Source organism: Stenotrophomonas sepilia, from assembly GCF_003244875.1.
Classification (GTDB): Bacteria; Pseudomonadota; Gammaproteobacteria; order Xanthomonadales; family Xanthomonadaceae; genus Stenotrophomonas; species Stenotrophomonas sepilia.
In genome coordinates, this window is sequence record NZ_LXXZ01000054.1 from 55,551 (window position 1) to 110,686 (window position 55,136).

At 64.5% G+C, this 55,136-nt stretch carries 56 protein-coding genes and 1 pseudogene (2 of these 57 cut by a window edge); 33 read left to right on the forward strand and 24 right to left on the reverse strand.

What is annotated here, in order from left to right:
• A protein-coding gene (locus tag A7X97_RS10365) for a hypothetical protein (protein ID WP_088496556.1) crosses the window boundary here: on the forward strand, positions 1-148 show its 3' end. Its footprint begins 170 nt before the window's first position; the window shows 148 of its 318 coding nt (coding positions 171-318); the start codon falls outside the window, past its left edge; its stop codon occupies positions 146-148.
• A 111-nt stretch (positions 149-259) separates the two neighbouring features.
• Here the strand turns inward: A7X97_RS10365 and A7X97_RS10370 are convergent, their stop codons facing one another.
• Positions 260-1,291, reverse strand: coding sequence for a LacI family DNA-binding transcriptional regulator (locus tag A7X97_RS10370; RefSeq protein ID WP_088496557.1), 1,032 nt, complete (start codon positions 1,289-1,291; stop codon positions 260-262).
• 291 nt (positions 1,292-1,582) lie between these two features.
• Here A7X97_RS10370 and A7X97_RS10375 point away from each other — a divergent pair, with 291 nt between their 5' ends.
• The 5 genes from A7X97_RS10375 to A7X97_RS10395 all read left to right on the forward strand — a co-directional run bounded on the left by A7X97_RS10375 (position 1,583) and on the right by A7X97_RS10395 (position 7,495).
• Positions 1,583-2,155, forward strand: a complete 573-nt coding sequence (locus A7X97_RS10375; protein ID WP_043034165.1) for a single-stranded DNA-binding protein — start codon at positions 1,583-1,585, stop codon at positions 2,153-2,155.
• Positions 2,156-2,294: 139 nt separating this feature from the next.
• On the forward strand, positions 2,295-3,620 hold the full coding sequence (locus A7X97_RS10380) for a site-specific integrase (protein WP_223276829.1): 1,326 nt from the start codon (positions 2,295-2,297) through the stop codon (positions 3,618-3,620).
• A complete protein-coding gene (locus A7X97_RS10385; protein WP_049397656.1) occupies positions 3,607-5,187 on the forward strand; it encodes a site-specific integrase in 1,581 nt (526 codons plus the stop codon). The genes A7X97_RS10380 and A7X97_RS10385 overlap by 14 nt, the downstream gene beginning before the upstream one ends.
• Positions 5,180-7,036, forward strand: coding sequence for a hypothetical protein (locus A7X97_RS10390; RefSeq protein WP_111007897.1), 1,857 nt, complete (start codon positions 5,180-5,182; stop codon positions 7,034-7,036). Before A7X97_RS10385 ends, A7X97_RS10390 begins: the two co-directional genes overlap by 8 nt.
• Before the next feature lie 6 nt (positions 7,037-7,042).
• Positions 7,043-7,495 (forward strand): hypothetical protein, encoded by a 453-nt coding sequence (locus A7X97_RS10395; protein WP_049397654.1) that lies wholly within the window; start codon positions 7,043-7,045, stop codon positions 7,493-7,495.
• 55 nt (positions 7,496-7,550) lie between these two features.
• On the opposite strand, the gene A7X97_RS10400 is transcribed toward A7X97_RS10395, so the two are convergent.
• Positions 7,551-8,552 (reverse strand): DUF6602 domain-containing protein, encoded by a 1,002-nt coding sequence (locus A7X97_RS10400; RefSeq protein ID WP_111007898.1) that lies wholly within the window; start codon positions 8,550-8,552, stop codon positions 7,551-7,553.
• Between the two features lie 362 nt (positions 8,553-8,914).
• Here A7X97_RS10400 and A7X97_RS10405 point away from each other — a divergent pair, with 362 nt between their 5' ends.
• The 3 genes from A7X97_RS10405 to A7X97_RS10415 all read left to right on the forward strand — a co-directional run bounded on the left by A7X97_RS10405 (position 8,915) and on the right by A7X97_RS10415 (position 12,268).
• Entirely contained in the window at positions 8,915-9,367 is a 453-nt protein-coding gene (locus A7X97_RS10405) for an antitoxin Xre/MbcA/ParS toxin-binding domain-containing protein (RefSeq protein ID WP_065427963.1), read from the forward strand.
• A 245-nt stretch (positions 9,368-9,612) separates the two neighbouring features.
• Positions 9,613-11,193, forward strand: a complete 1,581-nt coding sequence (locus tag A7X97_RS10410) for an ATP-dependent nuclease (RefSeq protein ID WP_111007899.1) — start codon at positions 9,613-9,615, stop codon at positions 11,191-11,193.
• Entirely contained in the window at positions 11,171-12,268 is a 1,098-nt protein-coding gene (locus A7X97_RS10415) for a UvrD-helicase domain-containing protein (RefSeq protein ID WP_049397650.1), read from the forward strand. The genes A7X97_RS10410 and A7X97_RS10415 overlap by 23 nt, the downstream gene beginning before the upstream one ends.
• 135 nt (positions 12,269-12,403) lie before the next feature.
• Here the strand turns inward: A7X97_RS10415 and A7X97_RS10420 are convergent, their stop codons facing one another.
• From A7X97_RS10420 to A7X97_RS10440, 6 genes and pseudogenes are all read right to left on the reverse strand, one after another.
• A complete protein-coding gene (locus A7X97_RS10420) occupies positions 12,404-12,682 on the reverse strand; it encodes a hypothetical protein (protein WP_049397649.1) in 279 nt (92 codons plus the stop codon).
• Positions 12,679-15,876 carry an efflux RND transporter permease subunit gene (locus tag A7X97_RS10425; RefSeq protein WP_111007900.1) on the reverse strand — a complete coding sequence of 1,066 codons (3,198 nt, stop codon included), beginning with the start codon at positions 15,874-15,876 and terminating at the stop codon, positions 12,679-12,681. Before A7X97_RS10425 ends, A7X97_RS10420 begins: the two co-directional genes overlap by 4 nt.
• An 8-nt stretch (positions 15,877-15,884) precedes the next feature.
• Positions 15,885-16,691: pseudogene (locus tag A7X97_RS10430) on the reverse strand (efflux RND transporter periplasmic adaptor subunit); the annotation flags it as partial.
• A 137-nt stretch (positions 16,692-16,828) separates the two neighbouring features.
• Positions 16,829-18,106, reverse strand: a complete 1,278-nt coding sequence (locus A7X97_RS10435; RefSeq protein ID WP_049397647.1) for a TolC family protein — start codon at positions 18,104-18,106, stop codon at positions 16,829-16,831.
• Between the two features lie 54 nt (positions 18,107-18,160).
• Entirely contained in the window at positions 18,161-18,313 is a 153-nt protein-coding gene (locus A7X97_RS21905; protein ID WP_162838286.1) for a hypothetical protein, read from the reverse strand.
• Entirely contained in the window at positions 18,310-18,927 is a 618-nt protein-coding gene (locus A7X97_RS10440; protein WP_049397646.1) for a cation diffusion facilitator family transporter, read from the reverse strand. Before A7X97_RS10440 ends, A7X97_RS21905 begins: the two co-directional genes overlap by 4 nt.
• Before the next feature lie 104 nt (positions 18,928-19,031).
• On the opposite strand from A7X97_RS10440, the gene A7X97_RS10445 reads away from it, so the two are divergent.
• Positions 19,032-19,466, forward strand: a complete 435-nt coding sequence (locus A7X97_RS10445) for a MerR family transcriptional regulator (protein WP_049397645.1) — start codon at positions 19,032-19,034, stop codon at positions 19,464-19,466.
• 66 nt (positions 19,467-19,532) lie between these two features.
• Here A7X97_RS10445 and A7X97_RS10450 read toward each other — a convergent pair whose 3' ends face one another.
• Complete coding sequence (locus tag A7X97_RS10450; protein WP_049397644.1) at positions 19,533-20,093, reverse strand: cyclin-dependent kinase inhibitor 3 family protein; 561 nt, start codon at positions 20,091-20,093, stop codon at positions 19,533-19,535.
• Between the two features lie 288 nt (positions 20,094-20,381).
• On the opposite strand from A7X97_RS10450, the gene A7X97_RS22095 reads away from it, so the two are divergent.
• Entirely contained in the window at positions 20,382-21,341 is a 960-nt protein-coding gene (locus A7X97_RS22095; protein ID WP_223276915.1) for an NIF family HAD-type phosphatase, read from the forward strand.
• 307 nt (positions 21,342-21,648) lie between these two features.
• Here A7X97_RS22095 and A7X97_RS10465 read toward each other — a convergent pair whose 3' ends face one another.
• Complete coding sequence (locus A7X97_RS10465) at positions 21,649-22,560, reverse strand: LysR family transcriptional regulator (RefSeq protein ID WP_072168646.1); 912 nt, start codon at positions 22,558-22,560, stop codon at positions 21,649-21,651.
• Between the two features lie 98 nt (positions 22,561-22,658).
• Between A7X97_RS10465 and A7X97_RS10470 the strand changes: the two genes are divergently transcribed.
• From A7X97_RS10470 to A7X97_RS10495, 6 genes are all read left to right on the forward strand, one after another.
• A complete protein-coding gene (locus A7X97_RS10470; protein WP_072168647.1) occupies positions 22,659-22,985 on the forward strand; it encodes a nuclear transport factor 2 family protein in 327 nt (108 codons plus the stop codon).
• Positions 22,982-23,764, forward strand: a complete 783-nt coding sequence (locus tag A7X97_RS10475; protein WP_061479191.1) for an SDR family oxidoreductase — start codon at positions 22,982-22,984, stop codon at positions 23,762-23,764. The genes A7X97_RS10470 and A7X97_RS10475 overlap by 4 nt, the downstream gene beginning before the upstream one ends.
• Positions 23,765-23,974: 210 nt before the next feature.
• Positions 23,975-24,871, forward strand: coding sequence for a hydroxypyruvate isomerase family protein (locus tag A7X97_RS10480; protein WP_181503437.1), 897 nt, complete (start codon positions 23,975-23,977; stop codon positions 24,869-24,871).
• A gap of 27 nt (positions 24,872-24,898) precedes the next feature.
• The gene (locus A7X97_RS10485) at positions 24,899-26,584 is read left to right on the forward strand and encodes a GMC oxidoreductase (RefSeq protein WP_088496558.1); all 1,686 of its coding nucleotides are present in this window, start codon (positions 24,899-24,901) and stop codon (positions 26,582-26,584) included.
• On the forward strand, positions 26,584-27,159 hold the full coding sequence (locus tag A7X97_RS10490) for a gluconate 2-dehydrogenase subunit 3 family protein (protein ID WP_088496559.1): 576 nt from the start codon (positions 26,584-26,586) through the stop codon (positions 27,157-27,159). Before A7X97_RS10485 ends, A7X97_RS10490 begins: the two co-directional genes overlap by 1 nt.
• A complete protein-coding gene (locus tag A7X97_RS10495) occupies positions 27,159-27,917 on the forward strand; it encodes a 3-keto-disaccharide hydrolase (protein ID WP_072168651.1) in 759 nt (252 codons plus the stop codon). Before A7X97_RS10490 ends, A7X97_RS10495 begins: the two co-directional genes overlap by 1 nt.
• A 10-nt stretch (positions 27,918-27,927) precedes the next feature.
• Here the strand turns inward: A7X97_RS10495 and A7X97_RS10500 are convergent, their stop codons facing one another.
• Genes A7X97_RS10500 through A7X97_RS10520 form a run of 5 tightly spaced genes read right to left on the reverse strand, consistent with a single transcriptional unit; the run spans position 27,928 to position 32,563 of the window.
• The gene (locus tag A7X97_RS10500; protein ID WP_005415640.1) at positions 27,928-28,224 is read right to left on the reverse strand and encodes a c-type cytochrome; all 297 of its coding nucleotides are present in this window, start codon (positions 28,222-28,224) and stop codon (positions 27,928-27,930) included.
• A gap of 18 nt (positions 28,225-28,242) precedes the next feature.
• On the reverse strand, positions 28,243-29,109 hold the full coding sequence (locus A7X97_RS10505) for a sugar phosphate isomerase/epimerase family protein (RefSeq protein WP_088496560.1): 867 nt from the start codon (positions 29,107-29,109) through the stop codon (positions 28,243-28,245).
• 19 nt (positions 29,110-29,128) lie between these two features.
• Entirely contained in the window at positions 29,129-30,253 is a 1,125-nt protein-coding gene (locus A7X97_RS10510; RefSeq protein WP_088496561.1) for a Gfo/Idh/MocA family protein, read from the reverse strand.
• A gap of 12 nt (positions 30,254-30,265) precedes the next feature.
• Positions 30,266-31,483, reverse strand: a complete 1,218-nt coding sequence (locus A7X97_RS10515; RefSeq protein ID WP_072168654.1) for a nucleoside permease — start codon at positions 31,481-31,483, stop codon at positions 30,266-30,268.
• A 27-nt stretch (positions 31,484-31,510) separates the two neighbouring features.
• Positions 31,511-32,563, reverse strand: a complete 1,053-nt coding sequence (locus A7X97_RS10520) for a sugar phosphate isomerase/epimerase family protein (RefSeq protein WP_072168655.1) — start codon at positions 32,561-32,563, stop codon at positions 31,511-31,513.
• Between the two features lie 95 nt (positions 32,564-32,658).
• Here A7X97_RS10520 and A7X97_RS10525 point away from each other — a divergent pair, with 95 nt between their 5' ends.
• From A7X97_RS10525 to A7X97_RS10540, 4 genes are all read left to right on the forward strand, one after another.
• The gene (locus tag A7X97_RS10525; RefSeq protein WP_111007901.1) at positions 32,659-33,663 is read left to right on the forward strand and encodes a LacI family DNA-binding transcriptional regulator; all 1,005 of its coding nucleotides are present in this window, start codon (positions 32,659-32,661) and stop codon (positions 33,661-33,663) included.
• A 149-nt stretch (positions 33,664-33,812) separates the two neighbouring features.
• A complete protein-coding gene (locus A7X97_RS10530) occupies positions 33,813-34,865 on the forward strand; it encodes a sensor domain-containing diguanylate cyclase (RefSeq protein ID WP_088496564.1) in 1,053 nt (350 codons plus the stop codon).
• Between the two features lie 116 nt (positions 34,866-34,981).
• Positions 34,982-36,007 (forward strand): AI-2E family transporter, encoded by a 1,026-nt coding sequence (locus tag A7X97_RS10535; protein WP_053497611.1) that lies wholly within the window; start codon positions 34,982-34,984, stop codon positions 36,005-36,007.
• A 162-nt stretch (positions 36,008-36,169) separates the two neighbouring features.
• Complete coding sequence (locus tag A7X97_RS10540) at positions 36,170-37,912, forward strand: GGDEF domain-containing protein (protein ID WP_111007909.1); 1,743 nt, start codon at positions 36,170-36,172, stop codon at positions 37,910-37,912.
• 9 nt (positions 37,913-37,921) lie between these two features.
• On the opposite strand, the gene A7X97_RS10545 is transcribed toward A7X97_RS10540, so the two are convergent.
• Positions 37,922-38,428 carry a PaaI family thioesterase gene (locus tag A7X97_RS10545; RefSeq protein ID WP_088496565.1) on the reverse strand — a complete coding sequence of 169 codons (507 nt, stop codon included), beginning with the start codon at positions 38,426-38,428 and terminating at the stop codon, positions 37,922-37,924.
• 32 nt (positions 38,429-38,460) lie between these two features.
• Entirely contained in the window at positions 38,461-38,898 is a 438-nt protein-coding gene (locus A7X97_RS10550) for a hypothetical protein (protein WP_088496566.1), read from the reverse strand.
• Between the two features lie 286 nt (positions 38,899-39,184).
• On the opposite strand from A7X97_RS10550, the gene A7X97_RS10555 reads away from it, so the two are divergent.
• From A7X97_RS10555 to A7X97_RS10580, 6 genes are all read left to right on the forward strand, one after another.
• Positions 39,185-39,616: a pyridoxamine 5'-phosphate oxidase family protein gene (locus A7X97_RS10555; RefSeq protein ID WP_072168661.1), complete on the forward strand. Its 432-nt coding sequence runs from the start codon at positions 39,185-39,187 to the stop codon at positions 39,614-39,616.
• A gap of 94 nt (positions 39,617-39,710) precedes the next feature.
• Entirely contained in the window at positions 39,711-40,292 is a 582-nt protein-coding gene (locus A7X97_RS10560) for an NMCC_0638 family (lipo)protein (protein ID WP_005415652.1), read from the forward strand.
• A 205-nt stretch (positions 40,293-40,497) separates the two neighbouring features.
• On the forward strand, positions 40,498-40,965 hold the full coding sequence (locus A7X97_RS10565; RefSeq protein WP_088496571.1) for a DUF2975 domain-containing protein: 468 nt from the start codon (positions 40,498-40,500) through the stop codon (positions 40,963-40,965).
• Positions 40,965-41,189: a helix-turn-helix domain-containing protein gene (locus A7X97_RS10570; RefSeq protein ID WP_061479178.1), complete on the forward strand. Its 225-nt coding sequence runs from the start codon at positions 40,965-40,967 to the stop codon at positions 41,187-41,189. Before A7X97_RS10565 ends, A7X97_RS10570 begins: the two co-directional genes overlap by 1 nt.
• Positions 41,190-41,232: 43 nt before the next feature.
• Positions 41,233-42,774, forward strand: a complete 1,542-nt coding sequence (locus A7X97_RS10575) for a TerC family protein (RefSeq protein WP_088496567.1) — start codon at positions 41,233-41,235, stop codon at positions 42,772-42,774.
• Positions 42,775-42,894: 120 nt separating this feature from the next.
• A complete protein-coding gene (locus A7X97_RS10580) occupies positions 42,895-44,031 on the forward strand; it encodes a metallophosphoesterase (RefSeq protein ID WP_088496568.1) in 1,137 nt (378 codons plus the stop codon).
• Positions 44,032-44,148: 117 nt separating this feature from the next.
• On the opposite strand, the gene A7X97_RS10585 is transcribed toward A7X97_RS10580, so the two are convergent.
• The 5 genes from A7X97_RS10585 to A7X97_RS10605 form a co-directional block, all read right to left on the reverse strand.
• A complete protein-coding gene (locus A7X97_RS10585; RefSeq protein WP_088496741.1) occupies positions 44,149-44,805 on the reverse strand; it encodes a ferric reductase-like transmembrane domain-containing protein in 657 nt (218 codons plus the stop codon).
• A gap of 82 nt (positions 44,806-44,887) precedes the next feature.
• Positions 44,888-45,622 (reverse strand): HvfC family RiPP maturation protein, encoded by a 735-nt coding sequence (locus A7X97_RS10590; RefSeq protein ID WP_088496742.1) that lies wholly within the window; start codon positions 45,620-45,622, stop codon positions 44,888-44,890.
• Positions 45,615-46,454: an HvfB family MNIO-type RiPP peptide maturase gene (locus A7X97_RS10595; protein ID WP_088496743.1), complete on the reverse strand. Its 840-nt coding sequence runs from the start codon at positions 46,452-46,454 to the stop codon at positions 45,615-45,617. Before A7X97_RS10595 ends, A7X97_RS10590 begins: the two co-directional genes overlap by 8 nt.
• A 56-nt stretch (positions 46,455-46,510) precedes the next feature.
• A complete protein-coding gene (locus A7X97_RS10600; protein ID WP_069139051.1) occupies positions 46,511-46,987 on the reverse strand; it encodes an HvfA family oxazolone/thioamide-modified RiPP metallophore in 477 nt (158 codons plus the stop codon).
• A 100-nt stretch (positions 46,988-47,087) separates the two neighbouring features.
• Complete coding sequence (locus tag A7X97_RS10605; RefSeq protein WP_072168667.1) at positions 47,088-47,732, reverse strand: HvfX family Cu-binding RiPP maturation protein; 645 nt, start codon at positions 47,730-47,732, stop codon at positions 47,088-47,090.
• A 341-nt stretch (positions 47,733-48,073) separates the two neighbouring features.
• Here A7X97_RS10605 and A7X97_RS10610 point away from each other — a divergent pair, with 341 nt between their 5' ends.
• From A7X97_RS10610 to A7X97_RS10630, 5 genes are all read left to right on the forward strand, one after another.
• The gene (locus A7X97_RS10610) at positions 48,074-48,868 is read left to right on the forward strand and encodes an alpha/beta fold hydrolase (protein ID WP_111007902.1); all 795 of its coding nucleotides are present in this window, start codon (positions 48,074-48,076) and stop codon (positions 48,866-48,868) included.
• A 3-nt stretch (positions 48,869-48,871) separates the two neighbouring features.
• Positions 48,872-49,417, forward strand: coding sequence for a redoxin family protein (locus tag A7X97_RS10615; RefSeq protein WP_088496744.1), 546 nt, complete (start codon positions 48,872-48,874; stop codon positions 49,415-49,417).
• A gap of 57 nt (positions 49,418-49,474) precedes the next feature.
• Positions 49,475-50,215 carry a response regulator gene (locus tag A7X97_RS10620; protein ID WP_072168670.1) on the forward strand — a complete coding sequence of 247 codons (741 nt, stop codon included), beginning with the start codon at positions 49,475-49,477 and terminating at the stop codon, positions 50,213-50,215.
• A complete protein-coding gene (locus A7X97_RS10625; RefSeq protein ID WP_111007903.1) occupies positions 50,212-51,525 on the forward strand; it encodes a sensor histidine kinase in 1,314 nt (437 codons plus the stop codon). Before A7X97_RS10620 ends, A7X97_RS10625 begins: the two co-directional genes overlap by 4 nt.
• A 184-nt stretch (positions 51,526-51,709) precedes the next feature.
• On the forward strand, positions 51,710-52,969 hold the full coding sequence (locus A7X97_RS10630; RefSeq protein WP_088496746.1) for an MFS transporter: 1,260 nt from the start codon (positions 51,710-51,712) through the stop codon (positions 52,967-52,969).
• Positions 52,970-52,973: 4 nt separating this feature from the next.
• On the opposite strand, the gene A7X97_RS10635 is transcribed toward A7X97_RS10630, so the two are convergent.
• Entirely contained in the window at positions 52,974-53,921 is a 948-nt protein-coding gene (locus A7X97_RS10635; RefSeq protein WP_111007910.1) for a nucleoside hydrolase, read from the reverse strand.
• A gap of 151 nt (positions 53,922-54,072) precedes the next feature.
• Here A7X97_RS10635 and A7X97_RS10640 point away from each other — a divergent pair, with 151 nt between their 5' ends.
• Complete coding sequence (locus A7X97_RS10640) at positions 54,073-54,399, forward strand: hypothetical protein (protein WP_072168673.1); 327 nt, start codon at positions 54,073-54,075, stop codon at positions 54,397-54,399.
• A gap of 149 nt (positions 54,400-54,548) precedes the next feature.
• Here the strand turns inward: A7X97_RS10640 and A7X97_RS10645 are convergent, their stop codons facing one another.
• A protein-coding gene (locus tag A7X97_RS10645; RefSeq protein WP_072168674.1) for a GntR family transcriptional regulator crosses the window boundary here: on the reverse strand, positions 54,549-55,136 show its 3' portion. Its footprint extends 132 nt past the window's final position; only the last 588 of its 720 coding nucleotides appear in the window; the start codon falls outside the window, past its right edge; it ends in the stop codon at positions 54,549-54,551.

The window sequence follows — 55,136 nt, forward strand, 5'->3', positions numbered from 1 at the left end:
GGGTTCGGCCTGGTATCTGGCCCAGTGGGCACGCGAGCAGGGCCGTTCGGCGTGGGCCTACGGATTGCCGGCGGTGCTCGGTACCGTCGCCTCGATCGTGGTCTATGTGCTGTTGGCGTTGCTGGGGCCGAAGGCCGGGGCACGCTGAACCTGCGCGCCTGTCGCGGGTAGTTTGCCGAGCACGGCTCGGCACTGGCACTAGGGTAAGACCAAGCCAAACAACAAGGGCGAGGCCAAGAGCGATCCCGCCCTGCGGCGCCTACCCGCGCAGCGACGATTCCCGCACCACCAGCTTCACCGGGATGCTCTGGCTCTCCACCGGCTGCCGGCCGATCAGCGTCAGCAGGCGCTCCACCAGCAGCTGGCCGGCCTGCTTGGTGTCCTGCTGCACCGTGGTCAGCGCCGGGGATACCGAAGCGGCCAGCGGGATATCGTCGAAGCCGGTCACCGCCACGTCCTGCGGTACCCGCAGCCCGGCCTCGCGCAGGGCGCGCATCGCACCGATGGCGATCAGGTCGCTGGCCGCGCAGATCGCATCGATCGGCTCGCCGCGCGCCAGCAGGGCCTGGCAGGCCTCCTGGCCGGAGGCCTCGGTGGTGATCGCATCGTGCTGCAGCGCCGGTTCGGCGGCCAGGCCGTGGTCCTGCAGGGCCGCGACATGGCCGCGGTAGCGCTCCTGGAATTCGGGGTAGTGGCTGGAGGCATGGCCAAGGAAGGCGATGCGGCGGCAGCCCTGCAGCAGCAGATGGGTGGTGATGTCATGCCCGCCCTGGAAGTTGTCGCTGCCGATCGAGACACCGGGCTGGCCGGGCAGGGCGGCGCCCCAGCGCACGAAGTGCGTGCCCTGTTCGACCAGCCGCTGCAGGCGGTCGCGCGATTCGTGGTAGTCACCGTAGCCGAGCAGGATGATGCCGTCGGCCTTGTTGCTGTCTTCGTAATCTGCCTGCCAGTCGGTGGACAGCTGCTGGAACGACACCAGCAGGTCCTGCCCGTGCAGGGCGCAGGCGCGGGTGATCGAGCCCAGCATCGAATGGAAGAACGGGTTGATCAGCGAATCGTCGTTGGTCGGGTCCTCGAAGAACAGCAGGGCCAGCGTGCCGGCATTGCGCAGGCGCAGGCTGGAGGCGTTCTTGTCGACCTTGTAGTTCAGCTCGCGGGCGATGCGCAGGATGCGCTCGCGGGTCTCGGCGTTGACCATCGGGCTACCACGCAGGGCCCGCGACACGGTCGGCTGGGAGACCCCGGCCAGGTGGGCGATGTCGAGGGAGGTGGCTTTGCCTTTGATCGTCATGGGCGGGCGGAGCGGGCAGGTGGAAGGTGCCCGGGCATGATGCCATGCGCAGACGCGAATGCCTCTCTGGACGTCGGTCGGGGCGAAGGTAAGTCATTGCCGGACAAGGAAATCAGCCTGATCCTTCGGTGCGGTCGGGGTCTCCTGACCGGGCGGACGGCGGCGGCAATGGTAAGATGCGTCGTTCTCGCATTCCCCAAAATTTCACCAGGGGCGGCCCAGCGTACTGCACCCCGCCCGGGGCTGTGCTATCACTGGCGGTCTGCCCCTGGACAACGGACGAAGGTACCTATGGCGCGCGGCATCAACAAAGTCATCCTGGTCGGCAATCTCGGCAACGACCCGGACGTGAAGTACACCCAGGGCGGCATGGCGATCACCCGCATCAGCCTGGCCACCACCAGCGTCCGCAAGGACAAGGATGGCAACCAGCAGGAGCGCACCGAATGGCACCGCGTGGTGTTCTTCGGCAAGCTCGGCGAGATCGCCGGCGAGTACCTGCGCAAGGGCAGCTCGGTCTACGTCGAAGGCAGCCTGCGTTACGACAAGTACACCGGCCAGGACGGCGTGGAGAAGTACTCCACCGATATCATCGCTGATGAAATGCAGATGCTGGGCGGCCGCGGTGAAGGCGGCGGCGGTGGTGGCGGCAACTACGGCGGCGATCGTCCGCAGCGCCAGCAGGCGCCGCGCCAGGAGTACGGCGGCGGTGGCGGCGGCCAGCGTGGTGGCCAGGGCGGTGGCTATGGCAACCAGGGCGGCAACCAGGGCGGCGGCTACGGCAACCAGGGTGGCAACCAGCGTCCGCAGCCGCAGCAGGCGCCGCCGATGGACGACTTCGCTGACGACGATATTCCGTTCTAGCGAATACTAGATCAATAGTGGTGATATAGCTTCGAGGAAGGCCCTGTTTTTACAGGGCTTTTCTTTTTTCTACGCTGACTTGCGTAGTCGAAAATTTCATATACAGTTGTACATATGCAAAAACAGTAGAAGAAGAGTGATGGCCATGCTGTCAGTTCATGTGCTTGGCGAAGGAGAACGAGTTCCAATGCTCCACGACGAGCAGGGCGTGCCTTTGTTCTACCCGACCCTGTTCGCTACTTCCCAGCTTCGGAATGCCGGGGCAGCCGTCAACACGATCCGAAACAAGCTTGCCGACATCGTTGTACTTCTGCGCTGGGAGCAGGCCAATGGCCGAGACCTGATCACCGAGTTCCGCAGCGGGCGCCTTCTCACAGTTTCAGACATAGTGTCGCTTCGAGATTTCGCCAAGCTCGACATGCGGGAGTTGAGTTCAGTTGGAGAAGGTGACAAGAAACGAAGCGTCGTCATCGATTTTCTCGAGGCGCGAGTTGCCTCAAATCAGGTGCTGGCCACCATTGGTGGGCAACAGCATTTCAACCGTATCAGCACGTTTGCCGACTATCTGGAATTTACGGCTTCGGTCGTTACACAGCACCAGAACTCGTCTCGAACCGCTCAAGAAATTGCGCGGATGGCCAGAACCATTCGCAAGCACCGACCGCGCGGGTTGGCAAAACAGAGGGATGACGATTTGGATCTGCGCTCGCCACCCTCCGAGTTGGTCGAGCGATTCATGGCGATAGGCACTGAGGGTGATCCGCGCAATCCGTTCCGGCATCCGGAAGTCCAGCTCCGCAATGCCATCATCTTCGGGCTGCTAAGACACACCGGAATGCGACGAGGAGAGCTATTGAGCTTGCGACTCGACCAGTTCGACTTGGGCCATGAGCCGCACGTCTGGGTTCGGCGCAATCAGGATGATAAGCATGACCCGCGACCCTATCAGCCGGTAACGAAGACCAAGGAGCGGCCATTACCGATACCTGAGGCGCTCGCCAATCAGATCGACCGTTACATGCTGAATGTCCGTTCCAGGATCGGCCCCGCCAGAAGGCATCCGTATCTACTTGTCTCGCACAGGAAGGGCGATACATGGGGCAAGCCACTCTCCACCTCAGCTCTGAGTAGCCAGATCTTTTCGCGGATGCGCGCGGTGGACCCCGCCTTTGAGGCGATCCATCCCCACGCCTTTCGACACCATTTCAATTACGAGCTTTCCGTCAGCATTGACAAGCACAACGCCAAGATCCGGTCGGGTGAAGATGCTGAGGCATTGCCGTTCAGCGAGGCTAGGGAGCTGGATGTTCGTGCTTTCCTGAACGGTCATCGCAGCAAGGCATCGGGAGCGACGTACAACCGGCGTCACATTCGTGAAGCCAGCGACAAGGCTGCTCGTCAGGTGCAGGCCGCTCATCCCAAGCGTAGCGATAACTCCAAGGGGGGCGGTGGTGATTCGCGCTAATCCAAAGCAGGTCGATGTCGAGGGAAAGTCGACCGCTCAGACAGTGTCTAAGGATGGTTATCCCTTCAAGCCTTCGGATAAACATTGGCAATTAAACAAGGACGTGCAGATTTCACTAGCGCTGCCGGGGGTGGTTGAAGCTAGAACCGAGGCTGGCTTTCGCGCCACGCTGTTGCGCTATGCGGAAGAGGCATCCGCTCGTCATGCGCGAAATATGGAGACGCGTTTCAAGCGATACCTGCGGGATACAGGAGCGTCGCGGGTGACCGTGGTTGACCTCATCAACTGGCGCGCCAGCCTTGCGGCAGACGAGCAATATCAGTTAGGCGGCCTGAAGGGCTTTCTGCTTGCCTGGCATGACTACGGATTTGACGGCGTCACTAGCGAAGTCGTTGATCTCCTCCAAAGCTGGCGAATAAAGGGGAATGAAAAGGGGGCGGCCGTTGCCAGTGGTTGCCCCGAGAATGGGCCCTACACCGACCTCGAGATGGCTGCGCTCCTGGATTGGGCGAACCTCGCGGTAGCACGAAAGGACATTGCATTCGAGGACTACGCATATCTGCTCACCTTGGCGATGACCGCGCGCCGTCCCGTCCAGATCGCTGCTCTCAGGGGGCGGGATCTCGTTCGTGAAACAGGTGAAGGCGCGCCCATGTTTAGGCTCAACATTCCGCGAGCCAAGCAACGTGGCATCGCTTTTCGAGGTGCCTACCGGTCTCTTGCCATCCTTGAAGACCTATATCTGGTGCTTCGGCAGCAGCATCGACAGTCCGTCGCCGCAGTTCTCGAGGCGATTGGGGGGGCGGTTGATCCTGCCTTGGTAGGTGAGGTGCCGATCTTTCTCAATCGCAAGAAGCTTGAGGATGTTGGAAATTTAGACGAGCTCACCGACTATCTGATGGGTGGCGCGCCAGATCAACTGCATTCAAAAATTGACTCGCTCGATTCCGCTCTACAGCGTTGCGCGAAGGCGTCGACTGCGCACTCGGAGCGTACTGGTGAGTTTATTCGTTTTTCCGCACTGCGATTCCGACACACGCGAGGCACGAAGCTTCGCCGAGAGGGATTCGGTGCAGTCATCATCGCCGAGTTGCTGGATCATTCCGACACCCAGAACGTCCATGTGTACACGGAGAACACCGCTCAAGAGGCGGTAGTCATCAATGAGCTAGTGGGTGCTCGACTCGCTCCCTTCGCGCAAGCCTGCCTCGGCAAGCTTGTCCACTCTGAACGTAAGGCAGTTCGCGGTGACGATCCGCGGAGCCGTGTGCCGAATGATCGTCAACACGCGGTGGGGACCTGCGGTAACTATGGATTCTGCGCTAGCGGCTACCGAGCCTGCTACACATGCTTTCACTTCCAGCCGTGGGTCGACGGGCCGCATGAAGAGGTGCTGGTGGACCTATATGCCGAGAAGGAGCGCACCCGGGAGGCAGGCTGTTCCAACGTCATTGTTAATGCTAATGACCAACTGATCCTTGCTGTCGAGCACTGTGTTTCGATGTGCAAGGATGCGAGGGCTCAGATGCTCGACGCGAATCTGTTGGAGGCGGGCACCCATGGGTGATGTCGTCCAGTTCGTTCCCCGCGCTGAGCGTGAAGCCAGCGGAAACCTTGCCGACTTCATACGCTTGGCAAAAGAGGGTCTGACTGCCTTCGCGAATGGTGGCGCTTGGGATCGCGACAAGTGGCAGCAAAACGAGACCATAGTCGTCTTCGCAACGAAAACAGCACCTCTGAACTCATACTCTTTCACGCCCTTCGTCGAACCATTCATGCAGTTCGCAAAGGCATACATTCGATACAGATATAGCCACAGGCCAGTCAAGAGCTTGGCAATGATGCTCCAAGCACTTCGCTGCGTGGAGGCAGGATTGCTGGCGGCTTGCGGCCGAGGAGATGTCGGACTCCTGAGTGGTGCGGTAATGGACGTTTGCGCCAACAAGTGCAAGGAGTTCTACTCCAGCGAGGACGTGCACCACAAGACCGGGCTCCAACTTCAAGCTGTATTCGACTTCTTACGTGAGAACAGCCTTGTCCCGTCGTTGCCGGCTTGGAAGTCTCCTTTCAAGAAGCCGGTGATCCTGACCGAGGATCTCGGCGAAGCGGGACAGGCCCATCGCATGAAAAAGCTTCCCACCAATGAGGCAATGCTCGCAGTTGCTGACGTGTTTGCCCTGGCCGACGATCGGGAGAGTCAGTTTTACTCATCAATCTTCATCCTGCTTATGGCCGCGCCAGGCCGCGTCTCCGAAGTGCTGAAGCTTCCTATTGACTGCATCCAGTGGGAGGAAGATGACGACGGTAATCTTCAGATGTTCCTGCGTTGGAATGCGGCCAAGGGCAAAGGAGCGACGAAGAAGTGGGTCGTGCCTGTCATGCATGACGTCGTGAAAGAGGCCGTCCGGCGCCTGATCGAAATCGGTGCTCCTGCACGTGAGTTAGTCAGGGCGGCGTTCGAAGGCTCCACGTCTTCGTCTGAAGATGTCGGCACGTCCAATCTCATCAAAGAATTTGGCGGCTTCTACTGGCCCTTCCTTGATGAGAAGAGGGTGCTGACGACCTGGAGTGCTCTGTGCCTGCATCGAGAGAATGAATTCAGTCGCGAGAAGGAAATTAGGCCAGACTCATGGCGGATTCCAAGCGCTAACGAGGTGAATAAGCGCTTGGGCGCTGGCAGCGGCCACGGCGAATCTCTTTTTGACCGTATGGGCCTGCGGAATTTGGATGGCACGCGCATCACGTTGACATCGCACCAGCTCCGTCATTGGCTCAGCACGATGTCAGAACGGGCGGGCATGGACGATTACAGCCTGGCGCGCTGGGCCGGTCGCGCAAAGGTTTCCGACAACCGTCATTACGACCATCGCTCGCCGGAGGAACGCCTAGAGGCTGCCCGTGGGCTGCTTCCGATGCAGCCTGCCCCATTGCTCGAACGCATCAAGCAGCGTCAACCGGTGACGTATCAGGAACTTGGGACTGATCGGCTGGGAACGGCCAAAGCCACGCTCTATGGCATGTGCGTGCACGACTACGCCATGGCACCGTGCCAGAAACAGCGCGAATGCATGACCTGCAAGGAGCATGCTTGCATCAAGGGTGATCACGTTGCGCTAGACCGGATTCGCCTCTTGGAGGCGCAGACGGAAAAACTGCTCCAGCAGGCCATGAAAGCTCATGAGGATGGCGACTTTGGTGCCGACCGCTGGGTGGACAATCACAAGTGGAAGCTCGCGCACGTCAAGGCAATGAGGATGGCATTGGAGCATCCCAATGTTCTGGAGGGAGCGGTCCTCAGGATTCCGGATGGGCACGATCCTTCTCCGGTTCGCCGTGCTCTCATGGATCTTGGCGTTGTCGAAGTGCCCTCCATGGATGCGCTTGGTCCGAAAATGATTGCCTTGGCTCTTACCTGACCCGCCATGCCAAAGAAGATCATCACCAAGGCAACGCTGCCAAAGATAATGCGTGAGCTGGATCGCTGGGACGGCAAGCTCACTTGGCCGCTATTCTGCGAGCGCGCCGCAAAGGTGCTGGACGTGCCTTCGATCTCGAAGCACACGATGTACCTTTATCCTGCCGTCAAGGAGCGGTTTCAGCAGCGTCAAAAGGATTTGCGTGAGGCGAGAGATGCGCTTCCGAGAGATTTCACGTTGGACGCCGCTATCCGCCGCATCACTGACTTGGAAGCGCAGGTTAAACGGTTAGAGGACACCAACAATCTGCTTCTTGATCAGTTTCGTCGATGGCAATACAACGCCTACGCGAACAACGTTCGTATGGACTTGCTTGCATTGGACAAGCCGTTGCCTGAGGTGAACCGTTCTGGTCGCCGGAAAGGTGAAAAGAAGAAGAGAGAGAATAGCGAGCAGTGACCTGGAAGTGGTTTCTTTTGAGAGGTCACGGCAGCTCCGCCGGTCGCAATGCACGCTACTGAGTAGTAGAGCCTCGGTTCGGACCGATCAGAATCCGCTGCCGGCTCTTATCGGCGTCTTGCTGGAAGGGATCCGGACACTGAAAGAGCGGCGCGCGCAAGAAGACCAAGCTAAGCATGGTCGATCTGTTCGAGGTGTGGTGCGCATTGCTGTACGTAGAACCTAACATTCGCTTGGATGAGACGGGGATCCTGTAGTGCTGTTCCTGCGCGCTATAGCCTGCAGCGGAGTGCGCCCCTCCGACCATGTGCGGCTGCTGTAGCCGATTCACCGCAACCGCGTGATGCAGATGGGCGCTAAAGATCTGAAGTGCGCTTCCCTCGCCGTCCCGTGGAGATCCAATGGCGTAGGAAGAGTTAGGGTCGGTGGTCACATCGCCGTGGACGTTCGGATCCGTTCCGGCAACGCATGAGAAGGACCAGGCGGGGCCGTCTAGAACACAGATGCAGTCGGGCAAATGTTCAATTTCCTCAATCCCAAGCTGCTTGAACAGTTCGCCGGAGTTCATCGCTTCAGGCAGCTTTCGGAGGGGGCGCGCAGAATAGGCGATTACTCCCGCAAAGTACGTATTGCGGCGGATGGATGCAGCTTCCATCACGTCGACCGCAGATTTGATGTTCTCAAGGGCCTCGACCAGGCTGCCCGCCCAGCGGTAGTGTCGCCCCTTGGGGGTGAGAAACGATGGGCTGGTACTCATCCGGACGGTTTCCCTCACTATTTCTAGAGAGCTCTTGACCTCAATGATCGCAGCAACGGATTCAGGCCTAACGATCGAAAATTCATCGGCGCGTAACAGCGGGGTAAAGTCCTGCTTGTCATGCGCGAGGCAGTCGATCTGGCGCCAGGATCGATCAACCTGATTGTCTTGCTCTCGATCATGATCGGTCACGAATCCGCTGGTGACCAGGAAGCGTGATGGGAGATGCTGCTTGAGGAACTCTCGCAGACTCGCTTCCCGATAATGCCCATCGTCGCGGTGCGGAGCTGCTCGGATCATTTGTGATGGATTTCCTCTTCCAAGCCCAATGATGCCGTGAAATCCATCGCCGGCGCCTTCCCTATAAGGCCTGTTGCGGCAGGGCATAGAGGCCCAGTAGTCACTGTTGTCCCCTTCAGTGTTTATAGGTCCTGAAGGGGTCACACCACGTTGTTCACTACCAGCCACCACGTGTCGTTGAAATAGAATGCAGACGTGCGGCCGGCAGGCAGTCGGCTGCCAGACCGTCGGCCGAGGCGGGGCTGTTAGGCCTCCCTCGCACCGAACGGTCGAGATGACATGAGCATCGCCCGCCTATGTAGGCCAACCATTTAGTCAATCGGCGCATCGCGGAAGGGTGCGATGAGTGAAACGGGAGTAGCATGACTCATCTGCTCCCCCAGGCCAGAGGGATGATCTACCCAATCGCCAGTGACGCCACCAGCCTGGAAGGACCTGCTCTGCGCGCGTTTACCAAGATGGCAGAAGTTTGGAAACTAAGCGCTCATGAGCAGTCGGCAATCCTGGGTAGGCCCATCGACGTTGCTTGTGCACAGCTAGAGGCGGGAGTGACTGACGGCCTTTGGCCAGAAACACTCGAGCGAATCAGCTATGCGCTCGGCATATACCGGGCACTGCACATCCTCTTCCCTGATCAGCAGCAAGCTGACAGCTGGCTACGACGCCCCAACAGCGCAGCACCGTTCAAGGGGACCCCGGCCTTGGCCTTCATGTGCTCTGGTCAACTCAACGACCTTGCCACTGTTCGTGACTATCTAGAGGCCCAGGGAATCGCCGCCTCCCTGACAGCTCCGACGACGTCCAGCAGTCTGTGACCGAGCACCACTAAGAAAGTCGGGACTATAACCACCACCTCGTCACAACCACCAAACCGCATAGCCGATACGTGAGACGAGCGAAGACGATGGATCCTGTTCATTTAGCAGTCTTTGATGGCTTACCTTCTGTGCCCGCCAGGCCTGTCCAGAACAAATTCTTTCCAAATCCAGTCCAGTTGGCATCGTTCTTACGAGCCGCGTAAAGTTCTGTAGAGACAGGATAGTCCACCGGGGGATGGAGCATGCCGATCGAACGTATTGTTATCGAGAACTTCAAGTCTTTTCGCCACCTCAATCTGCAGCTCAATGCGCACATGAACCTTGTGGTTGGTGACAACGAGGTGGGAAAGTCCACCTTGCTGGAAGCGATCCACGCAGTGATAACTGGGCAGCTGTATGGTCGCAACCTCACCTACGAGCTCACACCCTATCTTTTCCACCAGCCAACGGTGAGGGAGTACTTAGCGGCTCTGCGCGCGGGAACGCCTGCGTCACCGCCCAGGATCTCCATTGAAGCCTATTTGGGGAACGATCCCGCGCTGGCGTCTTTGCGCGGCACCAACAACTCATTAGGTCTAGACGGTGCAGGCGTCCGATTGCTGGTCGAGCTCAGCGATGACTATCGCGAGGAATTCAACGCCTACCTGCAGCAACACCAGGGCGCGACCAGCCTCCCAGTGGAATACTACACGGTGCGCTGGTACTCCTTTGCCAACAACGGTGTCACCGCTCGTACCATCCCGTTCGATTCAACTATCATCGACACCCACGGTATCAAGACACTGTCCGGAGCCGATCGCTATATCGCCAGCATCATCGAACAGGCGCTTACCCCAGCGCAGCGCGTGTCGCTATCTCTGAGTTTTCGCCGCATGCGGCAAAGCTTCGCGGAAGAGGGCGACGTTGCCGCCATTAATGCTTATCTCACTGAGCACACGGGGGACATCAGTCACAAAGCATTGACGGTGGGCGTGGACTCTTCACCGCGCTCAACGTGGGAAACCAGCTTGTCACCGTACCTGGATGAGCTTCCTTTCACCCAAGCTGGCAAGGGTGAGCAAAGCGCAGTAAAGATGAAGCTGGCTATGCATGCTGCAGGCTCGGCGCATGTACTGCTGATCGAAGAGCCGGAGAACCACCTCTCCTTCTCTGGCATGAGCCAGCTGATTGACAAGATTTCAGCGCTCTCTACAGCGCAGCAAGTGGTCATCGCAACCCACAGCAGCTTCGTTCTGAACAAGTTGGGCGTGGACAATGTGATCCTGTTCAGCGCCCAAGGCCAGATGAAACTGGATCAGTTGCCGCATGATACGCACGATTACTTCATGAAGCTTCCTGGCCATGACACGTTGCGACTGATTCTGGCCAAGCGGGTAATTCTGGTGGAGGGCCCGTCCGACGAGCTGATCGTGCAACGTGCCTACCTGGATCACCACGGTGTAGCACCATTGGCCCGTGGCGTGGACATCATCTCGGTCAAATCACTGGCGTTTAAGCGCTTCTTGCAGATTGCGGAGCGCCTGCGTATTCAGGCCAAAGTCGTCACCGACAACGATGGTGATATCGCGCTAGTGCAAGAGCGATATGCCGACTTCCCCAATGCCATCTACTACGATTCTGACGAGACCGCCCCATCGTTGGAAGAACAACTTATTAAAGCCAACTCACTGGACGAGCTGAACACCGTGCTGGCCCAGTCATTCGCCGACGAGGTGGCTTTGCTCAAGTACATGAAAGGTCACAAGACCGATACGGCTCTAGCCATTTTCAACAGCCCTCATTCAATCAGGTTCCCGGACTATGTCCAGCGTGCTATCGCCTAACCGGGTACTGCTATCGGCAGCCGGCTCTGGCAAGACCACCTTGCTGGTCCGCCAGGCCTTGGAGCGACCACAGCGCCGCATCGCTATGCTCACCTATACCTTGGAGAATCTCGAAGAAATTCGACGCTCATTCGAGGCCCATGCCGGCGCGGTGCCCGCGAATGTTACCTTGTATAGCTGGTACGGATTTCTGCTACGCGAGTGTATTCGACCTTATCAGGCGGCACTGTGTCGCGAGCCACGGGTTGAATCGATTCAGTTCGTTGAAGGACGGACTAACAACCGGGCACCCCGCTCGCAGATTTCCCGCCACTATCTGGCAGGCGACAGGATGTACTCGGATCGGGCCTCGGATTTCGCCGTTCGTTGCGATGAGCTAACTCATGGTCAGGTCATCTCGCGCTTGGCGGACATGTACGACGAAGTGTACGTCGATGAAGTGCAGGACTTGGCTGGCTACGACCTAGATCTGATTGAGCGCCTGTTGAAGAGCCCCATCGGCGTTACGCTAGTGGGCGACACGCGCCAAGCGACCTACGCCACCAACTACGCGCCTCGGTACAGCCAGTTCCGCGGACCGAACTTGGCGACGTTATTCCAGCTTTGGGAGTCGCACGGCCTGTGCCAGATCGATCACCGCCTCACGAGTTTACGATGCGTGCAGGCCTTGTGTGATCTGGCCGACGCGCTCTATCCACAGATGCCCCGGACCCAATCAGGCAATGATCAGTTGACCGGTCACGATGGCATATACCTGGTCGCGCCCGAGCATGTCACTGCGTACATGCAGGAGTTTGCCCCAGCCGTGCTGCGGCATGACCGACGGCAGGCTTGCGATGGCCTACCAGCAATGAACTTCGGTCAGTCCAAGGGACGCACCTATAGCCGTGTGCTCATCTTCCCTAATGGGCCTTTGACGCAGTACCTGCGCACTGCCGACGCGTCCCGCATAACGGCGCCACCCAAGTATTACGTCGCCTTCACCCGGGCGAGGCAGAGTGTGGCGTTTGTGTATAACGGCACGTGCGCGCTTTTGGGCCACCAAGTCTATACCCCTCAAGCTCAAACGACTTAGCGCCGCAACAGTTTGCACGGACACGCAGTAGGCCCACGGACTGGGCATGGCTGACCGACGTGACGAGTACAGTGCTGGAGCGGCTGGCAACGTAGGGTAGCTTCGTGGCAACGATCTGTACGGGCTTTGCAGCGGTCACAATTTCTTCAAGGGCGCCGCCGTGGGTGGCGGCGGCACTGGCCCAGGGTCGTTGAAGGAAAGCACTGCCCGCTCGATGCCGAATTGATCGAAAAGTACCCGGGCGATCACAGCGTGGACCACGTCAAGGTCCACCGAGGGGGCAGCGACAGTGATGGTGGCCGCAATCGCGCGTCCAGGTGCCAGGCCTGGGACGAGCCGCAGGCCGTCTACCGCTTTCACGCCCGGGTCCGTGAACATCGCTGCCCGGACCTCTTCCAAATTGATCTCGTTCATGAGGTTGAGGGATCTTGGATAGCGCCATCGCCACGACTGCCGCGGTCGCGATGTAGCCAGCGGTACAGCACCGGCAGGACCAACAGCGTCAGCGCGGTCGAGGACACGATACCGCCGATTACGACCGTGGCCAGCGGCCGCTGTACTTCAGAACCAGCGCCTACGTTCAAAGCCATCGGCAGGAAACCAAGGGAAGCCACCAGGGCAGTCATCAAGACCGGTCGTAGTCGCCCCAGGGCGCCATCCCGGACAGCATCTTCGAGGGCGTCGCCTTGCTCACGCAGTCGGCGGATGAAGGCAATCATGACCAAGCCATTGAGTACTGCCACGCCCGAAAGCGCAATGAAGCCTACGCCCGCAGAGATTGACAGCGGAATTCCGCGTAGAGCCAAGGCGATTACGCCACCAGTCAATGCCAAGGGAACGCCACTGAACACGATGGCGGCATCCTTGGCCGAGCCGAAGGCCATGAACAGCAGGGCGAAGATCAGCGCCAATGTGACCGGGACAACTACCGCCAAGCGCTGGCTGGCCGAGATCAGCTGCTCGAACGTGCCGCCATAATCGATCCAGTACCCCTCTGGAAGAGGTACATCCTGGCCGATGCGGGTACGCAGATCGCCAACGAATCCGCCAAGATCACGCTCACGCACGTTGGCGGTGATCACCACTCGACGCTTGCCGTTCTCACGATTGATCTGGTTGGGCCCGCGCTCTACCTGTATCTTCGCCACTTCTCGTAGTGGAACAGTGCGAGGCCCACCGTTGGCACCAGCGGCTACACGGCTGGACTCATCGATACTGGTGCTCTCCGGCAGTGGAATGGGCAGGTCCGCAAGCACAGCCGGGTCTTGCCGCAGCGATTCGGGCAAACGCACCACCAGGTCGAATCGGCGGTCGCCCTCGATCAGCTGGCCAGCGACGCTACCGCCGATGGCGGTTGCCACCGTGTCCTGCACGTCACCCGGATTCAATCCATACCGCGCCAATGCCGCTGGATCTGGCGTGATGGTGAGCAGTGGTAGGCCAGTAACCTGCTCGGCCTTGACGTCTTGGGCGCCGGGGACCCCGCGCAGGACGCGCTCGACCCGGCTGGCCAGGCGGGTCAGCTGGTCAAGATTGTCGCCGTAGACCTTGACCGCAACGTCCGAGCGAACGCCGGAGATCAATTCGTTGGTGCGCATCTGGATGGGCTGAGTGAACTCGTAGTTGCTACCCGGGATCTCCTTGGCCGCCGCCTCCAGCTCTTCCACCAGCTCGGCCTTGGGCTTGCGCGGGTCGGGCCACTGGTCGCGGGGCTTGAGCATCAGGAAGGTGTCGGCCATCGACGGCGGCATAGGATCGGTGGCCACCTCGGCGGTGCCGATCTTTGAGAAGATGTTGGCCACCTCCGGGAACTGGGCCAGGCGCTTCTCCAGCGTTTCCTGCATGGCCACCGACTGCTCCAAGCTGGTGCCGGGAATACGCATGGGCTGCAAGGTGATGTCGCCCTCATCCAGGCTCGGCACGAACTCCGAACCCAAGCGGGTGGCCAGCACGCCACAGCCCACCACCAGCACGGCCGCGCCGGCCAGCACCACCACGCGCCGACGCAGGGCCCAATCCAGCAGCGGCGTATAACGGGCACGCGACCAGCGCATCAGGCGGTTGTCGTGCTCAGCCACACGGCCGCGCAGGAAGCTGGCGATCGCCGCCGGCACGAAGGTCAGCGACAACACCATGGCGCCGGTCAGGGCCAGCACCACCGTGATCGCCATCGGGTGGAACATTTTTCCTTCTACCCCGGACAGCGCGAAGATCGGCAGGTAGACCGCGGCGATGATGCCCAGGCCAAACAGGCTGGGACGGATCACCTCGGCGGTGGCCGAGGCGGTCAGGTCATAGCGCTCTTCATCGTTGAGCTGGCGGCCCAGCGCGTGCTGCGCCTCGCCGAACCGGCGCAGACAGTTCTCGATGATGATCACCGCCCCGTCCACGATCAGGCCGAAGTCCAGCGCGCCCAGGCTCATCAGGTTGCCCGACACGCCGCCACGCACCATGCCGATGATGGTGAACAGCATCGCCAACGGGATCACCGCCGCGGTGATCAACGAGGCGCGCACATTGCCCAGCAGCAGGAACAGCACCACCACCACCAGCAGCGCGCCCTCGATCAGGTTCTTGGACACCGTGCCGATGGTGCGATCCACCAGCGCGGTGCGGTCATAGACGGCCTTGGCATGGACGCCGGCAGGCAGGCTGGCGTTGGCGGCATCCAGCTTGGCCGCGGCCGCCTGGGAGACTTCCCGGCTGTTGGCGCCGAACAACATGAAGGCGGTACCGACCACGACCTCATGGCCATTCTGGGTCGCCGCACCCGTGCGCAGCTCCTTGCCTTCGCCTACGCTAGCGACGTCGCGGACGCGAATGGGCACGCCATCGCGCCGGTCCAGCACGATGTTCCCAATCGCGTCCAGATTGGCCAGCTGGCCGGGCACGCGGACCAGAAATTGCTGGCCGTTGCGCTCGATGTAGCCGGCACCGATGTTCTGGTTATTGCGCATGACCGCTGCGACCACATCGTTCAGCGTAAAGCCCAGTGCCACTAACTGGGCCGGATCCGGGGTGATGTGGATCTGCCGCTCAAAGCCACCGATTGTGTTGACCTCGGTCACTCCAGGCGTGGTGCGCAGCTGCGGCCGGATCACCCAGTCCTGCAGGGTGCGCAGGTCCGTGGCGGTATACGGGGTGCCGTCGGGCTTGCGGGCGTTGGGCTCAGCCTCCACGGTGTACATGAAGATCTCGCCCAGGCCGGTAGAGATGGGACCCATCTCTGGGTCCAACCCTTCGGGCAGCTGAGATGCGATCTGCTGTAGCCTTTCGGCGACCTGCTGGCGGGCAAAGTACAGGTCGGTGCCGTCTTTGAAGACGACAGTGACCTGGGAGAGTCCGTAGCGCGACAGCGAGCGGCTGTAGTCCAGCTTTGGTAGCCCGGCCATGGCCGTTTCAATGGCGAAGGTCACTCGCTGCTCGGCCTCCAGCGGCGAGTAACCCGGGGCCTGGGTGTTGATCTGGACCTGGACGTTGGTGATGTCGGGCGTGGCGTCAATGGACAGGTGACGGTAGCTCCACACGCCCAGTGCGACTAGCGCAGCGGTGAGCACCAGCGTCAGCCAGCGGTGGCGGATGGACAGACCAATGAGGCGTTCGAGCATGGCGGGCCTCATTCCTCTTCCACGGTGGATTTTTCGATGTCGGCCTTGATCAAGAAGCTTTGGGCCACCACCACTCGTTCACCCGCCTTGAGCCCTTCCAGCACTTCGGCGCGTTCGGCGTCGCGGCGCCCCAGCTTGATCGGCCGGGTGTGGTACGTCTCGCCCTGCTGCACGTAGACAACGTCCTGGTCCTGTGCGGTCTGCAGGGCGGTGATCGGAACCACCAGCGACGCCGATTGGCGATCCACGGTGACCCGCGCCTTGACCGCTGAACCCGGCCGCCACAGCCCATCGGTATTAGCCACGGTGGCGCGGGCGATGGTGCTTTGGCTGGCAGTGGCGGTGCCGGGCAGGACGCGCTCCAATGTGGTCTGCGCCGTGACGCCATCGCTCAAGCGGGTGACCGTCACCGGCACGCCGGCACTGATGTGCTGGGCGTCGGCGCCGAAGATGTGCAGGTCCACCCACAGCGTGGACAGGTCGGCGACCTCGAACAGCGGGGCGCCCTCAGGCGCCGACATGCCCACGGTGGCCGTACGCGCCATGACCACGCCATTGATCGGCGCGGTGATGGTGTAGGTGGTCAGGCTGAGGTTGCTCTCCACTGTCGCGAGCACCTGGCCGGTGCGTACCTGGTCACCCACGCCCACTCGCACGGAACGGACCGGTCCGGGGAAGCGTGCAGTGACCTGCGCGATGCGCCCATCGATTGGGGTCAACAGCCCTTGCACCTCATGCTCATCGGCAATCTCACCGGGTCCAGCCGGCGCGACCTGGATACCCGCCGCCTGCGCAGCTTTGGCCGCGATCTCGGTTTCCAGCGGCGCTTCCTCGTGCTCGCCGTGCTCTTCGCCCTCAGCGGCGTGGCCTCCTTCAGATGCTTCGTTGGGGGTCGACGCGTTGCAGGCCGCCAGCATCAGGGCCATGCCCAGTGCGGTCCAGGAAAAGCGATTCATGGGGTCTCTCCAGTGGAAGCGGCAGCCGGCGGCGTGACAAGCGCCTGGCCGGTCAGTCGTTGAATTTCGATCAGGGCGCGCTGCGCATCCAAGGCGACGTCCAGCTGTTGCTGGGCCATGGCGGCGCGTTCGGACTGCAACTGTGCCCATTCCAGGTAACTGATCGCCCCAGCACGATAGGCACGCTCAGCGGCCTGCTCGGCTCGGGCCAGCTTCGGCAACACGTCGCCGTGCAGGCGCGCCACCTCGGCCTGTGCCACGGTGTAGCGGCCATGGGCTTCGACCAGCGTGGAGTACAGCGACAGGCCCTTGGCCTCGCGCTCGATCGTCAGGACCTGCAGCTCGGCTTCGCCGGCGCGAATCTCTGGCTGTGCGCGGCTGCGGCTACCCAGCGGCATGGATAAGCTGGCGACCAGCGCGGTGTCATCGGTCTCCTGTAGTCGGCGCACTCCGAGCTGCCAGGACAGGTCCGGTGAGGCCGCTGAACGCGCCAGCTGCAGTCGTGCCTGCGCGATCCGGCGGGCGTCGGCAAACTGCGCCAATTCCGGAGTCCGTTCCAACTCATCGGCCAGCGTCTGCATGGAGGCGATCTTCGGCAGGGCCATCGGATCGGCCGGGGCCACCTCGAAGCTGGGAGTACGTTCGCCCCACAAAGCGGCCAGATGCTGACGAGCAGCGAGTCGCTGTTGCTCGGCCCGATCACGCGTCAGCTCGGCCCGCGCAAGCGCTGCCTGCGCGGTGAGCAGCACCGACTCGGGTGAAGCGCCGGCCTGCAGGCGCTGCCTGGCGGCGGCCACGGTTCGCTGGCGTTGGCCAACATCGATGTCCGCTAGGCTTCGTTGCCGGTCGGCACCAACGACAGCCAAATAGCGCTGCGCCGTCTCGGCTAGCAAGTCCAGGCGCCCGGTCTCGCGCTGCACGGCCAGCGCATCAATCCGGCTTTGTGCCAAGGTACGGCGGGCGTCGAGCTTGCCGCCGCGCTCCAGCACCGAACTCAGGCTCAAGGTCAACTCGGCGCTGTCCAAGCCACCGGCCGCGCCGGTGCCCAGCGCGTTTTCGACCTCGGCACCGAGCGTCCAGGGTGGGCGCTGCACCGCCTTATCTCGCTCGGCAACGAGGACAGTGGCTCGCGCATCGACCAGACGCAGCTCGGGATGGGTTTGGGCTACGCGTGCAAAGGCATCGTCCAAGGTCATCAACTCGACCGCCGCCGCAGGCATCGCTGCTGCGCCCGTTAACAGCAACGCGGCCAAGGCCGCCCATCGCACAGACATGGAAGTACTCCGAAGGTTCTCGAGATCACAGGGATCGGCCTGCGCCCACATGCGTCACCCGGAAATTGGCGGTCGAAAGGGCGCGTGCAGATGCTCATACGCATCTGCACGCGTTTCGGCCTCGATTTCAGGCAAATACCGGCCGACAGCCAATTGCGCCAGCAGCAACCAGCGCAGGGAAAATCCCAGCTGGCCGCCCGCGGTCATGCAGGGGTCTTGCGCGCGTCGGCGCGTGCCCGGCGCGCGTCGCCCAATATTTCAAAGGCTTCCTTCATCACGTAGAGGCCGATAAGGGCACCGATTACGAAATCCGGATATGGACTGGCCAGCCACCACACCAGCAGGCCAGCCAGGATCACGCCCACGTTGGCTACCACATCGGCTCGGGTGAAAAGCCACGTCGCCCGCAGATGTACTTCGCCAGACTTCAGTGGCGCCAGCATGCGAAGGACCGCGAGATTGACCACTAGCGACAATAGAGCCGTACCGATCATCCACCCGCTTACCGGTTCAGCCCCGTGGAGTACGCGGCGACCGACCTCGACCAGCACGCCAACGCCCAGAATCAGCAGCACGCTACCGCTGACCCAAGCAGCGTTGGCCTTGAAGCGCGCCGTCCGACCAATAGCGACCAACCCAATGGCGTAGGCCGTGGCGTCGGAGAGCATGTCCAGTGCGTCGGCAAGCAAGCCGGTGGAATGGGCGATCCAGCCGGCAATGCCGCCAATCACCGCCATTGCAGCGTTCAGGGCCAGAGCGATCCACAGCACGCGCCGTTCCTGCGCGTTCTTTGCCTCGTGGTGGCAGCCGCAATCACTCATCGGATCTTCTCCATCGCAGGGGAGCCGGGCCGGCGCGGTCCGCTGGCATGGCAGGGCCCACGAGGGTAAAGTCCGTAGCTACTACGGAGTCAAGCCTACTACGAATGAAAATTAGTGACGCCGCCACCGCCAGCGGGTGCCATCTGGAGACGATCCGCTACTACGAGCGTATCGGCTTGCTCCCGAGGCCGGGACGATCAGGCAATGGTTACCGGGTCTACGGATTGGCGGACATTGAGCGCCTGCGCTTCATTGCCCGCGGTCGGGATTTGGGCTTCAGCCTGGAAGAGGTCCGTAGCCTGCTGCAGCTGGCCGGAGACGAGGGCCTGTCGTGCGTGGATGTGGATCGTCTGGCCCGCAGCCACTTGTCCGACATTCGCGCCCGGATGGCAGACTTGCAACGTATGGCCAACGAACTGGAACGGGTAATCGCCAGTTGTCACGGCGGACAGCGAGCTGAGTGCACCATCCTGTCGACGCTGCGCCAGCCGACTTCCGAGGACTCCCCACGCAAGGAATCGAGCAAGAGCGCTACCTAGGCACCCGCGGTCCAAAACCTATGACTTCTGCAGTCCGGCCGGTCGACGGTGTCAGTTGCCTGTAGCCTAGCTGCCCGAACCTGGACTCCAGGCGCGTATGAAGTCCTCCTGCTCATGCGTCTCGATCGCACCCGGCCTGACCTGACGAACCATGCTCATGGCCTGCTCACCAGTGGCAGCCGTGCCTGTTTCTAACAGCAACAAGCACGCTACGGTGCCAGCTCGTCCTAGCCCGCCCTTACAATGCACAACTGCGCGGCTTCCGCGCAACAACTCATTACTGAGTGCTGGGCCCAACTCGCGCCATGCCTCCAAGAAGGAACTGTTAGGCGCTGCGCCGTCTACGATTGGAAGTCCGTACCACTTGATTCCCTGCGCCATCGCCCGCTCTGGCAGCGCGGCAATCCTAAGCTCATCGAACTCCCATGGCTCAATCAGGGAGATCAGGTACCCCGCGCCCCACTGGCGAATCGCGCAAAGGTCCACGTCAATGTCACGACTCCATGGCCCCGTCATCGCGGCCTTTTGAAACTTCCCTGGCGCGAAAGTTACACCTACTGCGCCGCCACTGACTCCGACAGCGATCGTGGCGATATGCAGAGGATGTGTGTGACTAGTTCTGAACATTGTCGATCCCTCATCGCGGCAACTAAGAGAGCCGCGGCGCAGCGGCGACCACCCATGGCTTCTATGCCGATCCTTGAGCTAAACATTCCAGCCGACCTAGTGGTGCCGCCCTGCCGAGCAGCACAGCAAAGGTGATCCTTTTGTCAGTTGCAGGCAACAAGTACCAGTAGGCTCACGCTACATGCGTACCAGTAGGCTCACGCTGCATGTGTACCAGTAGGCTCACGTGTTGGACAGCGAGAGTGTCCAGGAGCAAGGTGTACACACGCTCCTCGCTAGAGACAACACATGAAGCCGAGCATTCTGGCATTGGACCTCGAAGGGACACTCATTTCCAATGCGATAAGCCAGATTCCAAGACCCGGCCTCTGTCGGTTCTTGGAGGACGTCCGATCGCACTTCAGTCAGCTCATGATGTTTACGACTGTGCCGGAAGAGCGCTTTCGCAGCATTGCCGATTTGTTGGTTCGTGAAGGAAGCGCGCCTCCGTGGTTCGCGAGCCTTGAATACATCCATTGGACGGGCAGCACGAAGGATCTACGGCTAGCCACACCAAAATTAGGCGCGGCCTTGCTGCTTGATGATCATCGCCCCTATGTACACCCAGGACAGGAGCATCTGTGGGTTCAGATACCTCTGTTTGCGTCTCCCTACCCATCAGAGGACGAGGGATTAGCGATCGCGCTTCGACTCCTGCTCGATCGCATCCACGCAACGGGCAATTTCACTGAAGCATCTCTCCAAGAACAGCTAAAGCCACAGGCAGAAGCAACGGGCGCACCACGGCGTTCCGACGCCTGCTCATCGGCCCAGAAGATCCTGTCCGACGCCGCCGTCAGGCGAGATGAACTTGCCGCACAGTGGCATAGCGCCGCCGAAGTCAGTTCACAGCTCGGCCCGTCATTGACCAGTGGTAGCGGCCTAGCCGGTCAGCTGCGCAGAGCCGGCCAGCTACTTGGGGTCTATGTAACGAAGCCTGTGCCCGGCTATCGCTACCCAGACTGGCAGTTTGGTGAAAACGGCGAGCCCGTTGAATATTTGGCAGAAATCCTGTCAGCACTGCGTGCAATCGGTCATTTCGAGATCGAGCCGTACGGGCAACTTCACAGCACCGGATGGCGTGAGGCAGAGTGGTTTCTCTCACCGCACGCTCTGCTCAACGGCATGCCACCTGCCGAAGCCCTCAGCTCTGAACCGGCTCGCGTGCTGCGGGCGGCCCGTACCGAGTTCGGGCAAGGAGAGTCATAGCGTCCCCCTCTGAAGTGTTGAGAAAAATATAGGATTGAGGTCAGTGGGCACTCTTTCTCACCCAAATTTTCCATTTGGTAGAATAAATGGTGCTATCCATGGTGAATGAGTTCCTAGAAAGGCAGTGTTTTAGAGAGATGCCTAGTAATGAGGTATGCACAACATGTGTGCACAACCGTTCTAAGCGCATCTTCGGTGCATCCCGACAAGGGCTCCTGGCATGCCTGCCTGGGGCCCATGTCGTTCTTGAGGCACTGCCGGGATCCTGTTGTCCGGCGGCGGCCGATGCGGACGTTCCTCGATGTTGTCACCGATTACCGAACACGCCCTGGTCCAGCAGGCAATCAATGAACGCACCCAGCAGGGCGGGGCGGTGCCGCCTGTTCGGGTAGTAGAGAAAAAGCCCGGGGCGCGAGACCGACCAATCCGCCAGTACCCGCACCAGCAATCCCTGGGCCAGCAGTTCCCCCACGCGATCCTGCTCGAAGTGATAGGCGATTCCGAGGCCGGCCAGTGCCGCCGCAATCCCGACGTCAGCGTGATTGGTGACGACAGGACCGTCCACGGCGACCTCCAGGTGGCGGCCTCGCTTCTTGAACTCCCATCGGTACTGCCTGCCGTCACTCTGCAGCCGCCAGTTGATGCAGGCGTGATCCTGCAGGTCCGCCGGAGTTCGCGGCGTTCCACGGCGTGCGAGGTAATCCGGTGACGCCACGGCCACCATGTTCAGGTCGGGAGTGAGGCGGATGGCCACCATATCCTTCTCGAGCTGCCCACCCACGCGGATGCCTGCATCAAACCGCCCACTGACGATGTCGCTGAGCGCGTCGTCGACCACGATGTCGACAACGACATCAGGGTAGGCCTGGTGGAAGCGGGCAAGCCGCGGGGCAATCAGTGTTCTTGCGGCGATGCCCAGCGTATTGATGCGCAGGGTCCCGTTGATCCGTCCGCTCGCTTCGCTGGTTTCAGCGACCGCTACCGCCAACTCCTGGAACAGCGGCGCGATGCGCGCGTACAGTCGTCCGCCACTTGCCGAGGGTGCCACGCTTCGTGTTGTGCGATTCAGAAGGCGGGTGCCGAGACGGCCTTCCAGTTGACGGATGGTCTGGCTCAGGGCCGAGGGCGATACCCCCAGATGTTCCGCCGCCCGCGCGAAGCTCTGACGTTCCACTACCGCCACGAAGGCCTTCAGTTCAGCGAACTCGGATCCGCGCATTATGTAAGATTCTTGACATAACCCATTCGGATTATAGGGCATTCACTTAACCGACCTGCGTGCACATCCTGAGCGCCTCACCACTGCAGGAGCCAGGAATGAATGCGTTGACTCTCCCAGAACCCATCGCCGCGTACTTCGCGGCCGAACATGACCCCGAAGTGCTGGCGCGTTGTTTTGCCGCCCAGGCTGTGCTGAAGGACGACGGGCACACCCTCGTCGGCGTCGACGCCATCAAAGCCTTCCTGGCCGAGGCATCCGCCAAATACAGCGCCACCAGCGTGCCGAGCGCCATCGAACGGCAGGGGAAACACCACGTTGTCCGTGCCATCGTGAGCGGCAACTTCCCCGGCAGTCCGATTCTGCTGAGCTACCGTTTCGAACTGGAACGGGGCCTGATCGCATCGCTGGAGATCACCGCATGAGCTTCGATCTTCAACTCGGTGGCCTGCGGGCCGTGGTGACCGGCGGCACGGCCGGTGTGGGGGCGGCCGTGGTCAGGACCCTTGCCGAGGCCGGGGCCAGGGTGATGACGTCGGCGCGCAGCCTGCCGGCACGCCCGGTGGAAGGAGTCGCCTACGTAGCCGCCGATCTGTCGACGGCCGAGGGCACCGGCATTTTCGCCCACGCCGTGCTGCAGGCATGGGGCGGCGCAGACATCCTGGTCAATGTGCTGGGGGGATCAAAGACACCTGGCGGCGGCTTCGCAGCGATCAGTGATGCGCACTGGCTTGCCGAGCTGAACCTGAATCTGATGCCGGCGGTCCGTCTGGATCGTGCCTTGCTGCCATCCATGCTCGCGCAGCGCGCTGGCGTGATCATCCACGTCAGTTCGATCCAGCGCATGCTGCCTCTGCCGGAGTCCACCACCGCGTATGCCGCCGCCAAAGCGGCACTCACGACCTACAGCAAGTCGCTTTCACGAGAGGTCACTCCCAAGGGCGTGCGGGTGTTGAGCGTAGCGCCGGGCTGGATCGAGACAGAAGCATCCCGGGAATTTGCAGAGCGGATCGCGGCAGAAGCGGGAACCGATTATGAAGGTGGCAAGAGGCTGGTCATGGACTGGCTCGGCGGGATCCCGGTGGGACGGCCCGCGGCACCGCAGGAGGTGGCCGATCTGATTGTGTTCCTGGCGTCTCCCCGGTCGGCGTCGATTGCCGGAACGGAGTATCGGATCGACGGCGGCACGATTTCGACGCTGTAGCCAACAGGCGTCGTCCTGCTCCCACCGCCAGAAGGAAAGCCTCGCTCACGCGGGGCTTTTGTTTTCCAGGTCGGCTGCGGAGTTGTGCCTCGCAGCATTGATTTTCGTGCACTGCGACTTGCAAACACACAAATTCCTCCCCTATGGTGCAATCGATTGCATTGCAGTGAATCCTCAGTGTTTGATGTCGGTTGGGAGGCCGGCAGGTGGATGTCCATCCATTCGATCAGACCGGCCCCGGCGATGGGCATCACGCGACGCGACGCGCTACGCCTTGCGGTTGCCGGCGGCATTGGCCTGGGGGCTGCAGGTGTGCTCCCTGCATTCGCCGCCGATGCCCCCCTCAAAGGAAACCTGAAGCACGCCGTCGCCCGCTGGACCTTCCCGCAGCTGTCGGTCGCCCAGCTCTGCACGACGGTGAAGGACATCGGTTTCGCCGCGATCGACCTGGTCGGTCCCGAAGACTGGCCCACGCTGAAGGCCCACGGCGTCTACAGCTCGATGTGCAACGGCGCGGAGCTGGGCCTGACCAAGGGTTTCGCCGGCCGCGAGTTCCACGACCAGCTGGTGGAGCGCTACACGCGGCACATCGACCTGGTCGCCGATGCCGGCTACCGCAACCTCATCTGCTTCTCCGGCAACCGCAACGGTATGGACCCGCAGGATGGCATGGCCAATGCCGAAGCCGGCCTCAAGCGCATCCTCGGGCATGCCGAGAAGCGCGGCGTGGTGCTGGTGATGGAGCTGCTCAACTCCAAGGTCGATCATCGCGACTACCTGTGCGACCACTCCGCATGGGGTGTGGAGCTGTGCCAGCGGCTCGGCTCGGACAATTTCGGCCTGCTCTACGACATCTACCACATGCAGATCATGGAGGGCGACATCATCGCCACCATTGGCAAGCACCACGCCTGCTTCAAGCATTACCACACCGCAGGCGTGCCCGGCCGGAACGAGATCGGAGACCAGCAGGAGCTCAACTATCCGGCCATCTGCCGCGCGATCCGCGACACCGGTTTCAAGGGGTATCTGGCGCAGGAGTTCATGCCTGCCGCGCCCGATCCCGTTGCTTCATTGCGCGAGGCGATCCGCCTCTGCGACGTCTGAAACGATATCCACCCAGGTGAGAGACCCATGGCAGATAATCACTACGACGCCATTGTTGTTGGCTCGGGAATCAGTGGCGGCTGGGCAGCGAAGGAGCTGACCGAGAAGGGCCTGAAGGTCCTGATGCTGGAACGCGGGCGCAACATCGAGCACGTCAAGGACTACGTCAATGCGATGAAGGAAGCGTGGGACTTCCCGCATCGCAACCGGCCGACGCAGGCGATGAAGGCCGCTTTTCCGGTGCTGATGCGCGACTACGGCCTCGCCGAGAACCTGGAAGGAATGTGGGCCAACGAGCAGGACTCACCCTACATCGAAACCAAGCGTTTCGACTGGTTCCGCGGCTACCACGTCGGTGGCCGTTCGCTGTTGTGGGGCCGTCAGAGCTACCGCTTCTCCGACCTGGATTTCGAGGCGAACCTCATGGAGGGCATCGCCACCGATTGGCCGATCCGCTATGCCGACATCGCGCCGTGGTACGACCATGTGGAAAAGTTCGCCGGCATCGCCGGCACGCGCGAGGGACTGGACGTGCTGCCGGATGGTGAGTTCCTGCCGCCGATCCCGTTGAACATCGTCGAGAAGGACGTGGCCGCGCGGATCAGGAAGGCTTTTGGCGGCACGCGGCACATGATCCACTCGCGCACGGCCAACATCACCCAGCCGATGCCCGAGCAGGGGCGCGTGAACTGCCAGTATCGCAACAAGTGCATTCTGGGCTGTCCCTTCGGTGCCTACTTCTCGACCCAGGCGGCGACGCTGCCAGCGGCGATGAAAACCGGCAACCTGACCCTGCGCCCGTTCTCGATCGTCAAGGAAGTGCTCTACGACAAGGATCGCAAGCGCGCGCGTGGCGTGGAGGTCATCGACGCCGAGACCGGGCAGACCTATCAGTACACGGCCAAGGTCATCTTCCTCAACGCATCGTCCTTCAACTCGACCTGGCTGCTGATGAACTCGGCCACCGATGTCTGGGAGGGGGGGCTGGGGTCTTCGTCGGGCGAGCTGGGGCACAACGTGATGGACCATCATTTCGGTGCGGGCGCCTCGGGCCGGGTCGAGGGCTACGAAGACAAGTACTACTTCGGCCGCCGTCCGTGCGGCTTCTACATTCCGCGGTTCCGCAATGTCGCCGCCGACAAGCGTGGCTACCTGCGCGGATTCGGCTACCAGGGCGGTGCCAGCCGCACCGGCTGGTCGCGCGAGATCGCCGAGCTGAACATCGGTGCCGACCTGAAGGAAGCGCTGACCGTGCCCGGTGACTGGCGCATCGGCATGACCGGGTTCGGTGAGATGCTGCCGCACCACGACAACACGATCCGCCTGGACCGCGAGCGCAAGGACAAGTGGGGGCTGCCGGTGCTGGCGATGGACGTGTCCATGCGCGCCAACGAACTGGCGATGCGCAAGGACATGGCCGCCGATGCTGCCGAAATGCTGGAGGCGGCCGGGGTCAAGGACGTGAAGATGCACGACAACGACTACGCCCCGGGCAAGGGCATCCATGAGATGGGGACTGCGCGTATGGGACGGGACCGGAAGAGCTCGGTATTGAACGCGCACAACCAGGTCTGGGATGCCCCCAATGTGTACGTCACCGACGGTGCCTGCATGACCTCCAGCGCCTGCGTGAATCCGTCGCTGACCTACATGGCGCTGACCGCGCGCGCGGCCGACCACGCGGTACGCGAACTGAAAGCGGGGAACCTGTGATGGATCGCCGCGAACTGCTGAAGATGATCGTCGCCGCCACCGGTGCGGCCATGGTCGGCCTGCCTGCGCTGGTGCAGGGCAAAGCGCCAGCGGCCGGGGCGATGGCCGCGTTCTCCGATGCCGAAATCAGCACGCTGGACGAGATCGCCGAGACCATCCTGCCGCGGACCCGGACACCCGGGGCGAAGGACGCGGGCGCCGGTGCGTTCATGGCGACGTTCGTCAGCGACTGCTACACCGCCAGGCAGCAGGCGGTGTTCCGCGCCGGGCTGGCGGACATCGACAAGCGCGCCGGTGGCCGCTTCGTGTCGCTCACGGCGGAGGCGCGCACCGGATTGCTGCGTACACTGGATGCCGAAGCCAAGGCGCGCAATGCAGACGTGACCGAAACTGGAACGCCCGAAGAGGGCGAAGCCATGCCGCATTACTTCACGATGATCAAGCAGCTGGCCATCTTCGGCTTCTTCACCTCCAAGGTCGGTGCGACCGGGGTGCTGCAGTACGTCGCCGTGCCGGGGCGCTACGACGGTGACCTCGCCTATGTCCCCGGCACACCTGCCTGGGGAACCAGCTGATGGACACCAACCTGATGATCCGCCCTGCGTTGATCACCGCCGGCCTGCTGGCCGCTGCATCTGCGTTCGCACAGGACAGTGCCGACGCTGTGCGTGACCCGAAGAAGACGGAAGTGTGGACCCCTGTGCCCGCGACCGTGGCAACGCCACCCGGCAAGGCACCGTCCGATGCGATCGTGCTGTTCGATGGCAAGGATCTCTCCGCGTGGGAATCGGAGCAGGGTGGCCGCGTGCCCTGGAAGGTTGCCGGAGGCGCCATGACGGTTGTTCCGGGCAGCAAGGGCATCCGTACCCGGCAACCCTTCTGCGATGTCCAGCTGCATGTCGAATGGCGTACGCCCACCGAAACGAAGGGCTTCGACGGCCAGAACCGGGGCAACAGCGGGATCTTCCTGCAGGGACTCTATGAGTTGCAGGTACTCGACAGCTACCACAACCCGACCTACGCCAATGGCCAGGCGGGTTCGATCTACAAGCAGGCCATGCCACGGGTGAACGCCTCGCGCGCACCGGGCCAGTGGCAGGTCTACGACATCCTCTGGAAGGCCCCGCGCTTCTCGCCGGGCGGCGGCCTGACGTCGCCCGCACGGATCACCGTGCTGCACAACGGCGTGCTGGTACAGGACGACACCGTGCTGGCGGGCAGGACCGAATACATCGGTGCGCCTTCGTACGCACCGCATGGGTGCGCGCCGCTGTATCTGCAGGAACATGACTCCAAGGTCAGCTACCGCAACATCTGGGTGCGCGAGCTGTAGCGCCCACCCGCTACTTCGCCAGGTAGCTGGCGATGTCATCGATCTCCTGCTGTGACAGCTGCGGGAAGGGGGGCATCAGACCGCCGCCCTTCCTGATCCTGTCCTTGACCTGGGCGGGCTGCAGCCGCTTGCCGACATCGGTGAGCGCCGGGAACGTCGGCGGTACACCGGTGCGTTCAGCACCGTGGCAGGCGGTGCAGTGCTGGGCGTAGAGTTTCGCGCCGGCGGCCGGGTCGTCCTTGGCCCACGCTGCCGTCGCAACGTTCATGCCGCCCAGGGCCACGGCCACTGCCAGGATCATTTTCATGTGGGGCTCCTTGATGCGTCAGCGGTGGGCACGGGTGGGCAGGTTGGTGGTCAGGTGTTCACGCAGGTAGTCCGCGCCGGCCTGGATGACCTTGGCCGGGTCGCGTGGCTGGTCGTGTTCGACGATGTACCACTGCACGCCAGCGGTGGCGGCGGCCGGCAGGATCGCGTCCCAGTCCAGCACGCCCTGGCCGACCGCAGCGAATCCACCTTCGTCTTCGGCCTCGCCCTTGGGCGCATTGTCCTTGGCGTGTACCGCAAATATGTGGCCGCGGAACTTGCCAAGCATCACGGCCGGGTCCAGGCCCGCGCGCGCGACCCAGGCCAGGTCCAGTTCGGTCTGCAGCTCGGGGCCGGCGGCGTCGAACAGCAGCTCCAGTCCGGTCCTGCCATTGAAGTCGACCAGCTCGAAGTCGTGGTTGTGATAGGCCAGCTGCATCCCCTTGCCGCGCATCTGCTTGGCAATCCGGCCCAGCTCCCGGCCCAACGCGGTCCAGCCGGCGGCATCGCGCGGACGGTCCTTCTGGTCCAGATAGGGCACCACCAGCGTGCTGTTGCCAATCGAGCGGTTGAAGGCCACCACGGCATCCAGGTTGTCGCGCAGCTCGGCCAGCTGAACGTGCGACGAAACCGCTTTGATCGAGTAACGGTCCAGCAACTGTTTCAGCTCCGCAGCGCTTGCATTCTGCGTACCGACGGTCTCCACCGCACGCACGCCCGCGTCGTGGACGATCTTCAGCTGTTGGTCAAGCGGGCCGGCGTTGCGCAGCGTGTACATCTGCACGGCGATGGGCTTCTGCGCACCGGCTGTGTTTCCTGCGAAGGCGGGCAGGACTGCGAGCAGCAGCAGGACGAGGGTTGCAGTTCTACGGACAGGGATGTTCATCAACAGATCCTCCCGGGATTCAACCGATGGTGGTCCAGGTGCGTGACCTGGCCGATGCAATGACACGATCAACGATCCGCGCCGAGCGCAGGCCGTCTTCGAAGGTGGGCAGGCCCTGCGGCTGCTCGCCTTCAATGGCGCGATAGGTGTCGGCCACGAACGCTTCGAAGCACTGCCCGTAGCCCTGTGCGTGCCCCGCTGGCAGCGGCGACAACCGGCGTTGTTCGGCACTGCCGGCGCCCGGGCCGCGCACGAAGATTTCCTCGCGCTGCTCGGGCAGGCCGATCCACAGCCGCTCGGCATCCTCCTGGTTGAACGCCACGCTGGCGTTGGCGCCGTCGATCTCGAACCAGAGCCGGTTGTGGCGTCCGGCCGAGACCTGGCTGACCGTCAATGACGCCAGCGTGCCCGCGCCGGTCCTGAACATCGCTGCGGCCACGTCCTCGCTCTCGACCGCTTGCTTTGCGCCGTCTGTCGCCGGCGTGCTGAAACTCTGGGAGGTGGTTGCGCTGCGCTCGGCGATCACTGTGGCAAACGCCGCGTTCACTTCGGCGAAGCACTCGCCGCTGACCCATTCAACCAGGTCGCACCAATGCGACCCGATGTCAGCGAACACGCGCGATGTGCCACCCAGTGCAGGGTCAACCCGCCAGTTGTTGCTGGCCGGGTCCAGCAGCCAGTCCTGCAGGTAGCTGCCATGGATCAGGTGCAGTGGCCCCAGATCGCCCTGCGCGATGCGTGCGCGTGCCTCGCGGACCACCGGGTGGTAGCGGTAGACGAAGGGGACGGTGGCGACCAGTCCGGTCGAGGCGGCCAGCGCCGCCAGCGCCTGCGCATCGTCCAGCGTCGTCGCCAACGGCTTCTCGCAGATCACGTGCTTGCCGGCGTCCAGTGCGGCCTGCGCCATCGCGCGGTGCAGGTGGTTGGGCGTGCAGATGTGCACGACCTGTACCTGGGGATCAGCGACGACGTCCTCGATATCGCGATAGGCGCGCGGGACATTCCACGCATGCGCCACCTCGCGCGCGCGCTGCGGCGACGAGGCGGCCACGCCGCGCACCTCGGCGCCAGCCAGCAGTGCCGCGCGGCGATGCACCGCGCCGATCATGCCGGTACCAACGATGGCGATTCCAAGCAGGGGCATCGGCCGGTCTCCTCAGGGTGTGGACGACGCGGCCGCCGCTACCGGGCGGTCGCGGAACAGCAGCAGGAAGGCGATCAGCACCACCAGTGCAACGCCGGCCGGGAACAGCCAGATCTGCTGCCAATCGGGGCCGGCCTCGGTGGTGAAGTGCTCCACTACCGCGCCGGACAGGAAGGTGCCGATCAGCATGCCCACGCCATAGGTGGCCAGGGTGATGAAGCCCTGCGCGCTGCTGCGCGCGGCGGGGCCGGCGTGGGCATCGGTGTAGATCTGGCCGGTGACGAAGAAGAAGTCGTAGCAGATGCCATGCAGTACGATGCCGATCACAAGCAGGGAGAAGCCACTGCCCGCATCGCCGAAGGCGAACAGCGCGTAGCGCACGACCCAGGCTGCCATGCCGACCGCCAGCATGGTCTTCACCCCCAGCCGCACGAACAGGAACGGCATGGCCAGCATCAGCAGCACTTCGGACACCTGGCCCAGCGACTGCAGGCCGGCCGCGCCCTGCACGCCCAGGTCGTTGAGATACGGATTGGTGAAGTTGTAGTAGAACGACAACGGGATGCAGATGGCGATGGAAGCCAGGAAGAACACCAGGTAGGCGCGCGACTTCAGCAACCGCAGTGAATCCAGCCCCAGGATCTGTCCCAGCCCGGCATCGCGCTGCTGCGCCAGTGGCGGCGTGTGCGGCAGGGTGAACGCATACAGGCCCAGCACCAGCGATGCCAATGCGGCCATGCGGAAGGTCAGTTCAAGCCGATGCGCCTGTTCCCAGCCCAGCCAGCCGATCAGCACGCCTGCAACGATCCAGCCGACGCTGCCGGCCACGCGTACCAGCGGGAACTGCTTCTCCGGCGATTGCATGTGCCGCATGGCGACGCTGTTGGCCAGTGCCAGCGTCGGCATGAACAGGAGCATGTAGCCCATGACGCACGCGGAAAACACGCTGAAACTGGTGGCGGTGGACGCCAGCCACATCAGCACCGCGCCGGCCAGGTGCAGCACCGCCAGGATGCGCTGCGCCGCGAAATAGCGGTCTGCGATCAGGCCGACCAGGAACGGTGCCACGATGGCACCGATGGACTGGCTGAGAAACGCCGTTGCCACCTGGCTTGCGCTGGCCTGCAGCGGGCCCTGTACCAGGTAGGTGCCCAGGGTGACGAACCACGCCCCCCAGATGAAGAACTGCAGAAACATCATCGCGCCCAGGCGCGACATGGCGTGCGTCATGGCTTGCCCTCCCGGGGCGGTCGTGGCTCAGATTCCCAGCATGCGGCGCAGTGATCCAGCGTCCGTGGCGCTCCCGGCAAAGTCGTCGAAGGCGCGTTCGGTTACATGGATGATGTGATCGCGGATGAAGGCGGCACCCTCGCGCGCGCCGTCCTCCGGGTGTTTCAGGCAGCACTCCCACTCCAGCACCGCCCAGCCGGGGAAGTCGTACTGGGCGAACTTCGAGAAGATCGCCTTGAAGTCGATCTGGCCGTCACCGGGTGAGCGGAACCGGCCCGGACGATCGATCCAGTCCTGGTAGCCGCCATACACGCCGCTGCGCACGCTGGGGCGATACTCCGCGTCCTTGACGTGGAAGATGCCGATGCGGGCGTGGTAACGGTCGATGAAACCGAGGTAATCCATCTGCTGCAGCAGCAGGTGGCTGGGGTCGTACAGGATCTTCGCGCGGGGATGATGGTCGACCTCATCGAGGAAGCGCTCGAATGTCGCACCGTCATGCAGGTCCTCGCCCGGGTGGATCTCGAAGCACAGGTCCACGCCGCAGGCATCGAACACATCCAGGATCGGGCGCCAGCGGCGGCCGAGTTCGGCGAAGGCTTCTTCCACCAGGCCCGGCGGGCGCTGCGGCCACGGATAGAAGTAGGGCCAGGCCAGCGCACCGGAGAACGTGGCGTGCGCGGTCAGCCCCAGGCGCTGGCTGGCCTGCGCGGCGAGCCGCAGCTGCTCCACGGCCCAGGCCTGGCGCGCGGGCGGGTTGCCGCGCACGTCTACGGGTGCGAATCCGTCGAACAGGCTGTCGTAGGCGGGATGGACCGCGACCAGCTGCCCCTGCAGATGCGTCGACAGTTCGGTGATCTGCAGGCCGTGCCCGGCCAGCATGCCGGCAACATCGTCGCAGTACGCCTGGCTGCGCGCCGCCTCGGCCAGATCGAACAGGTGGGGCGCGGAGGTGGGAACTTGTACGCCAGAATAGCCCAGACCCGCGGCCCACCCGGCCAGCGTGTCCAGCCGATCAAAAGGAGCTGTGTCGCCGATGAACTGCGCCAGGAACAGCGCTGGACCCTTGAGCGTCTTCAACGTGATTCGCCCTCGATGCAATCGATTGCATTATCCTAGCAGGGGCGCACGCAGGACCTGTTGTGCACTGCACAGCGGACAGGAGAACTAACGCCATGGCCACCATCTACGACATCGCCAGGCACGTCGGCGTCTCCGCAGGCACGGTGTCACGGGCGCTTTCCCGGCCGGACAAGGTGCTGCCGGCCACCCGTGCGCGCATCGAGCAGGCCGCCGCCGCATTGGGCTATGTGCCCAACACGGTGGCCCGCACGCTCAAGACCCAGCGCAGCGGCAAGATCCTGGTCACCGTCCCGGACATCGCCAATCCGTTCTTCGCACAGATCCTGCAGGGTGCGGAGGAGGCCGCGCAGGCGGTCGGCTACGCGGTTCTGCTGGGCGATACCCAGCATCAACCCGATCGTGAGGAGCGCTACGCACAGATGCTCCGGCGCAACGAGGCCGACGGCATGATCGTGCTGGGCCATCGCCTGCCACCGACCGCGCGCGAAATCGTCGAGCAGCGCGGCGCAGCTGCGCCGGTGGTCAATGGATGTGAGTTCGACCCCGCACTGGGCATCCCCAGCGTCCATATCGACAACGCGGCCGCCGCACGCGCGGTGATGGAGCACCTGTACGGCCTGGGGCACGAACGGATCGCCGTGGTCGGCGGGCCACCTGACAACCCCCTGCACCAGCAGCGGCTGGAAGGGGTCCGGGCCGCCGGCAAGGCGCGGGGTCGCCTGCGCCAGCTGAGCATCGTGCCCGGGGACTTTTCCGTTGAGTCCGGGAATGCGGCGGTGATGGCGCTGCTGGACGGCACGCCCGTGCCGACCGCGGTGTTCTGCTTCAGCGACCAGATGGCACTGGGGGCACTGGCGGCCTGTCGCGACCGGGGCATCCGCGTTCCGGAAGCGCTCTCCATCGTCGGCTTCGACGACCTGGCCTCTTCGCGTTATCTCACCCCGCCGCTGACGACCATCCGGCAGCCGATGCGTGAAATCGGCGAGCGCGCGGTCAACCTGCTGCTCGCCATCATCGAACAGATCGATGTACCGCTTCAGCAGACGCTGGAGTTCAGCTTCATGCTGCGCGGTTCGACAGCGGCGCCTCGGTGGTAGCGCAGGCGAGGCAGGGCAGTCGGAGCAGGGCGGCCGGCCCGCGCGTTGTGCCGCGACCTTGATCCCGAATTGACGCAAAGCTGTCAGACTCATCGCAGGCAGCCCGGCAAGGGCCGTGGCAGCAGGTGCGATCGCGCAAGGGGGGGGCAATGCCATTCTTCACCGATTCGGCGGAAGGCGCGGTCGAAGGCATTGGCGCGGCACGTCGCATCGGCTGGATGCGTTTCGTCGGCAATGGACTGGGGGCAATCCCCATCGCTTCGATCATCCTCGAGCGCCACGATGGGCCGCTGGCGTGGGTCCTGCTGCTGCTCAACGCGCTGGCGTGGCCTGCGCTGGCATTGATGCTGACCCAGCGCTCCGGCCAGCCCGCGCTCGTCCAGTTCCGCTGCATGGTGGCCGACTCCTTTTTCGGTGGTGGCTGGATCGCCTTCATGGCGTTGAGCGCGGTGCCCAGTGCACTGTTCGCCGCACTGCTGGTGGCCGACAAGATCGCTGCCGGTGGCGTTCGCCTGGCGATGCGCGCCACGCTGGCCCTGATGCTGGGCTTCGCGCTCACCTGGTGGGCGCTCGGCTTCCCTTACCAGCCGGTCACCTCGCAGCGCACGATCGTGCTGAGTGTCCCGTTCCTGTTCGTGTATGGCATCGGCCTGAGCATTCTCAGCTGGCAGCTGGCGCGCCGGGTCAAATCGCAGAACCGCCAGCTGCAACGTCTCAGCCGGATGGACCCGCTGGTCGAACTGGCCAATCGTGGCTTCCTGATCCTGCGTGCGCAGCAGGCGCTGGACCGGGCACAGGGCCAGGGCGGGTTTGCCTGCCTGCTGATGCTCGATGTGGACGACTTCAAGCGCATCAATGACTCGCATGGCCACCGCGCCGGTGACGAGGTGCTGCGGCATATCGCGGCGACATTGCGCACCGTTGCCCGCCCAGGTGATACGCCCGCGCGGCTGGGGGGCGATGAGTTCGTCGTGCTGCTGCGCGACTGCGCGCCCGTCGATGCAATGCAGGTGGCCGAGCGGGTGCGCCTGCACCTGCTCGAGGCTGCGCGGCAGGCCACGCCGGGGGTGGAATTCAGCGTCAGTATCGGCATTGCGGCCACGCCGCGTGGCGGCAGTGTCGAGGACTGGTTGGCACTGGCCGACCGCGCGCTGTACCACGCCAAGCGCCAGGGCAAGAACACCGCCAGCTACGGCGAGTGAGCGCGCGTGGGGACGGCACGGCTGCCGCCGAACGCAGATGAAATGCCCATTCATCCTGCACGCGGAATCAGCACGCCAATCCTCTACCATGGGCCACCCCGCCCGGACGCGCTCCCATGCAAGACGCTCTCGTTGCCCAGCCCAAGCCCCCCATCCCAAGGATCGCGGCATGGCTGATGATGCTGCTGGGCATGTGGCTGGCGCTGAAACTGGGCCTGGTGGTCACCCTGCTGTCCGGCCTGCTGGTGTTCCAGCTGACCCACCTGCTGGCCTCCACCGTGGAAGGCAGGCTGCCGCCGGGACGCGCACGGGCGATCGCAGTGATCGTGCTGTCGGCGATCATCATCAGTGCGCTGGTGCTGGCCGGGATCGGCGTGGCCTCGTTCTTCCGCAACGAGACCGGTGGCCCGGACGCTTTGCTGGCGCGCCTGATGGAGATCCTCAACACCTCGCGGCACCAGGTGCCGGCGCTGCTGCAACCCTACATTCCCGAAGACATGCCAGCGCTGCGCGCGGCGCTGAACGACTGGGCCGCCGAGCATCAGCGCCAGCTGGGCGTGGCCGGTACCTCGGTGGTCCAGGTGGGTGTGCGCGTACTGATCGGCATGGTGCTGGGTGCGATGATCGCACTGTATGACGAGCTGCCGCTGCCGAAGATGGGTCCGCTGGCGCAGGAGCTGGTCGGGCGCACCAGCCGCCTGGCCACCGCGTTCCGTCAGGTGGTGTTCGCGCAGGTGAAGATCTCGCTGCTCAACACCGTGTTCACCGCGATCTTCCTGCTGGGCGTGCTGCCGTTGTTCGGCGTGCACCTGCCGCTGTCCAAGACCCTGGTGCTGATCACCTTCCTGGCCGGCCTGCTGCCGGTGGTGGGTAACATCATCTCCAACACGATCATCACCATCGTCGCACTGTCGGTCTCGTTCTATGTGGCGGTGGCGGCGCTGCTGTACCTGATCGTGATCCACAAGCTGGAGTACTTCCTCAACGCGCGCATTGTGGGTGGCGAAATCCAGGCGCGGGCCTGGGAGCTGCTGCTGGCCATGCTGGTGATGGAGGCGGCCTTCGGCCTGCCGGGCCTGGTCGCCGCGCCGGTGTTCTATGCCTACGTGAAGCGCGAACTGGTCGACCAGCGCTGGATCTGACGCGGCGGGGCATGACGTATTTGTCCCGATTCGAGCGTCCGCGCGGCCTTGTCGGTGCGTTCGCGGCGCGCACGGTGTACCCACGGCCACGGTTGGCCCGTTAGCGGCTTGGCGCCTGTGCAGGCGGCCGCTACAGTGTTCCGCACGACAGGGGAAATGTGCATGGCCCGCAAGGCGTCGCCCATCGGATTGCGGACCTGGGTCTGGATCCTGGCCGGGCTGTTCGTAGTCTGTACGCTGCCGCTGATGGCCATCGCACTGGTGCAGGGCACGCTGCGCTTCACCGCCGCCGAGGACAACCTGGTCAGCCTGCGCCGGCTGCAGCAGACCTTCGACCTGGCCAACCGGGTGTCGGCCGAGCGCGGCCCAGCCAACAGCCTGCTGGGAGTCAATACGGCCGATGCGGCCGAACAGGCGCGGCTGGCCGCGCAGCTGGCGGTTGCGCGCAAGCGGGTCGACACCGCCCTGCTGCAACTGGACACCGTGTTCAAGGCCGATCCGGGCGTGGTCGACGAACATGGGCTGCTGGCCGACGCGCAACGTCGCCTGCAGTCGGCGCGGGCCGCGGTGGACCAGGTGGCGGCACAGCCGCACGAAGTGCGCCGGGTGGAAGACGTGGAGCGCGCGATCAGCAGCATGTTCGCCGTGGTCGATCGCCTGCACGTGCTGACCTCGGCGCAGATCAGCGTGCTGGTCAGTGCCGACCGCGAAGCGGCGATCCCGGCGATGCAGGGCCAGGTGCTGATCGACCTGCGCGAGCATGGCGGCCGCCTGGCCTCGAACGTGATGGCGCCGGTGGCGGTACCGGGGGCCTGGCGTGACGAACAGGTGCGGGCGGCATTGCAGACCGAAGGCCGCCTGCTGGAACTGTGGCGGCTGGCAGGCAGCCATGAAGCCGTGTTCCGCAGCGATCCGACGCTGTCCTGGCATTGGGACATGGCACGCCGCCAGTTCTTCGGCGAATCGCTGCCGATGATCGAACAGCTGATCGAAGATGGACGGCGTGGCGTGCCGCCGCCGTGGACCGCCGCCGAGTTCACCACGCGCTACGTACCGACCCTGCGGTCGCTGGAAGCGCTGCGTGACGGTTACCTGAGCGTGTCCATCGCCCGTTTCGAGCGCACCCGCAACCGCGAAGCGACGCGCCTGGTGGTGCTGGTGGCGACCGTGCTTGGCACGCTGGTGGTGCTCGGCGTGGCGCTGCGCATTGCCCATCTGCAGATCCTGCGGCCGCTGCTGCAGGCACAGAAGCAGGTGATCCAGATCGCCTCGGAAGCGCCCGGCCCGGAACAGCACGTGACCCACCCGCTGGCCGAGATGCAGCGCCTGTTCGATGCCATCGAAGTGCTGCGCGAGAAGTCGCGCGAGCGCTCGGCGTTGACCAGCGAGCTGCGCCAGCTGGCCGGCACCGATGAACTGACCGGGTTGTTGAACCGGCGCGCGCTGGACCAGAGGGTGCAGCAGCGCCATGCCGACGGTGGCACCAGCGCGGTGGTGATCCTGCTTGACATCGATCGCTTCAAGGCCATCAACGATGGCCATGGGCATGCTGCTGGCGACCAGGTGCTGGTGCAGGTGGCACAGCTGCTGCAGCGCCACCTGCGCCGCAGCGACAGCATCGCCCGCTACGGTGGCGAGGAATTCCTGGTGCTGCTCGCCGACGGCGATCTGGCCGGCGGCCGCCAGTTGGCCGAGTCGCTGCGCGTGGCCATGCGGCAGCTGGACATCGCACTGGCCGGAGGCAACGTACTGCGGGTCACTGCCAGCTTCGGCGTAGCCGAGGGGGGCACCGATGCGCTGGGCTGGCGCACCCTGCTGCGTGCCGCCGACGCGGCCATGTACCAGGCCAAGGCGCAGGGCCGCGACCGCGTGCGGGTGGCCGGCGGCGGCCGCAACGCACGTTGAGGATACGCATCAACCGATGCGCGCATGCACGCGCCGCAGCGTGCGCGCGATCATCCGCCTCGCGATGGGACGCGGCACCGAGAGACCGCGCCAGCGCAGCGCACCCACCCGGAAGGTGGCGCTGGCGGTGGCCAGTACCTTGCCGGCCGGGTCAGTCAGCCAGCCACGGGTGAAGGCGATGCTGCCCTTGCTGTGCTCGACTTCGCCCCAGCCGATGATCCGCCCCGGCCGTGCCGGGTTGACGAAACTGGTCTTGGATTCCACCGTGACCGCGATGCGGTTGGCTGGCAGGGTGGCGTAGATCGCCGGCCCCATGCAGTCGTCCAGCATCGCTGACAGGAATCCGCCCTGCACGTTGCCCATCGGATTGGTGAGCACCGTCCCGGCGTCGAACTCGACCTGGATGCGACGCAGTGCATCGTCATAGCCGACGAAGCGCCAGCCGAGCAGGGTGCCGGCCTGGGAACGTGGAAGATTACCGTTGACCACGCTGTAGAAGATCGATTCGGGGTTCATGGCGGAGCCTCGTGGGGAGGGGGCAAGGGAACTCACCGGGACAGTGACAGCACGGCCAGCGCGAGGCCGAGGAGCGACAGCAGCACCACGACCGCGCCGGTGGATACCGGGGTACGCGCACCGGTGCGTCGCCGCACGCCGAAGGCGACCAGCACCGGGGGCGCGGTGGCGACCAGGCAGAACAACTGGAACGCCAGCAGCTGTGGCAGCGCGAAGTGACCACCGAAGAAGATCAACCAGGCCAGCATCACGCCGGCACCGGCCAGTGCGATCCACCCGGCGCCGACCACGCGGATGAGTGCCATCAGCAGCACCTGCATGCGCGGTTCGATCTCCGCCCACGACATGCCCACGGCCTGCGCGTGGTAGGGCATGAAGTCGGAACGTTTCAGATAGGCCGCAGCAAACAGCGAGACAATGAAGAACGCCAACAGGTAGCAGCCGAACGCGAGCCAGGCGAACAGATCCATGTGGAGGCCGTGCGGTTGGGGGAGGAGTCGCCGCGTGCACGCCGGCTGCCATGCCGGTCGTGCCACGGGGTTGCGCGATTCTCGGGCACGCCCCTGTTAGCTGGGTGTAGTGCTCCGCAGGGGCGTTCCTCTATCTGCCTTTAACGTAAGCATGGTGGTGTGGAGTGCGTCACGCATGGACCATGCGCCGTATCTCGTTTCCCGTGAAGAGGCCGCAAGTGCTCATGCACTTTCCGGTCACCGCTCTGCGCAGACGCTGGGCGTCCCTCCGATCAAGGACCGCGCCGTGACCCAGCTCACCCTCCCAGAACTTGCCAAGAAAATGGCCGGCATCGATTTCACGATGCTGCAGACCCGCGCCGGTGGAGAAATTGCCGGTCGCCCCATGAGCAACAACGGTGACGTGGACTATGACGGTGACAGCTGGTTCTTCACCATGGAAGACACCGACATGGTGCGCGAGATCGAGGCTGACCCCACCGTCGCACTGGGTTTCTCCGGCAGCAAGTCGCTGCTGGGCAAGCCGCCGCTGTTCGTGCACGTGCAGGGAAGGGCGGCGCTGGTGCGCGATCGGGCCACGATGCGCGAGCACTGGGTGAAGGACCTGGAACGGTGGTTCGAACAGGGAGTGGATACACCGGGACTGGTACTGATCCATGTGCGCGCCAGCCGTATCCACTACTGGGATGGCGAGGACGAGGGCGAAATCACAACCTGATCCCGGCGCGGGGAGGCCGGCGGCAACGCGGCCGTTGCGCGCCGCGCCCGGGCTTTGCCATCCTCCCTGCTGTTTTCCGTACCGTGGAGTTCCAATGCGCCCTGCCTCCTGGCTGATCCTGGCCCTGCTGCCTGCCCTGGCGGCGGCGCAGCCTGCACGTGCACCGAAGGCCAGCGCACAGGCGCAGGACCCTTTCAGTGAGTTGTTCGATACCGCCTGCATGCAGCACATCGGCGCACCGGCGCGGTTGCAGTCGTTGATGGAATCCAACGGGCTGTCACCCCTGCAGCCTGCCGAGGCGGCAACGTTGCTGCAGGGGCAGTCGGGCGTGGCCTGGATGGTGCCGCTGGCCAGCGGCCGCTATGCGGTCAGCTGGGCTGACGATGGCACGTGTACGGTCTACGCCGAAAAGGCCGACGCGGCGGTCGTGCAGAAGGGCTTTGCCCGGTTGGTGCAGGCGGCGCCGACGCCGTTGCAGGCGCGCTCGCTGCCAGGCCGTGGGCCGTTGTCGGCGGACCAGGTGGCGATCCAGTACGGCTGGGCCACGCCCGGGCAGGCCAAGCTGCAGGTGCGTTTCCGGCTGGTCACGCGGCAGGCGGCCGAGGCCGGCGTGCAGGCGATGGCCTCGGTGACGCCGGGCGAAGCGATGCTGGAGCAGGCTGCACCCAGCCGGTAACGCTGGCCCCGCGCCGCGCAGGCTGCCCAGGCCCGCGATTCAGCCTTTCACGCAGGTTGTGATATATCGTTTATCGATAAATCCATCCCGGGGGCGGCGAGGCCGCCCCAATGCCGGAGGCCGCTTGACCGCTCGTCCCGCCCGCGCCAGACCCGCGCGAGGCTTGTTCACCCTGGCCCAGGCCGCCGTCCAGGCCGTCCGGGCGATGTGCTGGCTGGGCATCCTGGCCGCACTGCTGGCCGTGCCGCTGGTCGCGCACGACCGTCGCTGGCTGCTCGACAGCGTCCACGATGGCGCTGCCGCTGCTGCACACGGCAACGCGCTGTTCCTGCACTTCTGCCTGGGGCTGGCTGCGATCGTCGCGCTGCTGGTGCTGTGCCTGCTGTTCCTGCGCCATCTGCTGCGGCTGCTGAAATCGGCGGCGCGCGAAAGGCCGTTCACCCACGCCAATGCGCAGCGCCTGCAACGGATGGCGTGGCTGATGCTGGCGATGGAGCTGCTGTCGATCCTGATCGGCGCCTACGCGGCCTGGATGGGCCCGGACTTCAGCTGGATGGAGGTGGGCGGCGGCATGTCGATCACCGGGCTGGTGGCGGTGATGATGCTGTTCGTGCTCGCACGCGTCTTCGCCGTGGGCGCGGCGATGCGCGATGACCTCGACGGTGTCATCTGATGGCAATCGTCATCACCCTGGACCGCGTGCTGCAGGAACGGGGCATGACCCTGTCCGAGCTGGCCGGGCGCATCGACATCACCCTGGCGAACCTGTCGATCCTGAAGACCGGCAAGGCGCGCGCCATCCGCTTTTCCACGCTGGATGCGATCTGCCGGGAGCTGCAATGCACGCCTGGCGACCTGCTCGGGTACGACCCGTCGCACACGCAGGACGCAGACTGAGTGTTTGTTCTTCTCCCTTACCTACTGACGAAACGGACCTGAAATGGAATGGTTGGCTGACCCCTCGATATGGATGGGCCTTGCAACCCTGGTCGTGCTTGAGATCGTGCTCGGCATCGACAACCTGGTGTTCATCGCGATCCTTGCCGACAAGCTTCCGCCGCACCAGCGCGACCGCGCGCGGGTGATCGGCCTGGCACTGGCCCTGCTGATGCGGCTGGTGCTGCTGGCGGCGCTGGCCTGGATCATGAAACTGACCGAGCCGCTGCTTACGCTGTTCGAGCACAGCTTTTCCGGGCGTGACCTGATCCTGCTGGGCGGTGGCCTGTTCCTGCTGTTCAAGGGCACCATGGAGCTGCACGAACGGCTGGAAGGCCGCGCGCACCACGAAGATGGCAAGAAGGTCTATGCCAGCTTCGCCATGGTGGTGGCGCAGATCGTGGTGCTCGATGCGGTGTTCTCGCTGGATTCGGTGATCACTGCGGTCGGCATGGTCGACAACCTGGGCGTGATGTATGCCGCCGTGACCATCGCAATGGCGCTGATGTTGCTGGCGAGCAAGCCATTGACCCGCTTCGTCAACAAGCATCCCACCGTGGTGGTGCTGTGCCTGGGCTTCCTGCTGATGATCGGCTTCAGCCTGGTGGCCGAAGGCCTGGGCTACAAGATCCCGAAGGGCTATCTGTACGCGGCGATCGCCTTCTCGATCCTGGTGGAAGCCTTCAACCAGTGGGTGCGTTTCAACCGTGAGCGCAACGAGCGTCGCCAGCCGTTCCGGCAGCGCACCGCTGATGCGGTGCTGCGCATGCTCGGCGCGCGCCCGGCCAATGGCCACGACGATGAAGGCCTGGACGCGCAGGTGGACGCCGAAGAGCGCCTGCAGCCTGCCGAACACGAAATGATCCGCAGCGTGCTGGGCCTGGCCGACCGGCCGGTGTCGAGCGTAATGACCGTGCGCGCCGATGTGCAGTGGATCGACCTGGCGCGTGGGCAGGAGGACGTCGTGGCGCGCCTGGTGGCGTCGCCGCACACCCGCCTGCTGGTGGGTGAGGGTGACCTGGACAGCCTGCTTGGCGTGGTGCAGAGCCGCGATCTGCTGGCCGACCTGCTGCAGGGCAGGCCGCTGCAGCTGGAAGGCAACCTGCGCGAGCCGCAGTACGTGCTGTCCAGCGCCAGTGCGCTGCAGGCGCTGGAACTGATCCGCCAGCATCCGGTACCGCTGGCGGTGGCGGTGGATGAGTACGGCAGCGTGGAGGGCCTGGTGACCGCCAACGATCTGCTGGCGGCGATTGCCGGCGATCTGGTCGATACCCAGGACGAGCGCTATGGCGTGGTCGCGCAGGGCGAGGAGCAGTGGGAGGCCGACGGTGCACTGACTCTGGACGACCTGCAGCGGCTGACCGGCGTATCGCTGCCACGCAGTGCCGACTACATGACCATCTCCGGGCTGGTGCTGGAGCAGCTGGGCCGGCTGCCGGACATCGGCGATGCGGTGGAGGTGGCGGGCGTGCGCATCACCGTGCTGGCGATGGAGAAGCGCCGTATCGCCCGCCTGCGGGTGCAGCGCCTCGACGGAATGGCTTGACGCCCCTGTTGTTGTAGCGCCGAGCCCATGCTCGGCTGCAGATTGAAATACCGGGCATGGGCTCGGTGCTACACAACACCGCCTGCAGCCGTCACCATGGCGGCCCACTTTCTTTCCAGGATGGTTGCAGTGCTGAGTACGATCGGTTTGTTGATGGGCCTGTATGTGGCCTGGCGCCTGTTCTGGCCACAGCGCATGCCCACTTGGCTGAAGGTCGTGCTGTCGCTGCTGCTGGTGGGCGTAGCCGTGCAGCTGCGTATCGTCGCCACCTTCTGGGGCACCATGGCGTCGCCGGAAATTCCGAAACTGGCCATCGCCACGCTGGTCACCGGCTCCACGGCGGTGCTGCTGTTGGCGTTGCTGATGCTGGCGATGGATGTGGGCCTGCTCGCGTCCCGCCTGCTGCGCTGGCCACGTGCGGTAGCCGCATTGCGCACGCGGCGCTTGCGGCCGGCGGCCGGCGTGCTGGCCCTGCTGGTCAGTGGTTATGGTGTCAGTCAGGGCATGGCAGTGCCCCAGCCCCGGCAGATCGAGGTGAGCGTTGCCGGGCTGCCAGCGGCGTTCGACGGCTATCGCGTGCTGCAGCTGACCGACATCCATGCCAGCCGCCTGTTGACCGGCGACTGGGTGCGCAGGGTGGTGGATGAGAGCAACGCATTGGCGCCGGATCTGATCGTGATCACCGGCGATCTGATCGACGGCAGTGTCGAGGCCCGTCGTGACGACGCGCGTCCTCTGGCCGATCTGCGGGCGCCGGACGGTGTCGTCGCCATTACCGGCAACCACGAGTATTACGCGCAGTACCAGGCATGGATGCAGGCGTTCCGCGCGCTGCACATGCAGGTGCTGGAGAACAGCCACCTGCAGGTACGACGCGGTGATGCAGCGCTGACCATTGCCGGGGTCACCGATCCGGTGGCCGCACGCTACGGCCTGCCGCTGCCGGATCTGGACGCCGCCTTGGCCGGCGCCGATCCCTCTGCGCCGGTGATCCTGCTTGACCACCGCCCGCGCAACGCGCGAGAGGCGGCGGCGCGCGGCGTGAAGCTGCAATTGTCCGGGCACACTCACGGTGGGCAGATCATCGGCATGGACCAACTGGTGAAGCGGGCCAATGGTGGCTTCGTCTCCGGCTGCTACGACGTGGACGGGATGACCCTTTACGTGAGCAATGGTGCGGGTCTCTGGGCCGGTTTCCCGGCACGCATCGGCGTGCCGTCGGAGATCACCCTGGTGACATTGCGCCGCGCGCCGTGACCTGAAGTGGGGCAGATCCCTTTCCGCAGGGGATTCGATGCCGATCGTGCTGGGATCCCTCTGTAGAGCCGAGCCCATGCTCGGCTGAACCAGAGGCAGCCGAGCATGGGCTCGGCTCTACAAGTAACCGCCTCCTTGAGAACTCCGCAGCGGTGGCCGCGCACGCGCGCTTCGGCGCAGTGACTGCGCCCGCTTGGTGATCCAGCGCACCACGAAGGCGGTGAACAGCAGTGCCGACGGCACCGCATACCAGAAGTTGCCTGGCACGCGCTTGAAGTACGAGTAGGTGAACACCGCCGCGATGATCCACATGCCGGACAGGTGCAGGCGACGCCAAGCAGTGGGGCCCATGCGGCGGGCGATCCCCCGATGCGAGGTGATGGCTAGCGCCAGGATGGCGATGTAGCCCACCGTGCCCGGAAGATTGGCCAGCGCGGATCGTGCTGGCCAGAACGCCGGGTTGAGGATGCCGAAACTGGTGATGGCGATGGCATGCAGCAGGTGCGAGAACGCGAAGGACAAACCGACGGTGCGCCGTTCGCGCAGCAGGAACCGGGTGAACGGGCCGGGCAGAAGACTGGCGAACGACGATGCGGTGAACGCCGCCAGGAACAGCAGGAACGATGTGCGTGCAGTGATCCGGATCGCCGCACGGCTGCCTTCGGCTGCATCGGGATACAGGGCGAAGGCCGCCAGCGCGAATGCGATCAGGACCACGGCGATGGCCACGAACAGGCGCCAGCCGTGCAGGAAGGAAGTGTTGGAAGCAGCCATGGTGAGACCTCGAAGCAGGAATGGGGAGCACCGGCCGCTGGCCGGCCAATGAGTAGGTAGTGCCGGCCGCTGGCCGGCACCCTCAACAATCGTTCGGCACAACCAGCACGCCCGCCATGCACAGCTCGCCCAGAACGGGCACGCAGGCCACGCGCAATGCGTCCGTTGCCACGCCATGCGTTTCGGACAGCGTCTGCAGTGCCTCATCCACCGGCGCGCCGTCGTCACCGAAGGCTGATAGCAGCGCGTAGGCCAGCGGTGACAGTTGCTCGACCTGCAGGCTGAAATCGGCGCGGCGCTGGATCAGCAGCAGCGTGGGCGCAGCGCTCGGCACCGGTTCCAGGGCCTCGTCCTCATGCACCGGCCACTGGTAGCCCAGCACCCGCACCAGCGGCGAAACCGCCAGCACATCGCTGCCCTCGGGAACGCGGTGCAGGGACCGCCCGGCGTCACGTGCTTCAATGTGCAGCGACTGCTGCGAGCTCTCGTAGTGCGCCAGTTCCGCTGTCCAGGCCGGGAGTGCCAGCGTGTCCTGTACTGCCAGCCAGGTCGCGAACTCGCCGGCGATCTGTGGGAACAACGGGGTCTGGCAGGCGTGGCGGGCGTAGTAGTGCTCCACCGTGTCGCGCCAGCGTGGCATGCCCAACTGCTGTTGCAGGCGCGGCAGGCTGCCGGCCAGCAGGGTGTCCAGGCTGTCGATGCACAGGCGGCGGTATACCGCCAGCCTGCCCGCCTCGACGCCGTCGGGTGCGGCAATTGCTGGGTCCCGCACATGATCGGCCCAGCGCCGTTGCAGGGTAGCCAGCGACTCAGCCATGGGCCACCTCGGGTGAACGTGCCTCGACCTGCGCTTGGCGGATCTGTGCAACCTCGGTCAGCAACTCCGCCAGCGGCGGAAAGTTGAAGTCGCGTTCGAGCAGCGTCGGGCGCACGCCGACCCGCGCATAGGCCTCGCGCAACAGCGCCCAGACCACGCCTTTCACCGGGGCACCGTGGGTATCGATCTTGAAGCCATCGTCTTCATCGAAATGGCCGGCCACATGCAGCGAGGCGACACGGTGGGACGGCACGCAGGCCAGGAATTCGAAGGCGTCGTAACCGTTGTTGCAGGCGTTGACGAAGACGTTGTTGACGTCCAGCAGCAGGTCGCAGTCGGCTTCGGCGAGCACGGCGTTGATGAAGTCGATCTCGCTCATGTCCGCGCCGGCAACGGCGTAGTAGGAGATGTTCTCCACGGCGATGCGCCGGCCCAGCATGTCCTGCACCTGGGCGATGCGACTGGCGACATGGTGTACGGCTTCGGCGGTGAACGGCAGCGGCAGCAGGTCGTAGACATGTCCGCCGGCGGCGCAGTAGCTCAGGTGTTCGCTGTACAGCTGCACCTGGTGCAGGTCGAGGAAGGCACGGGTCTGTGCCAGCAGGGTGCGGTCCAGCGGATCAGGACCTCCCAGCGACAGCGACAGGCCGTGGCAGGTCAGGGGATGGCGCTCGCTGAGCTGGCGCAGCGCGGCGCCGTGTGCACCGCCGACGCCGATCCAGTTGTCAGGGGAGACTTCGAGGAAGTCGATGGCACTGGCCGGCATTGCCAGCAGTTCGTCGATCAGGCCACGGCGCAGGCCAAGGCCGGCGGCATTGAAGGGCAGGGACATGGCGGATGCTCCAGAGAGAGGGCGCCGCCTTGAAGGCAGCGCCGGTTGGACGTCGATCAATCGGCAACGCGGGAGAACAGGCCCTTCGGCATCGGCTTGCCGTTGGCGGTGTAGACGCTGCGCAGGTAGTCGTGCGCTTCCTGTTCGCTGATGTAACCGTCGTGGTCGGTGTCGATGCGGTCGAACTCGGCGGCACGCTTGGCGGCCACCGCGTTGAACTCGGCACGCGAGACCTTGCCGTCGTGGTCACGGTCGGTGCGGGCAAACGAGGCATCGCCGCACTTGCCTTCGCCACACTGGCCTTCGGCCACCTTGGCCTTGCCGGCGGGCTTGCCGGTGGTGGCCTTGTTGGCCCCGCACTTGCCTTCGCCGCACTTGCCTTCGGCGGCGGCGCTCATGGCGACGGCGCTGATCGCCAGCGGTTGGATCGCTGCGGCCTGGCCGGCCAGCAGCAGGCCACCGGCCAGGGCGATGCCGATGGCACCAATGCGCGGCAGGCGGGAGGAGGGGGTGTTCTTGGTCGAGACGGACATGGTAGTGACTCCTTGGGGATGGCACGCCAGGCGTGCGGGATGGACGTCGCCTGAAGGCGACGGAAACGAAAGGAGGAAGCGCGGGAAGGGGCGAAGCAGGTCAGGCGGTGCGACGACGGCGCAGCGCGTAGCCCAGCAGCAGCACGCCACCAAGCAGGGCGCCGCCGAAGCCGATGCCGGGCAACAGCGCGGCAACCGGCAGCAACAGGGCGATCAGGCTGACGCCCCAGCCCAGGCCGTCATCGCCGACGGGGGCATGCTGTGGGCCGACCAGCAGCCGGTCCACGCTGAGCGCGCCACCGCCGTTGAGGATCAATGGCAGCAGCATGGCCAGGAACAGCAGCGGCAGCTTGAAGTTGCCGTAGCCCTGGTCGGTGATCGCATAGCCCTGCCAGAGTTCACCCAGGCCGCTCCACTGGTCGGGCCAGTGCACGGCGGCGATGGCGACCACCGTCAACACCCAGAAGACGTAGGCCACCGAGCGCGTGGCCAGGCCGAGCAGCAGCATCACCGCACCCACCAGTTCCAGCCAGGTGGCCAGCTGCCAGTTCAACGATGCGGGCAGGGTGGAGAACGGGAACGGGAAGCGACCTTCCAGCTCGGCGAACCAGTTCTGGCCGCCCAGCTTCTCGCGGCCGGACTCAAAGAACTCCCAGGCCAGCAGCGTGCGAAGCGCCAATGGCGAGAGCCAGCGGCCGACGGCGTCCAGGCGGGGGGTATACACGGAAGAGGCGGTGCTGATCATGGTGGTTTCCTGCGGGCCAGTGGTCGATGGAGGCCATTCCAGGCGGCGCAGGTATCGGCAACGTGTGCCGTTGCCCGGGGTTTTGTCAGCGACTGTGGCCGCAGCCGGGGTTTCGTACAGTCGGATACAAAGACGATGCGTGGATGCACATCGATGCGTTGCGCGCACGCGTGCGTGGAACGGTATCCACCCAGTAGCGCCCGGCCAGGCCGGCGCCAGAATGTATCCCACTGTAGAAACCCGCCTGCGCCCTACAGTCCGTTACAACTCCGCGCCGCGAAGAAACAGCGCCGATACACCGGCAGGCGGAAATGACCACTCCCAACACCGGAGTGTCACCCGTGATCCGTATCTCCTCGCTTGCCGCCGCTCTCGCCCTGGCCGGAGCTGCCGCCCCGGCCTTCGCCACCCAGGCCGATACCGCTGCACCGCCCACCGTCATCCTGGTGCACGGTGCCTTCGCCGACGGCTCCAGCTGGAGCAAGGTCATCACCACGCTGCACGACTGGAAGCTGCCGGCGGTGGCGGTGCAGAACCCGCTCACGTCGTTGGCCGACGATGTGGCCGCCACCCGCCGCGCGATTGCCGCCGCGCCCGGCAAGGTGGTGCTGGTCGGCCACAGCTGGGGTGGCACGGTCATCACCGAAGCGGGCAATGACCCGAAGGTGCAGGCGCTGGTGTACGTGGCGGCCTTCGCACCGGATGCAGGGCAGTCTTCGGCGCAACAGGGCGAAGGCTTCCCGGTCGGGCCGGGCCTGGCCCGGCTGCAGGAGAGGGATGGCTACCTGACGTTGCCGGCCGATGCCATCGCCCAGGACTTCGCGCCGGACGTAATGAAAAAGTCGGCAGCACTGCTGTACAGCACGCAGGTCCCGTTGAAGGCCAGCGCGCTGGGCGAGGGGGTGAACATGGCGGCCTGGCGCAGCAAGCCGAGCTGGTACGTGCTCAGCCGTGATGACCGCATGCTGTCGCCACAGCTGCAGGCCGCGACCGCACGTCGCATCGGTGCACAGCTGCAATCGATCGGGAGCAGCCATGTGTCGCTGCTTTCGCATCCGGCGCAGGTAGCCGACAGCATCCTGGAGGCGGCAGGGGTGAAGCCCGCTGAACTGCCGTTGGCCGAGCAGGGGGGCTGAACGATGACCGCACTGCGAGGGTACGCACTGCCGTTGCTGCTGGGCCTGCTGGGCGGAGCAGCGTTGTTGCTGGCCTGGCCCAACCCGGAGGCCGATGCGCAGCCGGCACAGGCCCTTCCCGCTGCCGGGTTCGACGGTGGCGGGCCCTGGCACAACAGCCCACCGCTCACACTGAAGCAGTTGCGGGGGCAGGTGGTGCTGGTCGAGTTCTGGACCTATACCTGCAGCAACTGCCTCAACGTGGCGCCGTATGTCCACCAGTGGAATGCCAGGTACGCGTCGCAGGGCCTGAAGGTGATCGGCGTGCATACGCCGGAGTTCGCCCATGAAGGGCTGCCCGGCAACGTGCGCAGGGCCATCGCACGGTTGGACATCACCTGGCCGGTGGTGCAGGACAACCAGTACCGGATCTGGAACGCCTGGGGCAACCGCTTCTGGCCCGCACTGTACCTGCTCGACCGGCAGGGGCGGGTGGTCTACCGCCATTACGGCGAGGGCGACTACGCACGTACCGAAAGCGAGATCCAGCGCCTGCTGGCCAGCGCTTGAGCCGCGCTACCATGGCCGCGCAGCGCGGCCCTGACCTCCGTCTTCATCGAGAACGCAATGAACCATGTACCGCACATCCTGGTCGTCGACGATGACAGCGAGATCCGCCAGATGCTGGCCGACTACCTGCTGCGCAACGGTTTGCGTGTCAGCCAGGTCGACGGTGGCCGGGCCATGCGCGCGCTGATGGATACCCATGCGGTGGATCTGGTGGTGCTGGACGTGATGATGCCAGGCGAGGACGGCCTGAGCCTGTGCCGCAACCTGCGCGCCGGCAAGCATCGTGCGGTGCCGGTCGTGCTGCTGACCGCCCGCGATGACGAAACCGATCGCATCATCGGCCTGGAAATGGGCGCTGACGACTACGTGACCAAGCCCTTTTCTTCGCGCGAGCTGCTGGCACGCATCAATGCGGTGATCCGTCGCACGCAGATGCTGCCGCCGAACCTGCAGGTGAGCGAGGCCGGGCGCCAGCTCGCCTTCGGCGAGTGGCGCCTGGATACCACCGCGCGCCACTTGCTGGACGCACAGGGGACCGCGTATCCGCTCAGCGGCGCCGAGTTCCGCCTGTTGCGCGTGTTCCTCGACCACGCCAATCGGGTGCTCAGCCGCGACCAGCTGCTCAGCCTCACCCAGGGCCGCGATGCCGAACTGTTCGATCGCTCGATTGACCTGCTGGTCAGCCGCGTGCGCCAGCGACTGGGTGACGACGCGCGCGAGCCGACTTACATCAAGACCGTGCGCAGCGAAGGCTATGTGTTCAGCGTGCCGGTGCAGTTGCTGGGGCCGGACGAATGAGCACCGGGGCACGCCGTCCACGCTGGCCGCGCACGCTGTCGGCGCGGCTGCTGCTGGTCCTGCTGGGCGGACTCACCCTGGCCCACGCGCTGTCCTTCGGCTTGCTCTTTTTCGAACGCTACCAGTCCACCCGCAGCATGATGCTGCGCAACCTCGACGAGGATGTGGCGGTGAGTGTCGCACTGCTGGAGCACCTGCCCGCAGACCAGCGCGATGCCTGGGTACCACGGTTGGAACGACGCACTTACCGCTACCTGTTGCGTCCAGCCGCGCCCGGGCCGGGGCTGCAGACCGATCGTGCGCGCCAGGTCACGGCGATCATCGACGACAGCCTGCGGCACCGCTATCGGTTGCAGGCGCGCCAGGTGGCTCGCCTGCCGGAGCGGTTCGAGGTGGAACTGCGCCTGCACGACGGCACACCCTTGACCATTGAAGTCACCCCGTCGGGGCTGCCGCTGGCACGTTGGCTGCCCGCCGTGCTGCTGGTGCAGCTGGCGCTGCTGCTGGTGTGCGCGTGGCTGGCCGTGCGTCTGGCCCTGCGCCCGCTGCAGCAGCTGTCGCATGCGGTGGAGCATCTGCAGCCGGGCAAGGACGGGCCTGCACTGCCTGAAGATGGCCCTGCGGAAGTAAGCGGCGCGGCGGCCGCACTCAATGCACTGCAGGCACGCATTCGTGGCCATGTCAGTGAACGCCTGCAGATCCTGGCCGCGATCTCGCATGACCTGCAGACCCCCATCACGCGCATGAAGCTTCGGGTGGAGACCCTGCCGGAAGACGCTACCCAGCAGCGCCTGCTGAATGATCTCGATCACCTCGGGCAACTGGTGCGCGAGGGCGTCGCCTATGCGCGCAGCAGCCACGTCGCCGCTGGCGCGCCGGTGTCGATGGACCTGGGCGCGTTCCTCGCCAGTGTGGTCGGCGACTACGAGGACATGGGCAAGCCGGTCACTGGCGGTGCGCCCGCTGGACTGGTCGTGCAGACCTGGCCGCAGCCGCTGCGCCGCGTGGTCGGCAATCTGGTCGACAACGCATTGCGCTACGCCGGCGCCGCCGAGATCGAGGCGGGCCGCGATAAGGCCGGAAGGGTCTGGATAAGCATTTCCGACCGTGGCCCCGGTATTCCCGAGGGCCAGCTGCAGGCAGTGCTGGCGCCGTTCCACCGGCTGGAAAGCTCGCGCAATCGCGATACCGGCGGGACCGGCCTGGGCCTGGCCATCGCGGTGCAGCTGGCGCAGTCGCTGGGCGGCTCGCTGCGGTTGCACAACCGCGAGGGTGGCGGCCTGCGGGCGGAACTGCAGCTGCCGGGCTGAGTTGCCCGGCCTTGTGTTCCAGCAAGGATGCTTCTGCTTCGGCCTTGGCGGTGAGCGCTTCAGCGGTCATGAAACTCAGTGCATGCACGCAGCCGACAGCCGATGACCGGCATTTCACCCGGTCCATGCCACGCTGCGCGGAACCTGCCCAACCGGGATAGAGGCTGTTGAAGGCGAATACGCAATGACCGCGGCGCGGCAGCGCTCGATGTGGGTGGCCGGCCTGTCCACGGTGGTGGAGTGGTACGACTTTACCCTGTACCTGTACTTCGCCACGGTGCTGTCGCGGGTGTTCTTCGGCGGTGGCGAGCAGGCGTTGCTGGTCACCTTGGCCGGATTCGCGGTGTCCTACCTGATGCGTCCGCTGGGCGCGCTGTGCTTTGGTCACCTGGGTGACCGGCTCGGCCGACGCTGGATGTTGCTCGCGTCGATGGCGTTGATGGCAGCGGCAATGCTGGCCACTGCGCTGCTGCCGACCGCGGCCACCGCAGGCGCCACGGCCGGCGTGCTGCTGCTGGTGCTGCGCTGCGTGATGGCGTTCTCGGTGGGCGGCGAATATACCGGCGTGGTGGCGTACCTGCTGGAAAGCGCACCGGCGCGCCGACGCGGCCTGGTTACGTCATTGGCCTCGGCCGCCAGCGAAGTGGGCGCCCTGCTGGCGGTGGCGATCTCTGCACTTACCGTCGCGCTGCTGCCCACACCGCAGCTGGACAGCTGGGGCTGGCGGATTCCGTTCCTCGTCGGCGCTGCGCTTGCGCTGGTGATCCTGATTGCGCGTTCGGGCATGCACGAGTCGCCGGAGTTCGAGCGCCAGCGCCGCGAAGGCAGCATTCCCGCCACACCACTGCGGCATGTGCTGCAGCATCATCCGTTGGCGGTGGCGCGCACGTTCGCGATTTCGGCGCTGGGATCGATCACTTACTACGTGGGCATCACCTATGTGCCTGCATTCCTGCACGCGCAGGGCCACGATGAGGGTGACGCACTGTGGCTGTCGACGATCGCGGCGGTGGCAGTGATCGCGATCACGCCCCTGTGTGGCGCATTGTCGGACCGCATCGGACGACGTCCGGTGTTGTTGGGCCTGACCGTGCTGGCAGCGCTGCTGCCGCTGTCCCTGTTTGCGTGGATGGCACAGGCGACGGCGCTGGGCATCGTGCTGGCGGCGGTGCTGCTGGCCTGCGTGGCCGGCGGTGTAAGCGCGGTGGCGGCCCCGGCCACGGCTGAGCAGTTCCCAGGCGAAGGCCGGGTCAGCGGCCTGGCACTGGGAGTAACAATGGCCACTGCCTTCTTCGGCGGGGCAACGCCATGGCTGGCGCAATGGTGGGTGGAGCGCAGCGGCTGGGCGGCGGCGCCGGGCGCGATGATCGCGCTGGTGGCGGTGCTGGTGCTGCCGGTGCTGTGGACCCTGCCCGAGACGGTCCCGGGCAGGGCCAGACGCTAGCCGGTCAGACCTTCAGGGTCTGCTCGATGTCGGCCAGTACCGCGGCCGCATCCACACCGATGGCGATCGACTGCACCACGTGGCCGTCCCACACGCTGGGGCCGAATGCCAGGCCTTCCGGCTTGGGAATGGTCATGCCGCGGGCAACGCCGTCGGTGGCCACACGCACGCTGGCGCGCTCGAACTGGAACAGTTCCGGGCGGGTCAGCGCGATGCATGCGCAGCAGTCGTGCACGACCATGCCCTTGTGGCCGGCCTGCAGGTAGAAGTCGACGTAATCCTGCGACAGCGCACGGACCAGCTCTGCGTCGGCACCGCCGATGGCGGCCAGCTTATCCAGGCCGTCACGGTCCATTTCCACGCGGGTGGTCACGTCCAGGCCGATCGCGGTGACCGGCCAGCTGGCGGTGAACACCACGTCGGCCGCTTCGGCATCGCCCCAGATATTGGCCTCGGCGGCCGGGGTGATGTTGCCGTTGACGTGGAAGGCGCCGCCCATGATCACCACGCCGCGTACCAGGCCGGCGATGTCCGGGGCCTGCTGCAGGGCCAGGGCCAGGTTGGTCATGCGGCCGACCGCGACCAGGGTCACTTCGCCCGGATGGGCGCGGACCAGATCGATGATCAGCTGATGGGCCGGGCGGGCATCGGCGGCCACGTCCAGGCTGGCCGGCACCGGGTGGTTGCCCAGGCCGTTGTGGCCGTGGATGTGCACCGGCCACGCTTCCGGGATGGCTTCCGGCTGCAGCGGGCCGTCGGCACCGCGCGCGACCGGGGCGGCGAAGCCCCAGGCCTGCTTCAGGTACAGCGCGTTGTGCGTGGTCGACTCCACCGAGGCATTGCCGAAGGTGGTGGTGACACCGATCAGGTCGATCTGGGCGTGCTTGTGCAGGTACAGCAGGGCCAGGGCGTCGTCGACGCCCGGGTCGGTATCGAAAATGACTTTCAGCATGTTGTTGTTCTTCTTCTTCCGTGTGGTGCGAGGGGCGCCGGCGGCCAGGGGCAGGCCGGCACACCCCCACATTGTCCCATCTTCATGACAGGCAGGGCCATTGCCGGGGTGGCAGGCCATAATGCCCCCAGTCCAGGCATGGTGTCGCCGAATGCTGATCGTTGCCCTTCTGCTGGTCCTGCTGGTGCTGGGCTTGAACGTGGTGGCTACCGTGGTGATCGGCAGGCGTGATGGGCTGTCGACGGGCGGTCGGACGGTGCAGTTGCTGATGGTCTGGCTGCTTCCCCTGGTCGGCGCCATCCTGTGCATGGCGGTGGCTACGGCCGATGGCTCCGGGATCCGGGGCGACAACAGTTTCGGCGGTGGCTACGATCATCCGGGCGGCCAATCCGGCGACAGCTACAGCCATCACAGCCACAGCAGCTCCGACTGCGCCAGCGACGGTGGCAGCGGTGACGGCGGCAGCTGCGGCGATTGAGGTCTCTGTAGCGTCGAGCCATGCTCGACTGCTCTTCGCTTCAACGCCGCCGTGCCTGAGCAAGAAAGCAGTCGAGCATGGCTCGACGCTACAGAACATCGGTTGGCTGCGGCCGGTAGTGCCGGCCGCTGGCCGGCAACCTCATCCGCTCAACCGCCGCCTTTGGTCGGCAAGGGCGCTGGCACGTTCAACAGCCCGCCCGCTGCCACATAGGCGGCCAATGCCTGGCCCTGGCTGAGCAGATGGCGCTCCATGGTGCGTTCGGCAGCCTGCGCATCGCGGCGGCGGAAGCACTCCATCAACTCGCGGTGTTCGGCCAGCGACTGCGCCGTGCGGCCCGGGGTCAGCAGCTGGCGGCCGCGATGCATCTTCAAGATGCGGTGCAGGTCGTGGGTGATGCGGATCAGCCACGGATTGCCCGCGTAATGCTGCACGGTTTCGTGGATCAGGTAGTTGTTGCGGTAGTACTCGGCAATGTTGCCCTCGGCCGCCGCCGCTTCCATCGCCGCATGCAGGGCCTCCAGTTGTTGCACGCCGGCATCGTCGATGTGCTTCACCGCCTCATGCGCGCAACGGCCTTCCAGCATGGCCATTACCGGGAACAGCTGGTTGAGGTCTTCCAGCGTCAGCCGGGTGACCCGGCTGCCACGACCTGCGTCGATCTGTACCAGGCCTTCGGCGGCCAGCAGCTTCAACGCCTCGCGCAGCGGCGTGCGGCTGATGCCCAGTTCTTCGCA

Excerpts from the sequence above, each read along its gene's own strand:
- A7X97_RS10535 (WP_053497611.1), top strand. The coding sequence starts at position 34,982 with ATGCAAGACGCTCTCGTTGCCCAGCCCAAGCCCCCCATCCCAAGGATC.
- A7X97_RS10630 (WP_088496746.1), top strand. The coding sequence starts at position 51,710 with ATGACCGCGGCGCGGCAGCGCTCGATGTGGGTGGCCGGCCTGTCCACG.
- A7X97_RS10415 (WP_049397650.1), top strand. The coding sequence starts at position 11,171 with ATGTCCAGCGTGCTATCGCCTAACCGGGTACTGCTATCGGCAGCCGGC.
- A7X97_RS10540 (WP_111007909.1), top strand. The coding sequence starts at position 36,170 with ATGGCCCGCAAGGCGTCGCCCATCGGATTGCGGACCTGGGTCTGGATC.
- A7X97_RS10595 (WP_088496743.1), bottom strand. The coding sequence starts at position 46,454 with ATGTCCCTGCCCTTCAATGCCGCCGGCCTTGGCCTGCGCCGTGGCCTG.
- A7X97_RS22095 (WP_223276915.1), top strand. The coding sequence starts at position 20,382 with ATGAAGCCGAGCATTCTGGCATTGGACCTCGAAGGGACACTCATTTCC.
- A7X97_RS10615 (WP_088496744.1), top strand. The coding sequence starts at position 48,872 with ATGACCGCACTGCGAGGGTACGCACTGCCGTTGCTGCTGGGCCTGCTG.
- A7X97_RS10545 (WP_088496565.1), bottom strand. The coding sequence starts at position 38,428 with ATGAACCCCGAATCGATCTTCTACAGCGTGGTCAACGGTAATCTTCCA.
- A7X97_RS10515 (WP_072168654.1), bottom strand. The coding sequence starts at position 31,483 with ATGACGCACGCCATGTCGCGCCTGGGCGCGATGATGTTTCTGCAGTTC.
- A7X97_RS10445 (WP_049397645.1), top strand. The coding sequence starts at position 19,032 with ATGAAAATTAGTGACGCCGCCACCGCCAGCGGGTGCCATCTGGAGACG.
- A7X97_RS10420 (WP_049397649.1), bottom strand. The coding sequence starts at position 12,682 with ATGAACGAGATCAATTTGGAAGAGGTCCGGGCAGCGATGTTCACGGAC.
- A7X97_RS10640 (WP_072168673.1), top strand. The coding sequence starts at position 54,073 with ATGCTGATCGTTGCCCTTCTGCTGGTCCTGCTGGTGCTGGGCTTGAAC.
- A7X97_RS10505 (WP_088496560.1), bottom strand. The coding sequence starts at position 29,109 with ATGAACATCCCTGTCCGTAGAACTGCAACCCTCGTCCTGCTGCTGCTC.
- A7X97_RS10590 (WP_088496742.1), bottom strand. The coding sequence starts at position 45,622 with ATGGCTGAGTCGCTGGCTACCCTGCAACGGCGCTGGGCCGATCATGTG.
- A7X97_RS10475 (WP_061479191.1), top strand. The coding sequence starts at position 22,982 with ATGAGCTTCGATCTTCAACTCGGTGGCCTGCGGGCCGTGGTGACCGGC.
- A7X97_RS10550 (WP_088496566.1), bottom strand. The coding sequence starts at position 38,898 with ATGGATCTGTTCGCCTGGCTCGCGTTCGGCTGCTACCTGTTGGCGTTC.
- A7X97_RS10380 (WP_223276829.1), top strand. The coding sequence starts at position 2,295 with ATGGCCATGCTGTCAGTTCATGTGCTTGGCGAAGGAGAACGAGTTCCA.
- A7X97_RS10565 (WP_088496571.1), top strand. The coding sequence starts at position 40,498 with ATGTGCTGGCTGGGCATCCTGGCCGCACTGCTGGCCGTGCCGCTGGTC.
- A7X97_RS10510 (WP_088496561.1), bottom strand. The coding sequence starts at position 30,253 with ATGCCCCTGCTTGGAATCGCCATCGTTGGTACCGGCATGATCGGCGCG.
- A7X97_RS10530 (WP_088496564.1), top strand. The coding sequence starts at position 33,813 with ATGCCATTCTTCACCGATTCGGCGGAAGGCGCGGTCGAAGGCATTGGC.
- A7X97_RS10570 (WP_061479178.1), top strand. The coding sequence starts at position 40,965 with ATGGCAATCGTCATCACCCTGGACCGCGTGCTGCAGGAACGGGGCATG.
- A7X97_RS21905 (WP_162838286.1), bottom strand. The coding sequence starts at position 18,313 with ATGACCGCGGGCGGCCAGCTGGGATTTTCCCTGCGCTGGTTGCTGCTG.
- A7X97_RS10390 (WP_111007897.1), top strand. The coding sequence starts at position 5,180 with ATGGGTGATGTCGTCCAGTTCGTTCCCCGCGCTGAGCGTGAAGCCAGC.
- A7X97_RS10575 (WP_088496567.1), top strand. The coding sequence starts at position 41,233 with ATGGAATGGTTGGCTGACCCCTCGATATGGATGGGCCTTGCAACCCTG.
- A7X97_RS10425 (WP_111007900.1), bottom strand. The coding sequence starts at position 15,876 with ATGCTCGAACGCCTCATTGGTCTGTCCATCCGCCACCGCTGGCTGACG.
- A7X97_RS10525 (WP_111007901.1), top strand. The coding sequence starts at position 32,659 with ATGGCCACCATCTACGACATCGCCAGGCACGTCGGCGTCTCCGCAGGC.
- A7X97_RS10600 (WP_069139051.1), bottom strand. The coding sequence starts at position 46,987 with ATGTCCGTCTCGACCAAGAACACCCCCTCCTCCCGCCTGCCGCGCATT.
- A7X97_RS10400 (WP_111007898.1), bottom strand. The coding sequence starts at position 8,552 with ATGATCCGAGCAGCTCCGCACCGCGACGATGGGCATTATCGGGAAGCG.
- A7X97_RS10450 (WP_049397644.1), bottom strand. The coding sequence starts at position 20,093 with ATGTTCAGAACTAGTCACACACATCCTCTGCATATCGCCACGATCGCT.
- A7X97_RS10500 (WP_005415640.1), bottom strand. The coding sequence starts at position 28,224 with ATGAAAATGATCCTGGCAGTGGCCGTGGCCCTGGGCGGCATGAACGTT.
- A7X97_RS10635 (WP_111007910.1), bottom strand. The coding sequence starts at position 53,921 with ATGCTGAAAGTCATTTTCGATACCGACCCGGGCGTCGACGACGCCCTG.
- A7X97_RS10395 (WP_049397654.1), top strand. The coding sequence starts at position 7,043 with ATGCCAAAGAAGATCATCACCAAGGCAACGCTGCCAAAGATAATGCGT.
- A7X97_RS10375 (WP_043034165.1), top strand. The coding sequence starts at position 1,583 with ATGGCGCGCGGCATCAACAAAGTCATCCTGGTCGGCAATCTCGGCAAC.
- A7X97_RS10410 (WP_111007899.1), top strand. The coding sequence starts at position 9,613 with ATGCCGATCGAACGTATTGTTATCGAGAACTTCAAGTCTTTTCGCCAC.
- A7X97_RS10440 (WP_049397646.1), bottom strand. The coding sequence starts at position 18,927 with ATGAGTGATTGCGGCTGCCACCACGAGGCAAAGAACGCGCAGGAACGG.
- A7X97_RS10620 (WP_072168670.1), top strand. The coding sequence starts at position 49,475 with ATGAACCATGTACCGCACATCCTGGTCGTCGACGATGACAGCGAGATC.
- A7X97_RS10585 (WP_088496741.1), bottom strand. The coding sequence starts at position 44,805 with ATGGCTGCTTCCAACACTTCCTTCCTGCACGGCTGGCGCCTGTTCGTG.
- A7X97_RS10435 (WP_049397647.1), bottom strand. The coding sequence starts at position 18,106 with ATGTCTGTGCGATGGGCGGCCTTGGCCGCGTTGCTGTTAACGGGCGCA.
- A7X97_RS10625 (WP_111007903.1), top strand. The coding sequence starts at position 50,212 with ATGAGCACCGGGGCACGCCGTCCACGCTGGCCGCGCACGCTGTCGGCG.
- A7X97_RS10370 (WP_088496557.1), bottom strand. The coding sequence starts at position 1,291 with ATGACGATCAAAGGCAAAGCCACCTCCCTCGACATCGCCCACCTGGCC.
- A7X97_RS10465 (WP_072168646.1), bottom strand. The coding sequence starts at position 22,560 with ATGCGCGGATCCGAGTTCGCTGAACTGAAGGCCTTCGTGGCGGTAGTG.
- A7X97_RS10490 (WP_088496559.1), top strand. The coding sequence starts at position 26,584 with ATGGATCGCCGCGAACTGCTGAAGATGATCGTCGCCGCCACCGGTGCG.
- A7X97_RS10470 (WP_072168647.1), top strand. The coding sequence starts at position 22,659 with ATGAATGCGTTGACTCTCCCAGAACCCATCGCCGCGTACTTCGCGGCC.
- A7X97_RS10480 (WP_181503437.1), top strand. The coding sequence starts at position 23,975 with ATGTCCATCCATTCGATCAGACCGGCCCCGGCGATGGGCATCACGCGA.
- A7X97_RS10560 (WP_005415652.1), top strand. The coding sequence starts at position 39,711 with ATGCGCCCTGCCTCCTGGCTGATCCTGGCCCTGCTGCCTGCCCTGGCG.
- A7X97_RS10580 (WP_088496568.1), top strand. The coding sequence starts at position 42,895 with ATGGTTGCAGTGCTGAGTACGATCGGTTTGTTGATGGGCCTGTATGTG.
- A7X97_RS10485 (WP_088496558.1), top strand. The coding sequence starts at position 24,899 with ATGGCAGATAATCACTACGACGCCATTGTTGTTGGCTCGGGAATCAGT.
- A7X97_RS10405 (WP_065427963.1), top strand. The coding sequence starts at position 8,915 with ATGACTCATCTGCTCCCCCAGGCCAGAGGGATGATCTACCCAATCGCC.
- A7X97_RS10605 (WP_072168667.1), bottom strand. The coding sequence starts at position 47,732 with ATGATCAGCACCGCCTCTTCCGTGTATACCCCCCGCCTGGACGCCGTC.
- A7X97_RS10495 (WP_072168651.1), top strand. The coding sequence starts at position 27,159 with ATGGACACCAACCTGATGATCCGCCCTGCGTTGATCACCGCCGGCCTG.